The sequence below is a fragment of the Flavobacterium lotistagni genome (assembly GCF_011392125.1).
Taxonomy (GTDB): domain Bacteria; phylum Bacteroidota; class Bacteroidia; order Flavobacteriales; family Flavobacteriaceae; genus Flavobacterium; species Flavobacterium lotistagni.
On sequence record NZ_JAAJBU010000004.1, the window covers coordinates 115,344 to 173,014 of the forward strand.

General features: G+C 40.3%; 47 protein-coding genes and 1 pseudogene (2 of these 48 cut by a window edge). 26 read left to right on the plus strand and 22 right to left on the minus strand.

Annotated features, from left to right (window positions below; all coding sequences use genetic code 11):
* The 7 genes from G4D82_RS06545 to G4D82_RS06575 form a co-directional block, all read right to left on the minus strand.
* Nucleotides 1–2,766, minus strand: the 5' portion of a protein-coding gene (locus tag G4D82_RS06545) for a DUF2194 domain-containing protein (RefSeq protein WP_166335800.1). 1,191 nt of this gene lie to the left of the window's left edge; the window shows 2,766 of its 3,957 coding nt (coding positions 1–2,766); it begins with the start codon at nt 2,764–2,766; its stop codon lies beyond the left edge, outside the window.
* A 2-nt stretch (nt 2,767–2,768) separates the two neighbouring features.
* Nucleotides 2,769–4,745 carry a hypothetical protein gene (locus G4D82_RS06550; RefSeq protein ID WP_166335802.1) on the minus strand — a complete coding sequence of 659 codons (1,977 nt, stop codon included), beginning with the start codon at nt 4,743–4,745 and terminating at the stop codon, nt 2,769–2,771.
* Between the two features lie 7 nt (nt 4,746–4,752).
* Nucleotides 4,753–5,493, minus strand: coding sequence for an endo alpha-1,4 polygalactosaminidase (locus tag G4D82_RS06555; protein ID WP_166335804.1), 741 nt, complete (start codon nt 5,491–5,493; stop codon nt 4,753–4,755).
* Between the two features lie 55 nt (nt 5,494–5,548).
* Entirely contained in the window at nt 5,549–7,162 is a 1,614-nt protein-coding gene (locus tag G4D82_RS06560) for an MATE family efflux transporter (RefSeq protein ID WP_166335806.1), read from the minus strand.
* Nucleotides 7,163–7,203: 41 nt separating this feature from the next.
* Complete coding sequence (gene pelF, locus G4D82_RS06565; protein ID WP_166335808.1) at nt 7,204–8,745, minus strand: GT4 family glycosyltransferase PelF; 1,542 nt, start codon at nt 8,743–8,745, stop codon at nt 7,204–7,206.
* 241 nt (nt 8,746–8,986) lie between these two features.
* Nucleotides 8,987–10,513: a DEAD/DEAH box helicase gene (locus tag G4D82_RS06570; protein ID WP_166335810.1), complete on the minus strand. Its 1,527-nt coding sequence runs from the start codon at nt 10,511–10,513 to the stop codon at nt 8,987–8,989.
* Nucleotides 10,514–10,629: 116 nt separating this feature from the next.
* A complete protein-coding gene (locus G4D82_RS06575; protein ID WP_166335812.1) occupies nt 10,630–11,157 on the minus strand; it encodes a DUF6155 family protein in 528 nt (175 codons plus the stop codon).
* An 84-nt stretch (nt 11,158–11,241) separates the two neighbouring features.
* Here G4D82_RS06575 and G4D82_RS06580 point away from each other — a divergent pair, with 84 nt between their 5' ends.
* Both G4D82_RS06580 and G4D82_RS06585 read left to right on the plus strand, forming a co-directional pair.
* Nucleotides 11,242–11,520: a DUF3817 domain-containing protein gene (locus G4D82_RS06580; RefSeq protein ID WP_166335814.1), complete on the plus strand. Its 279-nt coding sequence runs from the start codon at nt 11,242–11,244 to the stop codon at nt 11,518–11,520.
* Entirely contained in the window at nt 11,513–12,769 is a 1,257-nt protein-coding gene (locus G4D82_RS06585; RefSeq protein ID WP_166335816.1) for a mechanosensitive ion channel family protein, read from the plus strand. The genes G4D82_RS06580 and G4D82_RS06585 overlap by 8 nt, the downstream gene beginning before the upstream one ends.
* A 5-nt stretch (nt 12,770–12,774) precedes the next feature.
* Here the strand turns inward: G4D82_RS06585 and G4D82_RS06590 are convergent, their stop codons facing one another.
* Together G4D82_RS06590 and G4D82_RS06595 are read right to left on the minus strand one after the other, a co-directional pair.
* Nucleotides 12,775–13,161 carry an acyl-CoA thioesterase gene (locus G4D82_RS06590; protein ID WP_166335818.1) on the minus strand — a complete coding sequence of 129 codons (387 nt, stop codon included), beginning with the start codon at nt 13,159–13,161 and terminating at the stop codon, nt 12,775–12,777.
* Complete coding sequence (locus G4D82_RS06595) at nt 13,161–13,580, minus strand: NUDIX domain-containing protein (protein WP_166335821.1); 420 nt, start codon at nt 13,578–13,580, stop codon at nt 13,161–13,163. Before G4D82_RS06595 ends, G4D82_RS06590 begins: the two co-directional genes overlap by 1 nt.
* 144 nt (nt 13,581–13,724) lie before the next feature.
* Here G4D82_RS06595 and G4D82_RS06600 point away from each other — a divergent pair, with 144 nt between their 5' ends.
* The 7 genes from G4D82_RS06600 (at nt 13,725) to G4D82_RS06630 (ending at nt 20,857) form a co-directional block, all read left to right on the plus strand.
* Nucleotides 13,725–15,074 (plus strand): OmpA family protein, encoded by a 1,350-nt coding sequence (locus tag G4D82_RS06600; protein WP_166335823.1) that lies wholly within the window; start codon nt 13,725–13,727, stop codon nt 15,072–15,074.
* 76 nt (nt 15,075–15,150) lie between these two features.
* Nucleotides 15,151–15,567, plus strand: a complete 417-nt coding sequence (locus G4D82_RS06605; RefSeq protein WP_166335825.1) for a glyoxalase — start codon at nt 15,151–15,153, stop codon at nt 15,565–15,567.
* A gap of 219 nt (nt 15,568–15,786) precedes the next feature.
* The gene (locus G4D82_RS06610) at nt 15,787–16,500 is read left to right on the plus strand and encodes an esterase family protein (RefSeq protein WP_166335827.1); all 714 of its coding nucleotides are present in this window, start codon (nt 15,787–15,789) and stop codon (nt 16,498–16,500) included.
* Nucleotides 16,501–16,518: 18 nt separating this feature from the next.
* A complete protein-coding gene (locus G4D82_RS06615) occupies nt 16,519–17,466 on the plus strand; it encodes an ATP-grasp domain-containing protein (protein ID WP_166335829.1) in 948 nt (315 codons plus the stop codon).
* A 117-nt stretch (nt 17,467–17,583) separates the two neighbouring features.
* On the plus strand, nt 17,584–18,693 hold the full coding sequence (locus tag G4D82_RS06620) for a carboxylate-amine ligase (protein WP_166335831.1): 1,110 nt from the start codon (nt 17,584–17,586) through the stop codon (nt 18,691–18,693).
* A 48-nt stretch (nt 18,694–18,741) separates the two neighbouring features.
* Complete coding sequence (locus tag G4D82_RS06625) at nt 18,742–19,569, plus strand: type 1 glutamine amidotransferase (RefSeq protein WP_166335833.1); 828 nt, start codon at nt 18,742–18,744, stop codon at nt 19,567–19,569.
* 97 nt (nt 19,570–19,666) lie between these two features.
* Nucleotides 19,667–20,857 (plus strand): hypothetical protein, encoded by a 1,191-nt coding sequence (locus G4D82_RS06630; RefSeq protein ID WP_166335835.1) that lies wholly within the window; start codon nt 19,667–19,669, stop codon nt 20,855–20,857.
* A gap of 83 nt (nt 20,858–20,940) precedes the next feature.
* On the opposite strand, the gene G4D82_RS06635 is transcribed toward G4D82_RS06630, so the two are convergent.
* The 5 genes from G4D82_RS06635 to G4D82_RS06655 form a co-directional block, all read right to left on the minus strand.
* A complete protein-coding gene (locus tag G4D82_RS06635) occupies nt 20,941–22,158 on the minus strand; it encodes an ATP-grasp domain-containing protein (RefSeq protein WP_166335837.1) in 1,218 nt (405 codons plus the stop codon).
* Nucleotides 22,159–22,160: 2 nt separating this feature from the next.
* On the minus strand, nt 22,161–23,591 hold the full coding sequence (locus tag G4D82_RS06640) for a leucyl aminopeptidase family protein (RefSeq protein ID WP_166335839.1): 1,431 nt from the start codon (nt 23,589–23,591) through the stop codon (nt 22,161–22,163).
* Entirely contained in the window at nt 23,592–24,731 is a 1,140-nt protein-coding gene (locus tag G4D82_RS06645) for an alpha/beta hydrolase (RefSeq protein ID WP_166335841.1), read from the minus strand.
* Nucleotides 24,732–24,905: 174 nt separating this feature from the next.
* The gene (locus G4D82_RS06650; protein WP_166335844.1) at nt 24,906–26,300 is read right to left on the minus strand and encodes a sensor histidine kinase; all 1,395 of its coding nucleotides are present in this window, start codon (nt 26,298–26,300) and stop codon (nt 24,906–24,908) included.
* A 3-nt stretch (nt 26,301–26,303) separates the two neighbouring features.
* Nucleotides 26,304–26,969 (minus strand): response regulator transcription factor, encoded by a 666-nt coding sequence (locus G4D82_RS06655; RefSeq protein ID WP_166335846.1) that lies wholly within the window; start codon nt 26,967–26,969, stop codon nt 26,304–26,306.
* Between the two features lie 147 nt (nt 26,970–27,116).
* Here G4D82_RS06655 and G4D82_RS06660 point away from each other — a divergent pair, with 147 nt between their 5' ends.
* On the plus strand, nt 27,117–29,183 hold the full coding sequence (locus tag G4D82_RS06660; RefSeq protein WP_166335848.1) for an LTA synthase family protein: 2,067 nt from the start codon (nt 27,117–27,119) through the stop codon (nt 29,181–29,183).
* A 1-nt stretch (nt 29,184) separates the two neighbouring features.
* Here G4D82_RS06660 and G4D82_RS06665 read toward each other — a convergent pair whose 3' ends face one another.
* Both G4D82_RS06665 and G4D82_RS06670 read right to left on the minus strand, forming a co-directional pair.
* The gene (locus G4D82_RS06665) at nt 29,185–29,667 is read right to left on the minus strand and encodes a hypothetical protein (protein ID WP_166335850.1); all 483 of its coding nucleotides are present in this window, start codon (nt 29,665–29,667) and stop codon (nt 29,185–29,187) included.
* A 38-nt stretch (nt 29,668–29,705) separates the two neighbouring features.
* Nucleotides 29,706–30,143 carry a thioredoxin family protein gene (locus G4D82_RS06670; protein WP_166335852.1) on the minus strand — a complete coding sequence of 146 codons (438 nt, stop codon included), beginning with the start codon at nt 30,141–30,143 and terminating at the stop codon, nt 29,706–29,708.
* Nucleotides 30,144–30,223: 80 nt separating this feature from the next.
* Between G4D82_RS06670 and G4D82_RS06675 the strand changes: the two genes are divergently transcribed.
* Nucleotides 30,224–30,862 (plus strand): class I SAM-dependent methyltransferase, encoded by a 639-nt coding sequence (locus tag G4D82_RS06675; protein ID WP_166335854.1) that lies wholly within the window; start codon nt 30,224–30,226, stop codon nt 30,860–30,862.
* On the opposite strand, the gene G4D82_RS06680 is transcribed toward G4D82_RS06675, so the two are convergent.
* Both G4D82_RS06680 and fabG read right to left on the minus strand, forming a co-directional pair.
* The gene (locus tag G4D82_RS06680) at nt 30,859–32,886 is read right to left on the minus strand and encodes a hypothetical protein (protein ID WP_166335856.1); all 2,028 of its coding nucleotides are present in this window, start codon (nt 32,884–32,886) and stop codon (nt 30,859–30,861) included. The two genes, G4D82_RS06675 and G4D82_RS06680, sit on opposite strands and share 4 nt — an antisense overlap.
* A gap of 46 nt (nt 32,887–32,932) precedes the next feature.
* Nucleotides 32,933–33,679 carry a 3-oxoacyl-[acyl-carrier-protein] reductase gene (gene fabG, locus G4D82_RS06685; protein ID WP_166335858.1) on the minus strand — a complete coding sequence of 249 codons (747 nt, stop codon included), beginning with the start codon at nt 33,677–33,679 and terminating at the stop codon, nt 32,933–32,935.
* Nucleotides 33,680–33,917: 238 nt separating this feature from the next.
* Here fabG and G4D82_RS06690 point away from each other — a divergent pair, with 238 nt between their 5' ends.
* From G4D82_RS06690 to G4D82_RS14565, 9 genes and pseudogenes are all read left to right on the plus strand, one after another.
* Entirely contained in the window at nt 33,918–34,463 is a 546-nt protein-coding gene (locus G4D82_RS06690) for an RNA polymerase sigma factor (protein WP_166335860.1), read from the plus strand.
* Between the two features lie 23 nt (nt 34,464–34,486).
* Nucleotides 34,487–34,747: a hypothetical protein gene (locus tag G4D82_RS06695; RefSeq protein WP_166335862.1), complete on the plus strand. Its 261-nt coding sequence runs from the start codon at nt 34,487–34,489 to the stop codon at nt 34,745–34,747.
* A gap of 2 nt (nt 34,748–34,749) precedes the next feature.
* Nucleotides 34,750–35,205 (plus strand): hypothetical protein, encoded by a 456-nt coding sequence (locus tag G4D82_RS06700; RefSeq protein WP_166335864.1) that lies wholly within the window; start codon nt 34,750–34,752, stop codon nt 35,203–35,205.
* Complete coding sequence (locus G4D82_RS06705; RefSeq protein WP_166335866.1) at nt 35,198–35,887, plus strand: MbnP family protein; 690 nt, start codon at nt 35,198–35,200, stop codon at nt 35,885–35,887. Before G4D82_RS06700 ends, G4D82_RS06705 begins: the two co-directional genes overlap by 8 nt.
* Nucleotides 35,884–36,903 carry a cytochrome-c peroxidase gene (locus G4D82_RS06710; protein WP_166335868.1) on the plus strand — a complete coding sequence of 340 codons (1,020 nt, stop codon included), beginning with the start codon at nt 35,884–35,886 and terminating at the stop codon, nt 36,901–36,903. Before G4D82_RS06705 ends, G4D82_RS06710 begins: the two co-directional genes overlap by 4 nt.
* Nucleotides 36,904–36,969: 66 nt before the next feature.
* Entirely contained in the window at nt 36,970–39,228 is a 2,259-nt protein-coding gene (locus tag G4D82_RS06715; RefSeq protein WP_166335870.1) for a CotH kinase family protein, read from the plus strand.
* A 3-nt stretch (nt 39,229–39,231) separates the two neighbouring features.
* Complete coding sequence (locus G4D82_RS06720) at nt 39,232–40,560, plus strand: YHYH protein (protein ID WP_166335872.1); 1,329 nt, start codon at nt 39,232–39,234, stop codon at nt 40,558–40,560.
* A 41-nt stretch (nt 40,561–40,601) separates the two neighbouring features.
* A pseudogene (locus tag G4D82_RS06725) lies at nt 40,602–41,747 on the plus strand (aryl-sulfate sulfotransferase); the annotation flags it as partial.
* A 120-nt stretch (nt 41,748–41,867) separates the two neighbouring features.
* Nucleotides 41,868–42,182, plus strand: coding sequence for a T9SS type A sorting domain-containing protein (locus G4D82_RS14565; protein ID WP_394352286.1), 315 nt, complete (start codon nt 41,868–41,870; stop codon nt 42,180–42,182).
* A gap of 79 nt (nt 42,183–42,261) precedes the next feature.
* Here the strand turns inward: G4D82_RS14565 and G4D82_RS06730 are convergent, their stop codons facing one another.
* Nucleotides 42,262–43,545 carry a tetratricopeptide repeat protein gene (locus G4D82_RS06730; protein WP_166335876.1) on the minus strand — a complete coding sequence of 428 codons (1,284 nt, stop codon included), beginning with the start codon at nt 43,543–43,545 and terminating at the stop codon, nt 42,262–42,264.
* 19 nt (nt 43,546–43,564) lie between these two features.
* Nucleotides 43,565–46,189, minus strand: coding sequence for a DNA gyrase subunit A (gene gyrA, locus G4D82_RS06735; RefSeq protein ID WP_166335878.1), 2,625 nt, complete (start codon nt 46,187–46,189; stop codon nt 43,565–43,567).
* Nucleotides 46,190–46,447: 258 nt separating this feature from the next.
* Between gyrA and G4D82_RS06740 the strand changes: the two genes are divergently transcribed.
* The 3 genes from G4D82_RS06740 to G4D82_RS06750 all read left to right on the plus strand — a co-directional run bounded on the left by G4D82_RS06740 (nt 46,448) and on the right by G4D82_RS06750 (nt 50,554).
* On the plus strand, nt 46,448–48,991 hold the full coding sequence (locus tag G4D82_RS06740) for an ATP-dependent Clp protease ATP-binding subunit (RefSeq protein WP_166335880.1): 2,544 nt from the start codon (nt 46,448–46,450) through the stop codon (nt 48,989–48,991).
* 211 nt (nt 48,992–49,202) lie between these two features.
* Nucleotides 49,203–50,021 (plus strand): class I SAM-dependent methyltransferase, encoded by an 819-nt coding sequence (locus tag G4D82_RS06745; RefSeq protein ID WP_166335882.1) that lies wholly within the window; start codon nt 49,203–49,205, stop codon nt 50,019–50,021.
* Nucleotides 50,018–50,554, plus strand: coding sequence for a DUF421 domain-containing protein (locus G4D82_RS06750; protein ID WP_235924317.1), 537 nt, complete (start codon nt 50,018–50,020; stop codon nt 50,552–50,554). Before G4D82_RS06745 ends, G4D82_RS06750 begins: the two co-directional genes overlap by 4 nt.
* A gap of 127 nt (nt 50,555–50,681) precedes the next feature.
* On the opposite strand, the gene hutH is transcribed toward G4D82_RS06750, so the two are convergent.
* Entirely contained in the window at nt 50,682–52,190 is a 1,509-nt protein-coding gene (gene hutH, locus G4D82_RS06755) for a histidine ammonia-lyase (protein ID WP_166335884.1), read from the minus strand.
* Nucleotides 52,191–52,595: 405 nt separating this feature from the next.
* Between hutH and thrA the strand changes: the two genes are divergently transcribed.
* The 3 genes from thrA (at nt 52,596) to thrC (ending at nt 57,473) form a co-directional block, all read left to right on the plus strand.
* Nucleotides 52,596–55,043, plus strand: a complete 2,448-nt coding sequence (gene thrA, locus G4D82_RS06760) for a bifunctional aspartate kinase/homoserine dehydrogenase I (RefSeq protein WP_166335886.1) — start codon at nt 52,596–52,598, stop codon at nt 55,041–55,043.
* 153 nt (nt 55,044–55,196) lie between these two features.
* Nucleotides 55,197–56,117, plus strand: a complete 921-nt coding sequence (locus tag G4D82_RS06765) for a homoserine kinase (protein ID WP_166335888.1) — start codon at nt 55,197–55,199, stop codon at nt 56,115–56,117.
* Nucleotides 56,118–56,177: 60 nt separating this feature from the next.
* Complete coding sequence (gene thrC / locus G4D82_RS06770; protein ID WP_166335890.1) at nt 56,178–57,473, plus strand: threonine synthase; 1,296 nt, start codon at nt 56,178–56,180, stop codon at nt 57,471–57,473.
* On the opposite strand, the gene G4D82_RS06775 is transcribed toward thrC, so the two are convergent.
* Nucleotides 57,459–57,671 carry the 3' portion of an NAD(P)H-hydrate dehydratase gene (locus G4D82_RS06775; RefSeq protein WP_166335892.1) on the minus strand. It continues 639 nt past the right edge of the window, so 213 of the gene's 852 nt are visible here — the last part of the coding sequence; its start codon lies beyond the right edge, outside the window; it ends in the stop codon at nt 57,459–57,461. The two genes, thrC and G4D82_RS06775, sit on opposite strands and share 15 nt — an antisense overlap.

Sequence of the window (57,671 nt, forward strand, 5' to 3'; positions counted from 1 at the left end):
ACGGCCTTGTTCATGATAAACGTTGCTCATCAGCACTGTAGCAATTTCATCTTCCGGATGTTCGGCTATATATTTCAAGTAAAGAGGTTCGAGTTCTTTAGATCTTCCAGCTTCAATGTACCAGTTCATTTTGGTCACGAAGTCAATCTCGGCACTGTAATCTGACCATTCAATGGCTTTGTTGTATTCGGCATTATCAGCGAAAAGCCAAACCACAGCGGTAGCAATATCACTATAATCTTTAGTGGGTTTAACATCAGTCAAAACTACTAAGGCTTCTTCTGGATAATACTGAATCAGGTGCTTGATATAATTTTTAAAGTTGGCCACCGAAGGATCGAGTTGCCACAAGGTTTTAAGTACATTTTTGATTTTTTCCTTATAAGGTTCTGCATCGAAATTGTTGTAATAGCTTGTCAGCAGTGCTTTGTCGTTAGGGTTAATTGCAATTTGCTCGCTCATCCATTTTTCTTTGGCTTCATCATCCATGTAACCAATCATCCTGTCTAATTCTTTAGAATATTGAACGTTATTTTTTGAATGATGTTTGCCTACATGGGCTTCATACATTTTCCAGAGTTCGGCGTTTTTGCCCTCTGCTTCCATGTATTCGGCGTATTTATTCCAGTCTGTAGGATTGATTTCAGCAGTAGTTAAAAGCTTGTTTTTAAGTGCTTCCATTTCGGCTTGCAACTGCTTTTCATAATCAATTTCGGAATCGACTCCGCCTTTAATAAAGTTCTGAACATCAATTTTGAACTTAGCAAAATCCGCTTTCACTAAACTGTTAATCTGAGCCAACTGTGCTCTTTCTTTCGGTGATTTATAATTCAAATCGATAGAAGTCAGTTTGGGCTTGCTGGAATACACCGAATACAAATAACCATCTACGAACGGAGTTTTGGAAAACAACACCATTTCATTTCTAAGTTGTGTTTCGATGCGGTCAGCGTTGGCCGGACTTCCGTATAAAAACCAGTATTTTTTATTTTCAGTAGGATTGATTTCACTTACCGTGTAGAGCCCTTTTTCAGATTTATGACTAAAACGTGAAGCACGCCAGTTCATAACGATGTTTCCGCCGACACCACCATCTACAAAACGCAGTTGCGGATAAGTAGTGGTTAATTGTTTCAAGAAGTTTTTAAACTCAGGGAATAAAGCTTTACTTGAGTTTTTTGATTTTTTCCAGCCCAAAGTATATTGGTTTCTCAAACTATACCCCGCAGCCCTTTTATCGGCGGTAGCAGGGATTTGATAAATATCATCCGGGTGAACGAAATGTGTCCAGATTCCGGTGTAGAGATACATTGAATTGATAGTGTATCTTTCGTCATCTTCAATATAAAAACCGCTGGAAATTCTGGGATAATCAAAGAAATTTTTCTCAAATGGATCATAGTCGAATTCACGATCACCACCATCTTCCAAGTGACCAATATACAGACTACACATATATTTAATAGATGGCATGGCCAGTTTGAGTTGTTTGATACCCATTCTGTCTATGTCATTCGATGGCGGAACATAAGTAACCGGTAAATTTCCGTAATTGCTGATTTCCCACTTTTTCTTGACGGTGTTCATCGAGGTTTCAATGAACTTTGGATTTTTCCACAAATGTTTGAGCAGAGAAACGTGGTTGTATCCGTGAAAAGCCAATTCATGCCCGTTTCGCTTAACATCATTAACGAGCCAATCTGGTAACGATTCTACTTTTTCTTTGGTTTTGATTTTTTTAGAATTCCATTGGTCTAATGTAAATGGCGGAACGATTTTATTTCGATAATCGAAGGTGAGCATTGCCGCGTATGGAATTTTGTATTCTTTCCCTAAATCGCGCATATCAGGCCACCAAACTTTCTGAACATAATCTGAAGTGGTCATGTTCATTTCGGTTTTAATTGGTTCGGCAATGATATCGTATTGTGGCGCTGGAAAGTCATCTAAAAAGATAGTCGAAGTGTTGGCTACCGGATACGGAATTCCTTCTAAGCCTTTGAGTATTCCGGCAAAGAGAAAGCCACGGTCTACTTTTGAAAAATCACCTGAAGTATTAAAAAGAATGACTTTCCCCTTCCCTATCGGATTTTCAGTAATTGTTGGTGCTGATGGATTGTTCGCTGCCGTAGCTAAAACTTTAACTTTAGAAGAAAAATTCTGAGCAGCAAAACCATACAATAATGTTTTCTTAGCGAATGATTTGCCTTTTAAACCAGGCAAGAATGGAGTGTTGAAATGCCAACCCATTGCTTTGGTATCGGTAGCGTATTCGGCTTCAGCTTTGAAACCTAGTAAGTAAGCCATACGATGGTCTTCATTAGCGAAAGGAATAAACAAAGTACCACCATTGGTAACAAAATTCAACAGAACATCTACCGAAGCGTCGTTGAGCTTTTTGGTATCATAAACTACAATGACACGTGTAGCCGGATTGATTCTTAAGGTGCTGTTCCATTGGGTAATTGGCATGGCATGAAACGGAATCTTGGTATAATCACAAACCTTACGAATATGACTGTTATAGGATTTGCTGAATCGTGAAGCCGGATCGTAAACGGATTCGATAACGGCATTTGTACTCATAATCGGTTCTTCATAGCGTTTGAAACCACCTTTGCCTTTAGCTGCATCGCCTTTACCGTTAAAGAGTTCAATGCTTTTCAAATCAGACCAATCATCAAGACCTTCACAACTTAGCATGAAAACTGAGCAGGCAATGGCCAACGAGTAAGTTAGGTATTTACGGGTAATGCTCATTTTCATAATCAGAATATTAAATCGGAAAGTTTACTCTCGCCTGGTGCGTTAACAATTTCGTACACTTTCAGAATGTCAGTATTGTAAAACAAATTGACTTTTCTTCCTCTTTTTTCCAACAACTTAATGTTATTGATGAGTTGTTGCTGGAGTTGTTTGTTGGCTGCAAAAATATTACTTTCTTCCACAGCATTGTTGTTCAGCACAAAAACTAAGACACTTTTTGAAATAGAATACTGAGGATTCTTGACCAAGAAGTTCGGTTCTTTCAAATGTTTGGTATTAATGGAGTCAATTTTCGGGTAATCATTCAAGAAGAAATCGTAGTTCATAAAGAAATGCGAATTGTTACTGATTACCTGTGCCGCCGGATCATTCACTACACAGTAGGAATGTTTGAAAAAGGTTTGCGAAATCTTATCGTAAGCGTTCAAAATGTGCTTCGGTGTTTGGTCGGATACCGTTAAAGCATTGATGTTTTTTTGTTGGTAAAAGAACGAAGCGTAAATCATCACAACAAATATAGCGGCAACTGTAACCGGACTGAATCGTTTCCATCGATATAAACCAAAATTCAAAATTCGCATCACAATAGCCAAATTAAGCCCAATCATGATCGGTAAAAATACTGAAATCGAATTGTTGAGCATGTCAATATCGAGCCATTCACTTTTGATGAAAGTTAGCAATATCAAGAAGTTGAAATAGACAAAGAAAATAATCGTGGCCCGCCAATTTTCTTTTCGGATAATCACCAGCAATAAGGTAAGTATAAAGCCAATTCCTGTAGTATATTGTGCATAACGAATGATTTCACTGTAGGGCAAAATGAGCTGTGGCACATAAGTGTAAGAACTCACCGAAAGCAAATTGTTTTGCATGTATTCGAGCAAATCAGCACGTTGGTAATAACAAGCATAACTGTAAATCGCGTAAAGTAATATTGTTGCCGTCAGATAAGCAGCTAAAGTGAAGAAATTGTGCCGCTTAAACTTCATTTTGGTAAACATCAAAGCGATGATTAAAAACGGCGGAATCAAGATACAGTAAGTAAATAAATCAGTAAGTCCGATGGTGATGAATATAAATAAAAAGCTGAAAAAGAAACGTGTTCTACTTAGCTTTAGTAAAGTCGGTTTGATATAAAAAGCAAAAGCGGGCAAGGCAAAAGTTAGAGCCATAAAAGTTGGATTTCCTTTGAGTAGGAAATAAACATTCAGTGGCGTCAATACATAAACCAAGCTAAAGAAAAGTGCCGCAATGGTTGGAGCAATAAATTTTGAAGGTGTGAGTTTGTTGATGATCCAAAAGATAATTACCGCCAGCAATGTCGATTCGAGAATGGCAATTACCTGAAGTGCGATTTCAGGGCTCACATCGGTAATTTTTCCGTAGAAATTCACAATTGCCAACTCGGCATCGGTAGCCAATTCATAGGTAAACCAATATTGATTGTCGAATTGGATTACTTTATTCAAGTCGTAAATCCAAGCGTCCGATAGCGAATAATTGTCGTAAATGATGAAGTAATAGCGGCTCAAGAAAGTGATAGCGCCAATAAGTACAGTTAGAATCAGGATAAAAACATTGTTCTTTTTTCTTTGGTAATTCTTATCGAGTGAAAACCAAAACCAGAATGATTTTTTGTTTTCAATGTTGCGCAAGAAAGTCAGTAATCCTTCACGAATGCGCGTTCGAAAAAAATGCTTCGGATTCTTGAGGTTGTCAATTCCAATGATGTCAATTCCGAAAAGAATCGTGAAGATAAAAAAACAATTAAACAGGTTATAAGCATCAGATTCGACCAAAGCAAAAATCACTACGACCATCACGCCAATGTATCGGAACCAATTCATGATGATAAAATCAAGAAAATGCACGTGATTCGAAACGTTGACGAATTTCCTATTCAAGTAGAATAAAAACAGTAATATAACGCAAAGCCTTATAAAACCTAGTAATATTGAACTTGTTAAAAACATCATAGCGCGGCTAGTTAAATTTTGGGAGCGTTTGCAAATTAATATTTCCTATGAAATAATCAAACTTCGAATGTTCAATCCTCTTAATGATTTGACTTTCTAGGGTTTTGGTGTCGGCATATTCGACGATGATGAACGGAATTGAATAAGTATTGCTGATGGTTTTGATGTGATCAAAATAATTGTCGAACTCTTTCTTTTCCCTGAGATTGTATTTATTGTCTGCAAAACTGTATGCGGAAGCTACAGATTCTATAGCGATAATGTCAATATAACGACTGGTTTCTTCTGCCAATTCGAGCCCTGCATTTTGGATAAACATTTTCTTGGGATACTTTTCCTTGATGCTTTTAATGAGTTCGATGGCTTTTTCCTTTTGGTCTTTTTGCGGTCCGTAGATTGTGAAATTATCAATGTTGTCTAGAAACAATCCGTCATAGCCTTCAGCAAAAAGTTCGTCGGTCATTTCCATAATGAGTTTTCTAGCTTTTTTAGAATCGAGATCGAGATAATGGCTGTTCCAAATTTTGTTTTTACCGATGGTGTGCTTTTTGAAATCTTCAAAACGTTCGGCATTTTCGTTAATTTCACCCAAACTGATGTAGGCAAATACCTTTTTATTCAGTGCTTTAATCACTCGGATTTCAGCTTTGTTGTAATGCTTCGATTCGAGAATGACATATTGGTAGCCTTTTATTAATGCTGGTTTGATTCTACCATAGCAAAATAATACGGTACTACTTTTTTTCATATCGTCTTGAAAAGAATTAAACAGTAAAATGAGTGGGAGAATTACCAACAGGATCTTAATACGCTGCATAATAGTAATAATCTAGGTTTTTAAAATAATTCATGTTGGCTTTCAACGTTAGTGCTACAAACAGTGCGGCTCCTAATAACATGCCTACCACGCTGTATTCGTAAGCGAAAAACCTACTTAAAATAAAACCTAAGAATATATTTAGCAAACAAGCATAAATAATTGCTTTAAGTGGTTTTTTTGCTTGGCCCAAGGTAAATAAATACAATGAGTTGAGCATACCCCAAGCCAAAAAGACATAACCAATACCGCCAATCACACAAACTTTCACGCTCAATTGTACTAGGGTTTCGTTGAACTGGCCTTCAAATCCCCAGGAAGCATTGATGATATAATAAATGAAAACAAAGGCCAAAATACTGGTGACAAACAATAAAGCCACTTGCTGCCAATACATCTTTTTGAGCTGATTATTGTAGGCTTCCGGTGTTTTATGGTCGGTGTTTTTTTGTCCAATATCGATGAATCTGGTGAAAGATGCGATGCTATATTCTAAGACTCCAGCGAGTAATAAAAAAACTAAAATAGCCAAATCCATCCCGAGTTCATAATTTTTTTCGAAGTAAACTAAAAAAGGTAAGTTGTTATCGATGCCTGAAGACCAAGCCATAATGCGATCGATGAAAATGAAAACATAAACAAAAATACCGTAGAAGAAGTATTGATAGTTGTGGTATAAAAGTACAGGAACCTTAATTTTACTACCGCTAATAGATTTTTTGCCTTTGGTTAATCGCGAGAAATAAACCATCAAAAAAACTTTTACAATCAGAATTGAAACACCAATTCCAATCCAGTGTGTAGCAAAAATAAGCAATGGTGTTGTTTCTTTGAGATAAATCGCTACTGCGGTTCCGGCAAAAATTGAAAAAGTAATCACCCAACGCTGTTTGATGGTATGCAAAGGAGCGAGCATTAATAGTAACATCCCAACGAAAAAGGCGTATGCGAAAACCACAAACAAAATTTCATACGGATAAATATGAAAGAAAAAATTCACCAAGAAAATGGAAGTCAAAACAAAGAAAATAGACAACATTCCAACTTTGTGAAGATAATTGATGGTTTTGTTGGTCATCATGAAGTCTCCGTAGTTCCAATAAAATGAAGCTTGTTTACCAATGACTTGGACAAACCCGCCCGTGGAAACCAAACCAATCACGACTCCAAGAACTACTGCAGTGGATTGAATTTCGTTAAAGCCTACAAAAGTCCAGAGTGAATAGCCAAAAATGATAATCGCAGCAATCTGGATCAAAACCGGAAGCAAGTGAAAAATACCCAGCGAATAGTATTGGGCAAAAATTTTGGTTTTCACCCGAAAATAATCCTTGACCTGAATGATTCGAGGTTGGGTACGTTCGACTTCGATTTCTTTTTCGTTCTTGGCACCAATGTAATACTTGTCGGTGGTCAGTTCGTAAAAAACCAGTTCTGCGAGATCTTTGATAGAATTAAAACCGAAATCTTCCTGAGTGTCTTTCTCACGGATGCCAAGAGATTCAATTGTAGCTTCAACAACTTCGCTGCTGACAGGCTTTCCGATTTTATCTTTGGTCTTTTCGATTAAGGCCTTGATGTTAGTAAAGTGATTTTCCATAGTAGATTGGGGAGTCTATTTTGGTGAAGAAATGATAGCTGTTATGACGCTTCCATCGCTTGCTGTTCTAGATGTGAGTTCAAATATATTGGTTCTTGGGCTTTTTTGTTCATGATGAATTCGTAAGCCATCTCGTATTCTTTGATAAATTTATCAATGGTGAAGTTATCGAGTACTTTCTTTCTGGCGTTGGCACCCATTTTAGTACGAAGTGCTTCGTCTTGCAACAAAGTAACCACACTTTGACCCAATGATTCATAATCTTTAGGCTTGCAAATGAAACCACAATTAGAATCTAAAGCCTCGGTAACACCACCGACATCAGTAGCTACTACTGGAACACCACAACTCATAGATTCCAAAACGGTGTATGGAAAACCTTCTGAGATGGAAGTCAATATCGAAATATCACCTTCACAGAATAACTGGTGTGGCTTGTCGTGGTAACCGGCCAAGAAGAAATTGTCTTCGAGTTTGAGTTCTTTGATCAAATCCATACATTCTTTAGTATAAGTAGGTACGGCGTTGTTGTCGCCATATACTAAATAACGTACGTTTGGAATACTTCTTTTGGCCACTGCACATGAGCGAATCATGGTCAATACGTCTTTGAGTTCAAAAATTCTGGCCGCTGCAACCACAGTAGGAATGTTTTGCAAATGCTCAGGTTTTTTACCCGGTACGAATAAATCCGCATCGATACCGTTGTAGATTACGTCAATTTTGTTTGGATGGGCTCCGTATTTCTTTTCCCAGATCATGTTGAATTTATTTACCGACAGAATCAAATCTGATTTGTAGTAAACCAATCTAGTTATACATTCTGAGAATTTAATCAATAAGTTTTTTAGGAAGAACGAATATTCCGAAGAATTGATAGCAATCAATCTTTCTCTGATGAAAACACCGTGTTCTGTAGCAATAATTGGTGTTCCGTATTTGTATTTCAAAACTAAAGCCGGAATCACTGGGAAACCAGAAAGTGTCAAGTGCGATACATCTACTTTAGGAACATCGATTGAAATTGGAATCAAAAAGCGATAAATCCAGCGCATTCCAACGGTGAAATCATATAATGTAGCGTCGTAATGACCGTCTTTTTCTATGACTGCTGAAACCGTCTCGCAGAAACACTTCCAAACCACTTTACTTCTCATGGTTTTCTTGTAGTCGTGGTTCTGGAAAAATTGCCACATATCGAAAATAGTATCGTCAATATCTTCAACCTCGGCGTTAGTGTCGTATATATGGTTGAGTAGTCTTTTGAAAATTGGGATAAACTTTTCAGCAATTGCTGATTGGTCTTCCTGTTCTTTTCTGTTGACAGTCTTGTAGTATTTTTTACCGTAGCTAATCAATTCCTTGGGCTCAAGTGGCGACCATAACGGAACTTGCACTACGTTCTTAACGTTTTCGCTGAGTTGGTACTTTGATTTTTCTTCAAAATCGGCATTGATGGAGTACAACGTGTAATTCACATTCTTTACCTTGTTGCAAAGCATATGCGCCCATGTAGATACTCCACCGCCATTGAACGGATAAGTACCTTCTAAGATCAGCATTACATCGTATTTGTTCTTCATATTTGTTTGGTTTAAGCTTTGGGAGCTATTCAACAATGTTAAATTTGTTTCGAGCAAAGATATTTTGTGTTTGTTTAATAAAAAAAAAAACACCTTTAAATCAGTTGTAAACACTCATAAAGTCGATAAAGTGCACTTTTTTTGCCGATAAAGGGCGCGAGAAAAATTTCGTTAAAAAAAACAAGTAGAATACATCGATAAAATGATGTATTTCATCGAGTTGAAAAATATTTAGGAAAGACTAAAACAAACTTTCCCGAACTTTTTTTCCGATCAATAAATTGAGTTTTTGTTTGTAGTCTTCGATGAGCCATTCTTTGTAATTTTTGCTGCAATGACTCAAACAGTTAGCGTAACGTTTCATACGAGATTCAATGTCATCCTTGAGCTCTTTGGCGAGTTGCTTGGCTTGAACCAAATCTGAGGTATTGTCAATACACATGTTGGCGTGCTGTTCGAGCGACTTTTCAATTACAATTTTAGAGCGAAGGTTTTGTGCAATGGCTTGTTTGTGCTCGAAATCTACATCGAAAGTAACATCTGCGGTTTTGGCGAATTTTGCTCGTAATTCGGGCGGCATTTGGTATTTGAAATGCAATTCAATCTCAGCATCATCACGCAGGTTTTCCAAATAATATTCCGGCGATTTGAAGATGTGTTGCCAGTCTACGGGTTCGTCCCAAAGCCCAAAACGAGCGGCATTGTTGCCTAAATCAATGACTATAAAAGAGTCTTTGTTGGCTAACTTTCTAGAGCCACGACCGATCATCTGAAAATACAGCGTCAAGGATTTAGTGGCGCGATTCAGGATGATACTTTCTACAGTAGGTTCATCAAAACCAGTAGTCAAAATCCCAACTGAAGTCAAGACAGCATCAGGCGTATTTTTGAACCAAGACAAGATTTCTTTTCTGTCTTCAGGGCTGCTGGTATTATCTAAATGCCGAATCGGATAACCGGCCTCGCGGAAGGTTTCATATACATACAAAGAAGTATTGATTCCATTGTTGAAAATCAGTGTTTTCTTGCCCAATGATTTTTCAGTGTAGGCATGAATGAGCTTTTCTTGCATGGCCAATTGCGAATACAAATCATCAGAAGATTTCACCGTATAATCGCCATTAATGCCAACTTTGAGCGAAGTCAAACCGACATCATAACTATATGTTGTTGCCCGTGCGAGAAAGCCTTTTTCAATGAGCGATGCAATCGTATCGCCTACAATGAGCTCGTCGTAATTCTCATTCATCGGCAATTTAATGTTTGAACTCAGTGGTGTTGCGGTAACGCCAAGAATAAAAGAGTTTTTAAAGAAATTCAGCAATTTGCGAAACGAGTTGTAATGCGCTTCATCGATAATAACCAAACCGATATTGTCTAGATGTAGTTTCTTGTCGTTGATGCGGTTTTTAAGTGTTTCAACCATCGCTACAAAACAAGAATAATCATTTTGGTCAGGTAGTTCTTTTACTTTACTATTAATGATTTTGTTCTTGACCTTAAAGCCGGTGAGCATTTTTGATGTTTGCTTGCAAAGCTCGATACGATGCGTCAAAACCAATACTTTTTTGTCGTGCTTGGATAGGTATCGTCTGACGATTTCAGAGAAAATAACAGTTTTTCCTCCGCCAGTTGGCAATTGATAAAGCAAATGGTGGTTGTGCGGCGCATGATCCAAACGGTCGAAAATCTGCTTGATGTCGCCTTTCTGGTAGCCGTAAAGCTCCTTTTTTTCCTCGATTTCGATCTCTAAATCCTTTTCAGGCATGGTGCGTTTGTAGAATTTCGCAAAAATAAGTCTAAAAAAGAGTTATTCAATGCTTTGAAGCGTTAAATCGCAAAATTTAAATTGAAATTTATATTGGCAGGTCGATTTGCAGCATTTTAAAAATCTGAATCTTCATCGAACAAAGTAATTATACGCGCCATTTCGTATCGATTTTCCCAGTCTTGGCGATTGGCTTCATTGACAATTTGAATCAATCGGTCTTTAAAACTAGGCTTTATTCCATGACTAATGATATAACGTACAGCTTGTTCGAACGAATTGAGCATGCTTTTATAAAATGAAGCATATCGAATCTCGCGGCGAGCATTATATTTTTGAGCCACTTCAATAGCGTGAAGCATCACATCGGCAACAGCAAAAACATCAACGCCTAACAATAAAAACTGTTTGATGTATTTCTGCGCAGTGGATCTTCTGAGCTTGGCACGCTTGGTTTTTACTGGGAAATATTCGTTGGTGATTTTCATTTTGGCTTCACTAACCAGTTGATCTTCTTTCGGGTTGAAAACAAAATCGTAATAGGTTTTCACTGGAGCGAACTTATCATACAAAGCCACGATTTGTTCTTCTAGTGCTTCTTTGGGTAATTCTCCCAGGTATTTCTTGAGTTCGCGTTTGCTCATGGCATTAAAATAAATTAGTTTGGCAATAACAGTTTTGATTCGCTAATTTTGCGCTTTTCAAACCAACTGTAAAACACCGCAAACATGGTAAAAATTTTCAAGACTGTCGCTCTTTTGGAAGGGATTTCATTGCTTTTACTGCTCTTTTTCGCGATGCCAATGAAATATATTTTCGAACTTCCGATATACGTGAAAGTCATTGGAATGGCTCACGGATTATTGTTTATTGCCTATATTGCTTTGGCAATCATGAACAAAATCGAAGAGAAATGGGAAAACACTAAATTCCTGTTTATTTGCCTAGCTTCGGTTGTTCCGTTTGGTACTTTTTATATTGAGAAAAAATACTTTAGAAATGCATAAAACCCTAGAGAATATTTACTGCTGGTGTTATCCTTTGTTCCGCAAATGGGGAATGAATGATACGATTGCTTCCTACTCTAGCCTAGTGGTGAATATTCTTCTTCTGAGTTTTCTGACCTATATTATCTATATGGTTTTCCGTTTCTTTCTGGTGACTGTAATGGCGGTAGTTGCAAAGAAAACCAAAACTAAATTTGATGATTTGCTGATTTCGAACAAAACAGCCAAATACATCTCGCATCTCATTCCGCTGTTGTTTATATACAAGTCAGTACCGGTGATTTTAAATGATTATGTATACTGGGAAACCGTTTTCGGAAAGTTAGTCGGTGTGTACATCATCTTGTTGATTTTATGGATTGTTCGCACGGTTTTCAATGCTTTACGCGATTTTCTCAAAACCAAACCGGAATATAGTGACAAACCAATTGATAGTTATATTCAGGTGATTATGCTGATTCTCTGGATGATTGGCGTTACGGTGATTATATCGGAATTATTCAATGTAAGCGCCAATACGATGTTTGCGACACTCGGAGCTGTTTCGGCAATTATATTATTGATTTTTCGAGATACTTTATTAGGGTTTGTGGCCAGTGTGCAAGTTTCTCTGAATGATATGGTGCGTATTGGCGATTGGATCACTTTCGACAAATTTGGTGCTGATGGCGATGTAATTGAAATCAATTTGGCCACAGTAAAAGTGCGCAATTTTGACAATACCACTACCACTATTCCTACCTACAGCATGATTGCAGATTCTTTTCGAAACTGGCGCGGTATGCTTAATTCAGATGGGCGCAGAATCAAAAGGCACTTGCTCATTCGGGCTAAAAGTATCCGTTTTTTGACTGAAGATGAATTACAGAAGTTGAAACGTATTCAACTCATTAGCCATTATATTGATAGCCGACAGCTTGAAATCAATAAATACAACTTGGCACATGATATTGATAAGTCTTTGCCATTGAACGGGCGCAATTTGACTAACTTTGGTTTGTATCGAAAATACATAACCGCATATCTTGAAAATTACCCAAGTTTAAATAAAGATATGATATTGTTATGCAGGCAGTTGCAGCCAACAGCTCAAGGCATTCCTTTAGAAATTTACGCTTTTACTAAAGATAAAAAATTCGAGAATTACGAGTACATTATGGCAGATATTTTCGACCATTTGATTGCTGCCATCGGTTTCTTCGATTTAGAAATTTTTGAGCTTTCTACAGGCAAAGAAATCCAGCAATAGTGGTCTTATTTTAACCGGTCGTTAATGTATTCAATTTTGGTTTTTCCGTGGGCTTGCGGTTTTCCATTTTTGTCCAAACTAACCATAGTTATGGTGTCGATAGAAATGATGGTCTCACGGGTCATTATGTTTCTGACTTCACATCTCAAGGTTAATGAAGTGTTGCCAAACTTGACTACATCAATTCCAATTTCAACAATATCGCCTTGATTGGCCGAACTTCTAAAGTTAATCTCAGACATGTGCTTGGTCACTACGCGCTTATTTTCGAGTTGGATAATCGAATATAAGGCTACTTCCTCGTCAATCCAGGCCAGTAATTTTCCGCCGAATAAAGTGCCATTCGGATTTAAGTCTTCAGGCTTTACCCATTTTCTGGTGTGAAATCGCATCAGTTTAAATATTTAGTTTGGGCTAATGTAATAATTTCTGCATGATCGAAAGCCATTTCAGGTAAATCATCGATTGCGAACCATTGCGCATTCATGGCATCATCATTAGCAACAGCAACAACAGTTGGAGTAACAAATCCTTGGTAAGCAATTGAAATCACATGACCACGCGGATCTCGAAAAGGTTTTCCGAAAACACCTATTTGTTCGAGATTATCAGTTTGAATATTCGTTTCTTCAAACAGCTCTCTTTTTGCCGCATCTTCAAGAGCTTCATTTTCGTATACAAAGCCGCCGGGTAAGGCCCAAAAATCTTCAAATGGCGGTTTTTTTCTTTGAATTAGTAACACATAAAGTTTAGATTCCAGAATTTTGAAAATAACCATATCGACAGTTACAAATATTTTAGACGTACGCATATTTTCTTACGTTTTGATTCACATTAGCTTATGAATTTTGTAAAATTAGCATTAATTATTAATCGGGGTTGAATTTTAAAACTAAACCCCTATATTTGCATCGAATGTTAAAACTGACGATTAGACGTTAACAATCTTAAAACTATGAAACACTGTTTACTATTGATATCCTTCGCTTTATTGACTGCTAACTTAGGATATGCTCAGAAAGAAGATATCAAAGACGCTAAAGATACCGGTGAACGCAAAGATTACAACAAATGGACTTTAGAGGTAACAGCCGGGCAAAGTAAAGGAACCAAACCATTTACCGTAGGTTATTATTCTAGTAATCCTGATAAGATGTTCGGCTCTATTAACTTCAATACATTCAGCGTTGGGGTTCGTTATATGTTTAGTGCGAAGTTTGGTTTGAAAGCTGATTTCAGTTCAGATCAATTTACCAACAACAAAAACACAGACAGTAAAGATTTCAAATTGCAGCAATACCGGTTTGGGTTACAGGGTGTAGTAAATGCTTCTCGTCTTTTCAATATCCAGCAAGAACTTGGTCGATTGAGTATTTTGATTCACGCAGGTTTGCAAGGCGCACAAGCAACTCCTAAGTATAAACCAGACGAAGGAGAGGTAGGTTATTTTTATAACAAATCAGAATTAAACCTAGGAGTCATGTTCGGAATTTCTCCAGAGTTCCGCGTTTCAAAGAAATTCTCCATCATCGGGGATTTTAGTACGCTTTCGAACTTCAGACAGCACTGGACGTGGGATGGACGTGTTTCCGATAAATCCAACAACCTTTCAGGTCAGATGATAATGAGTTCAATCGGTCTTACTTACTCCTTCGGTAAAGATAACATTCACGGTGACTGGGCAATTATCGATGAAGGAAAACTCAAAGAAATCGAAGAACTTGACAAGCGTATCGGAGAACTTGAAAGTATGCTTAATGATTCTGATAAAGATGGTGTGCCGGATTACCTAGATGTTGAAAACAATTCTATCGCTGGTGTAGCTGTTGATACCAAAGGACGTATGATTGATGTGAATAAGAATGGCGTTCCAGACGAATTGGAGAAATACATGGCCAACACTTACGTCGACAAGTCAAACATTAAAGAAACACTCGAAACTGCTAATGCAGACATGATTAAACGATTGATTAACGAGGGTTATGTAACTACCTATTTCGATACCGGAAAAACCAATCCAACGAACGTTTCTACAGAGGGCATCGACTTCATGTTGACCTATTTGAGAAACAATCCTAGTGCATCAATCGATATTATCGGACACGCTGATGAAATTGGAAAAACGGCTTACAACGACAAACTTTCTATAGGAAGAGCCAACACGGTTAAGAACACTTTAATCAAAGCTGGTGTTGATGCTTCTCGTTTGAATGTGGTTAGCGAAGGCGAAGATGCTTCAGTGGCTATCGATTCTAAAGACGCTAGAAGACTTGTCAGAAGAGTTACTTTCAAAGTACGCGAATAATCAACAAATCATTCTTGATAACTATACATAACCTCCGTCTAACAGCGGAGGTTTTTTTATAACTTTAAAAGAAAAAATGGAAACTCGCGATATTTTATTGAACAGCCTTCGTGGCGAAACACTCGGAACCATCACCGAATATTCTTCAGCCGACGAGGTTTTCCAAAACCAAACCCTACGCCCTATCTTGAAACTGCAAAACGATTTGTTTGTAGAAGTCTTCCGAAATTACATCGGCAAACACAAACATGACTTCTACCAATATACGGTAGAGAAAAAATTGCAATTCATTGAAAATGCAATCCAAAAAGATATCAAATTTCGAAATGCGCTCAAGGGAATGGTAATTGGACTGTTTACTATAGAAGAATATACTAGGTATGTTCAGAATTCTTCGGCGCTCAACAAACGTATGATGAACCTGCTAATAGAGCGATTGAAAAGCCAAGTGCAGCTTTTTGAGTCAACCGAAACTACTTATACAAGTATATAGCCCAACCCCTACTTAATCAGATTTTAAGTTTTAGCCAAAACCGATTTTGCTACAGGGCTGTTTTTTAATGTTTTCTTAATTTATTGAGAGCTTTGCTTGGTTTCTCGTAAATGTTTGCTGAATTGTTCTGAACCCACATATTTATTGAATATTTTTATTATACTTGTTTTTGAAGGAAGTATAAATAAATCTTACCAAAGCTAAACCGACAAAACCTTTATGAAAGAAGAATACTTCAAATGGTACTCTCCGAATTTGAGCCGTGAAATCGAAATGCTGGTTTTTGGCCATGCCGGTTATCCGGTGATTTTGTTCCCGACTTCTATGGGAAGCTACCACGAAAACAAAGACCAAGGTTTGATTGGCGCCGCGCAGTGGTATATCGAACAAGGGTTGATCCAGATTTTTTGCCCTGGCAGCATTGATAAAGACAGCTTTTATAACAAGAATATCCATCCTTTTCATCGCATTCAGAACCATACTTGGTACGATAAAATGATTTGTCACGAAATCGTAGAGCGCGTTCGTAACAATACTTATTCTGGAAAAGTAGCTGTGGCCGGATGCAGTTTTGGAGGTTATCATGCCGCTAATTTTGCCTTTCGCCATCCGGGTTATGTGAGCCATATGTTTTCGATGAGTGGCGCTTTCGACATTAAGAGTTTTATGGATGGTTATTACGACGACAACGTGTTTTACAATAGCCCTGAAGATTACTTGCATGGTTTAAACGACCGTGAACTCTGGAATATGGATATCATTTTGGGTACATCCAATTGGGACATTTGTTTCGATGCTAACTTGAAATTGAGTCGAGTGCTGGCCGGGCGCGATATTCCACATTGGTTGGATGTTCGTCAAGACAAGCAGCACGATTGGCCGGTTTGGCGCGACATGTTCCCACATTATTTATCGAGAATCAAATTTTTCTAAAATATAAAAACCAGTAGTATGAAAAAGATTGGAATTTTATTCGGAATGGAAGATACTTTTCCGCAGGCGTTCATTGACCGCGTGAATTCGAAGAACGAAAAAGGCATTGTTGCCGAGGCAGTTTCGATTGACAAAGTGATGCAAAACCAAGGCGGCGAATACGCAGTCATTATCGACAGGATTTCGCAAGATGTTCCATTTTATAGAGCCTATTTAAAGAATGCTGCACTAACCGGAACCAACGTGATCAATAACCCATTTTGGTGGAGCGCCGACGATAAGTTTTTCAATAACTGTCTTGCGGATACTTTGGGCGTTCCATTGCCCAAGACGGTGATTTTGCCTTCTGCCGAACATCCGACCGACACTACTTCAAAGTCATTTCGCAATTTGAAATATCCGATGGATTGGGAAGGCATTTTTAACTACGTAGGTTTTCCTGCTTACATGAAACCTTATGCGGGCGGCGGCTGGAAAAATGTGTACCGACTAGAAAACAAAGAAGAATTCTTCGAGAAACACCGCGAAACGGGCCAATTGGTCATGTTACTTCAGGAAGAAATCGTTTTTGATTCTTATTTCCGCGTGTATTGCTTGGGCGGAAAAGACGTTCGCATCATGCCTTATGAGCCGCGCAATCCACACCATTTAAGGTATGTAGTAGACAACCCTAATACCGATAAAAAATTATTAGCTACTGTAAAAGATTATACTTTGCGTCTTTGCCAAGGTTTAGGATATGATTTTAATACTGTAGAATTTGCCGTACGCAACGGAATTCCCTACGCGATTGATTTCGGAAACCCAGCGCCTGACGCGGAACTAACGTCAGTTGGGGCAGAGAATTTCGAGTGGGTCGTGGAGGCTGCTGCTAAAATGGCCATCGCTGCTGCCAAAAAGCAAAAGCCTGGAAAAATGAACTTGACATGGGGCACTTTTATCAAAGAATCGGCTGCGGTAAAATAGCAAATGAGTTGATGTGTTTATAGCCCTAGCCCCGATTGCAACGGCATCCTTTTGCCGCTTTCTTTAAGCGGGAAAAGATACAGTGAAAAGCGGGACGAGCTTCTAAAAAATAAAGTCATGAAAAAATTACCCATTTTTACCCTTGGCGTTGAAGAAGAATACCAAATAATTGACCCTGTAACACGCGATTTGCGCTCGCATTTATCAAAAATTGTCGACGGTGCAAAGGTGTTTTTAAACGAACAGGTTAAAGCCGAAATGCACCAATCGGTCGTGGAAGTCGGCACGAACATTTGTAAGAACGTTAAAGAAGCTTCTGAGGAAATCCGGTTTTTGCGCAGTAAGATTGTCGAATTGGCTTCGAAACAAGATTTGGTGGTTGGCGGAGCCGGTACGCATCCGTTTTCGCGTTGGCAAGACCAGCCGATTACTGATGACCCGAGGTATCACAATATTGTAAACGAATTGCAAGATGCTGCTCGTTCGAATTTAATTTTCGGAATGCATTGCCACGTCGGGATTGAGAACCGTGAAGTCGGTTTGCAGCTCATGAACCAAGCTTGTTATTTCCTACCGCATATTTTTGCGCTCTCGACCAATTCTCCGTTTTGGGAAGGAAGACAAACTGGCTATAAATCTTTCCGTACTAAAGTTTTCGACAAGTTTCCCAGAACGGGTTTGCCGGAATATTTCGACCATGTAGCCTCGTACGACAAATATCTAGAGACTTTGGTCAAAACCAATTGCATCGATAATCCGAAGAAAATATGGTGGGATTTGCGTTTGCATCCGTTTTATGACACGATAGAATTCCGTATTTGCGATATGAGTTTGACCGTCGATGAAACTATGTGTATTGTGGCGATTATTCAAGCTGTGGTTGCCAAGTTATACCGACTCACGCAACACAACATGAGTTACAACATCTATCGATTGGCGCTAATTAAGGAGAACAAATTCCGTGCGGCGCGTTATGGCATCGACAATCACATGATTGATTTTGGTTTGCAGAAAGAAGTTGAAACCAAGTTATTGATTGGCGAATTGCTTGATTTTATTGATGATGTAGTAGACGAACTCGGCAGTCGTGAACAAATTAATTATGTGCATGAGATCATGAAAAACGGAACCGGTGCCGATAAGCAGTTGGCAGTTTTCAATGAAACCGGAGGAGATCTGACCAAAGTTGTTGATTTTATTACCTCTGAATTTACCAAAGGTTTGTAAAATAATTAATTATATATTTGTACAGCCCATCCGTTTGAACCTATACTTATGAACGAAACCATCAGAATAGCAATCCTGGACATGTATAACGGCGAGCCGAACCAAGGCATGCGCTGTATTATCGATATCGTCAATCGTTTCAATAATATCGTCAGTTTCAAGATTTTCGATGTTCGCAGAAAGTCGGAGTTACCCAAAATCAAAGACTTTGATATTTATATTTCTTCCGGTGGCCCAGGAAATCCGCTAGAAGGCGACGGTGTTTGGGACAAAAGTTACTACGAGTTCATAGACGAATTGCTGCTTTGGAACCAAGAAAACGAAGTCAAGAAACACGTACTCTTTATTTGTCACTCGTTCCAAATGGCTTGCAAACATTTCGGTTTGGCTGAGATCACTAAGCGCAATAGTACTTCATTTGGCGTGATGACCGTTCATAAAACCAAAGACGGTTACCGCGACAACTTGTTAGAAGGTTTAGACGATCCGTTTTATGCAGTTGATTCGCGCGATTATCAAGTGGTACAGCCGAATCTGAACGTATTTGAAGAAAAAGGCGCTAAGATCATTGCTCTAGAGAAAATCCGTGATCATGTGGCTTATGAAAGAGCAATTATGGCAGTACGCTTTAATAAATATTTTGTCGGTACACAGTTTCATCCGGAAGCCGATCCGCTGAGTTTTATTGCGAATCTCAGAAGTGCCGAACGCCGCGAGCGCATCATCAATATGAAAGGCCGCAAGAAATTCCGCAACATGCTCGAAGACTTACTCGACGAGGAGAAAATCTACAAAACCAACGAAACTTTGATTCCGAATTTTCTGCGCAAGGCCATCAACGATGTGATGAAAACGCGCAAGATGCTTTCGAATTAATTCGTTATTTTCAATTTCTATAATTGTTCATCATGGCCAACAGATTTCCAATCTGAAAAGTCATTCATGATGATACTTTACTTATCTTTTTTCGCTTATGATTTCGAAATACCGTCAGCTTTTCAACAAGCAGTTTTCTGCCCAGAAATACGAAGATTTCCAAAACGATATCGCCGAAGATTTCAACTATAGGCCCACTTTCCGAATGGCCGAAACGCCGTTTTTTATTTCCAAAGAACTAAAAAAGCAATTACTCGAAGGTTGCCAGGATGTGATTGATTTAATCAGAAGGCCCGACTTTAAATCTCTTACAGAAAAATCCCTTGAGCTCAATACGAAAGTTCCAAACGAAGACGAGCACACGAATTTCCTAGCCATCGATTTCGGAATTTGTGAAGAAAACGGGCAAGTAATTCCAAAGTTGATTGAAGTGCAAGGCTTTCCGTCGTTGTTCAATTACCAGTATGTATTGTATGAGAAATTTAAAAAATACTATCCGTTTCTAGAAGAGTTGACGCCTTTTATAGACGGAATTACCGCTGCGGATTACTTTAAAACTCTTGATGAAGTAATTTGCAACGGGCTTCCAAAGCAAAATGTCATCTTGCTCGAAATTGAGCCTGAAAAGCAAAATACCAAGATTGATTTCTATTACTGTCGGCGCGATATAGGCATTCCAATTCTCTGCGTAACCGATTTGATCAAAGACGGCAACAAGCTTTTTTACAAAAATGAAAATCAGGAATTGATTCAAGTCAAGCGAATTTATAACCGCGTCATTTTTGATGAGTTAGAACTTCGAAAAGATTTAAAGCTCAATTTCAGTTTTTCAGACGAGTTGGAAGTGGAATGGGCCGGACATCCGAATTGGTTCTTTCGAATTAGCAAGTACATTTTGCCAATGCTCAAAGGACCTTATTTCATTGAAACGACTTTGCTCAGCGATTTGAAAGAAATCCCAAAAGACCTCGAGAATTACGTATTAAAGCCTTTGTTTTCATTTTCAGGAAGCGGCGTGATTTTCCATGTGACCAAAGGCGATATCGAAGCCGTCAAGGAAAAAGAACTCTACATTTTACAGAAAAAAGTCAACTATCTTCCAATTGTGCAATCGCCCGACGGCAAAGTGAAAGTGGAAGTCCGCGTGCTTTGCGTCTGGAAAAAACAAGACCCATCTCCTACTCTATTGTGCAATTTGGTGCGCTTGAGCCGCGGGGAAATGATCGGCGTGAAATTCAACAAAGACAAAGATTGGGTTGGTGGTACTTTAGGGTTGTTCGAAAAATAATTTTCAGTAGCTTTTTCCCGCTATCCGCGCTACACGGTAGCTTGCTCCTATCGGGGCTAGGGCTTCCGGAAACTCGTAGGCGTTTAGTGCAAATTTTTGACTTCAGCCTGCGGAACCACAGTTGCAAAATCTTTCACCAATCGGTCGGCGTAATCGTCTAATAACTCCAAGACCCTTTCGTTCTTATCTGACTGAACAATCAGGCCCGCATGATAATCCAGCGGTACTTTGAAACAAACTTCCGGATCGGCAAACGAAGATAAATCCGGATGTTGGAATTTCGATAAGGTCAGAACAATTCCTGCGTAGGCTTTCTTTATTTTCGGCAATTTATATTCGATTTCTTTCACAAGTGAGTTTTCAATCGCAGCCCATTCTGCCCATAAATTCACGCCGGAAGCAAAAGCCACCATTTCAGCCAAATGAGCACCGCCTACCCTAGAAGAAGTTTCTAAGAAATAGATTTTTCCGTCGTCGGCACATTTGATGAATTCTGTATGAGCCGCACCGTGTTTGAGCCCAAAACCTTTAATGACTTGCTCATTCACTTTTTTAATTGCCTTATCGTCATCAGAATCGTAAGGAATATTGGCGCTTCTGAAAATACCGCCGCCTTGTGAGATTTCCATCGGTGTGGCCAAATATTTAGAAGTAATGCTGAACAGAATTTTTCCATCTTTAATCAAGCTATCGCAATGATACACCGAGCCCGGGCGGAATTGCTCGACCAAGTATTTAAAGCGGTTGTTGCCCATTTCGTTGATGTGCATCCACAGACTTTCTTTGTCGTGCACTTTGATAATGCCTGAGGCAGACGCTTCCGAACGAGGTTTCAACACCCAAGGTGCAGCAATGGTGTCGGCAAAAGTATTAATGTCGTGATCGTTGAACAGCGAACAGAAATTCGGGTTCGAGATGCCGCAGCTTTTTGCCCGCATACGCATCGCCAATTTATCGCGGAAATAGCGTCCGGTGGTTTGACCCATGCCATCAATACGCAAATTCTCACGCAGATAGGTAGCTTTCTCTACATCGAAATCATCCAAAGCCACGATGGCGTCAATTTGATTATTGCGCATGAAATTGCTCACCCCAAGCAGTAAATGCTCTAAGTTCCAATCGGTGTCTTGGCCTTCCATGAAGAAAATATCGTCGATGAATTCAACCGGCCAGGCTTTGTCGCGCAGTTTCTCAGAAGTAACCAAATAAACTTTATTGCCCAGTTTCTTCAGGTTGATCAAAAAATCAGCGCCTTTGAAAAAATTGGAAATACAAACGAAGGTTTTAGGCGTTTTGTTCATAACTAAATGTTTTCAATAAAATGGGTTAATAAGTGAACACCGTATGCAGTGGCGTGTTTGCTCTTGGCGAATTCATCGTCACCGAATGCCACACCAGCAATATCGAGATGTGCCCAAGCTTGGTGTTTTTCTGTGAAATACTCAAGGAACTTGGCCGCAGAAATAGCGCCTGCAACAGGTTTACCGCTGTAATTTTTCACGTCGGCAATATCACTTTCAATATCGGGTTGATAAGCATCCCATAAAGGCAATGGCCACAAACGCTCGCCAATTTCATCGCCGGACTGTCTTAGTTTCTGTTCAATTGTGGTGTTATTGGTGAACAACGCGCCACATTCGTAGCCAAAAGTACCTACACTGCTTCCGGTAAGTGTTGCGATATCGACAATTATTTCGGGCTTATAATTTTTAATCAGATAAGACAATCCGTCGGCTAAAATCAAACGACCTTCTGCATCGGTATCAATAATTTCAATCGTGGCACCGTGATAACTTTTGATGACATCGCTCGGCATGAACGAAGTATTATCAACAGCGTTCTCACAACAAGGAACAATCGCGGTCACTCGAATCGGAAGCTTCAAATCGGCAATGAGTTGCATTGCGCCAAGAACCGCAGCACCGCCGGCCATATCTGATTTCATGTGAACCATAGCAGCCGTTTTGATATTGAGTCCGCCGGTGTCAAAGGTAATTCCTTTTCCGACCAATCCGATGTGTTTTACCTTAGGAAGATCGCCACTGGGCTCGTAGTTCATGATGATAAATTGCGGCGTTTTATCACTGCCTTTTCCGACTGCCAAAAATGCATCTAAACCTTCAATTTTACATGCCGGACCATCGAGCACTTTGGTATCAAAACCATAAGTGTTGCCGCTGTCTTGCGCCCATTTAGCCAGATAAGCCGGATTGACAACATTCGGCGGTGAATCAACCAAATACAGAATTTCAATTTGCGTTCTGGCTATTTTAATGGCCCGTAAAGCAACTTCTGAAAAATCGGTTTTAGATAATAGAGCGAGTTCAAAACCTTTTTCGGCAAACGGATGGATGTCTTTTTTCTTAAAATGCCCGAGATGATAAGTGCCCAAACAAAGCCCTGAAACTGTGGCTTCAACTTGTTGTAAAGTAAATACTTCAGGAATCATTAGCGCGACTTCTTTCCCGAAAAGTGCTTTTTCTTTGAAAGCAATCCGACGCATCAAAGTCTTTAGATTTTTATAATCGATGCTTTTGCCAAGGCCTATGAACAGATGAACACAATCGTATTTCTCAGCAACGTAATAAGTATCTTTTTTGCCATAAAAAACCCGCGAGGAAACCGACACGCCATGGAATTCAATCGGGACTACGTTTTTTTCATGCGTTTCAAAAACAGGAATCAGCACCACGCCGCAAAATCCTTCTAAATCCTTTATATTTCTTGTTTTCATTTAATTGTCTTTAGTGTTAAAAAATAACCACTCGATGGCTTTTGGAAATTCGTCGCTCCAGTAAATTTCATTGTGTTTGCCCTGCATATTGATGCTGAGCTTGATTTTCATTTTGCTCGACACGAATTCATTTTCAATCATTTTCTTTTTGAATTTCTTTACGTGGTCAATCATTGTGGCGCTTTCGTCACCGCCGGCATAGAGATAAATCTTGGTGTCGCTCGGTTCATCGTAGTCGAGATTAGTAAAATCCATTTTGGGAATCACCCACAATGATGGCGAGAAAATCATCAGTTTTCCATATACTTCCGGATACATCAATCCCGAGAAAATACTGACCAATCCGCCCATACTGCTACCGCCAATTCCCGTATGTTCGCGATCGGGCAAAGTGCGGAATGTTTTATCTACAAAAGGTTTGAGCGTGTCGGTAATAAAACGAATGTACTTTTTGCCTTGACCAACTCCGAGCACTGTTTTGCCTACGTTATATTCTTTAATTCGGTCTTGTTCGGCGTGTTCGACTGCTATGATGATGATTTTTCCAATTTTATATTCTGACATTACCGCCAGTTTTTTGTCTATTTCCCAATTGCCATATTTGGCGTTTTCATTGAACAAATTCTGCGCGTCTTGTAAATACATTACCGGATAACGTTCTTGAGAACTATCGTAATCATGCGGCAACAAAGCCCATACACGACGGGTTTTGTTGAGTTGGGGAATTTCAAATTCTTCCGAAATCAGTTTGACTTGAGGCAAAAAGTTCGGCTTGAAAGGCAGCCAATTCTTGCGCCATTTCTCTACATGTTCTTTGCGAATGCCTTGGTGTTGTTGACACGAGCGGTTTTCGGTTCGGTTGCCGAATCGGTCAATCTCTACTTCGCTCCAATCGCCTTTGGTGAATTTATACAGTAGTTCATCAGGATAAATAAAATCAGCCGGAAATTTATAATGGTAAAGTCCGTTGCCAATTTTCTCCATTTCGAACTGGGTGTCTTGGGTATGCCAGTTGTTGAAATTACCGGAAATGTATACCGGACGTTGGTCATCTTCGTCGGTAGTTAGCAGGATATTGAGTTGTGGTTCTTGTAAATCATCCTCTAGCGCCTGAGTGGTCTTTTCTTTATTGGTAATCATGTGCGGCAAAAAAATAATCTCTTAAAAAAGGTAAATATAGTTTTTTGCCTTCGGAAATAAAAGCAAACACCAGCATTTAGCGCAGTTTTTTGATATTGAAATTATTCGCCCCATTTTATTAGAAATGCAGCAAAAATAAACCCTTGAGTTGTTCTAGATTGCCTATTTTTACATTCAAACTTCAGTTGGTCTAGGAAATTTCAAATCAATAGTAGTTCCAATGCCAACTTTACTTTTGATAACCAACTCAACCTGTAGTAAACCACACAAACGATCTACGATGGATAAGCCCAAACCAACACCTTTTATTTCTGGATTGTCAACCATTTTGGAGCGGTAAAAAGGTTGCCGGATTTTGTTCAAATCTGCTTTATGAATCCCTATGCCATGGTCTGTAATAGTCACTGTAAGGTATTTCGAGTTTTCGGTAAAAGCCAGAATAACTTCACCATTTTCATTGGAATATTTGAGCGCATTCGATAGTAAATTACTGATGATAATTGACACTAAATACGCATCCGAAACCACATAATAATCTTTCTCAAATTGGTAGTTGATTTTGAGTTTTTTGAGTTTTATTTTTTGGGAAAACCGCGCCAACATATCTAACACCAATGCGTTGAGAAATACGGGTTCTTTTTTTGTATTGTATTTATGATTCTCAAAGCGCGCCAACAAAAGAAGTTCGTCTGCCAAATGGTTCAAACGGTCTACTTCTTTGATGCAATAATTGATTTTTTCCTCATATTCGGCTTGATTTCTTGGTTTGCGTACCAAAACTTCTAGTGTTCCTTTGAGCACAGCCAGCGGTGTTCTAAGTTCGTGCGAGGCATCAGAAGTAAACTGCTTTTCTCTTTCCACCGCAGCTTCAATTCGGTCTAACAATTCGTTGATGGTTGTCGACAACACGTACAATTCGTCACGATGTTGCGGTAAAGGAATTCTGGATTTTAAATTTTCTGTTGTAATAATACTGGCAGTGTCGGTAATTTGAGCAATCGGTTTGATACTTTCTCCGGCGATAAAACTTGCCATGAAGAAAAACGAAAACAACATGATGCCGTAGGAAAGCCAGAGTATGATGGCGAGATTGTCCATGACAAGGTTCTCCTGTTTGAGCGACTTGGCAATCAACAAAAAACCGAGAATTTTCCCTTTGCTAAAAATGGGCACTTGAACTTGGCGGATCGGTTGGTTTTTGAGGTGCGTATCAGAATAAAATTTCTCAGTCTTATTCGGATTGAAGGGCAAATTATCCTTCTTCAAGTTGGGCGATTTTTCAATGGCTACGCCTTGCGGATTGTATATTTGAATAAATACCGGATCGACGGCAATCAGATTGTGTTCGCGTTCTTCCCATTCTTCTTTATCAATCCAGGAACGGATATCGTTGGAGAACTTTGTTTCTGAGAACACCAACTTGATTTCGACTTCAATATCTTTATTGACATCGCTGTAAATGGTATATTTTACGGTAGTGTAAATCAATACAAAAAACATGGCTATAATCAGCGCCGTACTGACCAGAAAATGAAAGGCCAGCCTGTTTTTGAAAGAGAATTTAAACATGCCTTAAGTATTTTCGCTCGCAATATAACCTACGCCACGAATGGTTTTAATAAGCGCTTCTTTATTGATGCCGAGTTTTTTGCGAATGGCGTTGATAAACACATCGATTACCCCAGAATCATAGTCGTAATGAATGTTCCAAACTTCTGAAATGATTTGGTTCCGCGTGCATACTTTTTCTTTGTGTTTAATTAGGTAAACCAATAGCTCGTATTCTCGTTGGGTAAGCAACACTTCCTGTTGTTGCATCAGCACTTGGTACTTTGACTGCACGATTGAAATGTCGCCCAAGGTCAGGGTATCGTCTTGTTGCTCTGCACGCAAATGGACTTTGATGCGCATAATCAATTCTTCAAACGAGAATGGTTTTTTAATGTAGTCATTTGCGCCGGCTTTAAGTCCTTCGATAGTTTCCTCAACCGTATCTTTTGCAGTTAAAAAAATAATCGGTGTGGTAGTATCAACCTGACGAATGGCTTTACAGATTTCGATGCCGGACATTTTGGGCAGCATCCAATCCAGTAAAATCAAATCTACTTTTTGTTGCTGGGTGATTTCGAATCCTTTTCTTCCATCGTCAGTGGCAATCACTTCGTAGCCTTCTTCTTCAAGGCCTTGTTGCAAGAAATTGGCGATTCCGGTTTCATCTTCAACAATCAGGATTTTCATAGGGCAATTCAAATCAGGTTTACAATCACAAATCTATTCTTTAAAATCGGAATATGCTAAAACTGATTAAGCAAAGTTTAAGGCAAGATTAATCGAATCTTAAAGTAGCTTCGCTGATGATGCCCGTAAATTTGCGAAAAAGTCTTCATGTTCCCCAAAAAAGCAGCCCCGTTTTACCTACTGGCCTCGTTGTTTGTCTTCGTTAATCTGGTTCTAAGAATAGTACTGATTTACCATCCGATTACCCAAAGCCATTTTTCGTTATTAGAGTTAATTGATATTATTTTTCGCGGACTGCTTTCCGACTTATTCATTTTTATTATTGTCGCGGCGATACTCGGGCTTTACTTACTGTTCATTTCCAATGACAAATACCAAAAGCCACAAGGCTATTTTTGGTTGGCGCTCATGATAATTTTGTGGTTGTACGTAGCTTCCGGCCTTAGCATTGTTGACGAATATGGAGGAAATTTACCAGAGTTGACCAGTTACTTCCTAGCATTAAAAGCCGGATTGTTTGCCATAATGCTGTTTTTGCCCAAACAACGAGCGAGCATCCGATTGTGGCTGTATACCATGGTTGTTTTTCTGTATGTTGTACTGATTATCTTCAATGCGGTTAGCGAATTTTTCTTCTGGAACGAGTTCGGTGTGCGTTATAATTTCATCGCAGTCGATTACTTGATTTACACGAATGAAGTCATCGGGAATATTGTCGAATCCTATCCGATAGTTCCGATTTTTAGCGTTATTTTTCTTGTCGCAGCGCTAGTTACTTATCTGATTGTTCGCCTAACCAAAAAAGAACTTGAGCATTTGCACAGTATCGTTTCAAAGCTGAAAATGGCCGCCGTTTTTATTGTTTTACTAGGCGTTTCACTATTGCTGCTTCCTATCATCTCAAATTCAGAAAAAAGCACCAACGTATTTGCGTCGGAATTGCGTACCAATGGTTTGTATAAGTTTTACGTCGCTTTCCAAAGCAATGAGCTCGATTATTTCAAATTTTACAAATCGATACCGGAGCTAGAGTTGAGCAGAGCGATGCAGCAACGAAACCTTTACTCACGGCAAGTCCAGAGTTCGGCACCGGAGCAACCTAAAAATATTGTTTTGATTACTGTAGAAAGCCTCAGCGCTGAGTTTATGGCACACTACGGAAATGAGCTGCAAATCACACCGTTCTTAGATAGTCTGGCACAAAAAAGTCTGTTTTTTACCAATGCCTACGCGACCGGAAACCGAACGGTCCGCGGGTTGGAAGCCGCAACGTTATGCTTGCCGCCAACTGCTGGCGAAAGTGTCATCAAACGCAAAGACAACAAGAACAAGTTTAGCACCGGTTACGTGCTCAAAAAAAAGGGTTATCAAGTTAAATTTCTGTATGGTGGAGATGCTTATTTCGATAACATGCAGGATTTTTACGCCGGAAACGGATATGAAGTAGTAGATAAAAAATCGTTTCGTTCAGATGAAATCAGCTTTTCGAACGTTTGGGGTGTTTGCGATGAAGACATGGCCAAAAAAGCGATAAAAATCATGAATGCCGAGGCCAAAACCGGCAAGCCATTTTTCAACCATTGGATGACTGTGAGTAACCATCGCCCATATACTTTCCCCGACGGAAAAATTCAAATTGACGACCCAACTTCGCGTCGCGGCGGTGTAAAATACACTGATTATGCACTCAGCCGTTTTTTTGAAATGGCTCAAAAACAACCTTGGTTCGAGCATACCGTTTTTGTGTTATTGCCCGATCATTGTGCTTCGAGTGCCGGAAAAGCCGAATTGCCGTTGGCCAACTACCGAATTCCAGTAATGATTTACAATAAAAACATCGCACCAAAACAATGCGACCAGATGATTTCACAAATCGATGTCATGCCAACACTTTTCTCCCTATTGCATTTCAGTTATCCAACTAAATTTTTCGGACAAGATGTTTTTGATCCGCAGTACCAACCGAGAGCATTTATTGCTACCTACGAAGACCTCGGGTTCATCAAAAACAACTTACTGACGGTTTTGGAGCCAAAAAAAGAAGTGCATCAATACCGGTTGCGTGCAGTGCCAAACGCTAAACTTACCAAGAACTTTCAGTTGCAATATGAAGAGCAACCCCTGCAAAAACTAAATCAGGTATTGGTCAAAGAGACCATTATTTACTATCAAGGCGCTTCTACCCTTTTAAAGCAACGCCGATACCAGCAGTAATTTAGTCGTGATCGTCTTCGGAACTGGGCTGGGCGATTGTAGCTGCTGCCCTGATTTCTGTGTGACGCACTTCACCGCCGGTAGTTCCGGTAGCTTTACCCAAGAAAATAGCAACCAATCCCAAAATCAAAGCAACAAAAGAAACCAATCGGGCTTTGCTGTGTTGTTTGATATTCAGAATCAATCCGGCTATTGAAACTGCGCCTAAAAGGTAGAGTGTCAAAGCGAGTTTTTCAGCCATTTCTTCATGCTCGTGAACGATTTCATGGCCTATGTTGGGCATATCTTCTACTAATTCCTCAGCGCCTTCACCGGTTGCCATCGAGGCCAAAGCAAATAAAGCTGCAATAATAAAAATAATATAAGCCGTGTTAATACTGGTTTTATTCTTTAAAACCAAACCGGCTATCAAAATTCCAAGGCCGAAAATGCTACCGATGATAGGAAAATGGTTCACTACTAAATGCCAATGTGCGTCGTTCATAATTATTTATTTTAATTGTTTACTAACCTGATAGGGATTTAAGAGCGCGTATTTCTCCTTAAGATCGACAAGAACTGCTCCGGGGTTTCGTTGTGATAAGTTCCGGTGGTGCCTGCGATTTTGGCTTCCTTATTTAAGACAACAACATGCGGAAAGAAGCCGTCTTTGTTGTATTTTTCTACCACTAAAAGATTCTTTTGTTGTTGTTCGGGGCTGATATTTTCGGCTTGGGAAGCGAAGTCAATCTTGACCAACACATAATTTTCCTGTGCATAAGCCAAGAACTCTGGCGATTGGAATACTTTCTTCTCCAACCTGAGGCACGAATCACAATGCTCCGGAACAGAGAAAAACAACAACACTTTTTTATTCTGTGCTGCGGCCTCGCGCAAACCTTTGCTTAAATCTGTTTGCCATTGCTGTGCGGAAGTCTGGAGCGCAACCAATAGCCCAAAAAGTAAAACCAGCCGTTTCATTTCAAATGATTTAAAATTGGTACTCAAATGTAGTATTATTTTTTGTTTAACTTCGGCGAGCAATCAGAAATTTTAAACCGATGGATCCGTACCGCGAAACCTTTCAAACTTGGAACAAAGTCGCTCAGCTTTATCAAGACAAGTTCATGAATTTGCCGCTTTACAACGAAAGCTTCGATCGGTTGTGCGAGGCTTTCACTAAAGAAAATCCGTCCATTTTGGAGTTAGGTTGTGGCCCAGGCAATATCACTAAATATTTGGTTTCAAAAAGAGCAGATTGCTCTATCGACGCTATTGATGTGGCACCGGAAATGATTCGATTGGCGAGGCAAAATGTTCCAAAGGCTAATTTTCAAGTGATGGATGTTCGGGAAATCAATCGTTTCGAAAAGAAGTATGATGCCATTGTTTGTGGTTTCTGCATTCCTTATTTGTCGGCCGATGCTTGGAGCAAATGCCTTTCCGATTGCGATAAGTTGTTGCTGGCTGGCGGATTGTTCTATGTGAGCTTTGTACCAGGAAATCCGAACGAATCAGGTTATCAAAAAAGCAGCAGCGGCGATCAGACTTATTTTTATTATTACGATTTAGAAGATGTTGTTCAAAAAATTAAAAATCAACATTTTAAAATTTTACATAAAATAAACGTAAAGTACTCCAGGAGCGAACAAAATACAGAAGAACACGCCATTATTATCGCCAGAAAAACAGAAGTTTAGAGCATTCCGTTGTACTTGCGCAGGAACCATTCGGCGGCCAAAGTAATCGCTACCAAAATCAAAAGCCAAACCCAATCAATTAAGGGCGTTTTCTTCACAATCGCTTTTTCAATGGCTTTATAATTGTCTTCGGCCAACAAGGTCTTAATTAAGTTGTCGGTTTGATTTGGCATAAAAACCTGACCTTTTGTTTGTGTGGCAAGTTGCTTGAGTTTATTCAAGTCAGGGTTTACAAATTGCTTCTCAATATCAAAATCCAGTATTTCAAAATAACCGTTATAAACCGTGTTCGTGTTGAGTTCTTTCACCGAGAAAGTGTACTGTCCGGCCGAAAGCCCGTCAAGATTTACCTTAAACGAATTAGTGCTTTTGAGCAAATCGTACTGCTTGACTTTCTTTGTATTTTTATTAATTACCGAAATCATCAATCGGGCTTTGTCGTCCAGTTCGTAATTCTTGTTGAAGAACTGTGCCGTAATTTCAATCGCTTCGCCCGAATTGTAGAAGCTTTCATGATTCACCACCAATGACTTTCTAGAATTGTTCGAGGCCAAATACTGAACAGTTTTGTCTATAAATACATCGAATTTTTCATAACTCTTAGTATCGATGTGGCTTTGCATGCGCCATTTCCAGAGATTCTCGCCCAACAAAAAAGCGCTTCGTTTGCCCTGATTTTCTGCAAAAGCAAGCAAAGGCATTCCGGTTTCAATATTTCTGATTCTAGAGGATAGCAGCACCGAGACATTGCCATTGGTGGCAACAGTTCCAAAAGCATGTTGCAAAGGCGGAAACTGAGCAAATCCAATATCGTCGAGCGCAAACAAATTAAACTGCGGATTGAACTCCGGCAGATAATCTTCACGTTGTCCGCTCATTTTAAAAACTAGATTTTGCTGCTGTTGGTTCAGAAGAGAAAAATCCGTGCTAACACCAGTGATGATAAAGGTGTTGGTTCCGGCTTGGGCGATGTTCTTAAAAAGTGAACCAAAGTTGCTCGAAGGCTGATAAAGCACAATTACATTATGGTCACTCAAATCTTTGACTTCGTTGAGTTTAAGAATGGTTACTTTTCGTTGGGCATTACTTTCGATTGAGCGTTTTAGCGCGCCGATGTCAGGATGATTGATTTCGGTAATGATCGCCACGTTGGTCTTCTGATCGATTACTTCTACCGCAAAATTCTTGGTGTTGTTGTAAGCATTTTTCTCCGTTTCAGAAGAAGTCACGCTGGCTTTGAAAATCTGCAATCCGGTCTGATTTGCCGGCAGCAGCACATTCACCACCGTTGATTTTTTTGAAGGCGAGAAACTAATGCTTTGCGTCGTTAAGGTCGAATTGTCCTGGGTAATTTTAAAATTGGCGTTTACAGTTTTGGTTCCGGCATAATTCAGGAAAACTTCTACCGGAAATTTGTTCTTGTGAAAGGCGTATTTATTGACGTTGAGTTGGCTGACTTTCAGATCAAGAAAAGTCGTGGTATCGCCCACAACCAAAGGAAAAACCTTGTTCTCCTGATTAAAACTAAATATGTAATCGTTGCCCGAAGTTTGGTTTCCGTCAGTAATCAAAACCGTTGGAAAAGCAGTATTCTTGTAGAGGCTTTTGAGGCTTTTGGCTACGGATTCAATATTGGTCTGTTTGCCTTTAAAATCGAATTCCGTGGCCGATTCAAATTCGCTGTCAAAACGATACGTCTGCACATCAAACTTGTCTTTCAAATCTGAGTTGGAAGCGAGCCTCTGGTGCAATTCCCGAACAGTTTCGGCTACTTTCAAATCGGTAATCGACGAAGAATTATCGACCACAATCGGGAGCGGTGTTTTTACCACTTGATAAGTTTTGTTAGACAATACCGGATTAATCAGCAACAGCAAAATCCCGAAAACCGTGATAAAACGCAACAAAGCCAAAATCCGGTGCGTTTTCGTGCGGACTTTGACCTTGTAAAAATATTGGTAGTAGGACAAACCGGCGGCCAGTACTAATGAAAGTAATATCAGTAAGATCGTGGTTGCTGTCATTAATTATTTTGAATGTTAAATGTTGAATGATGAGAAATCAACTTATTTAGGTCAACATTCCACCATCTACGTTCAAGACTTGGCCCGTTACGTAAGCACTCATGTCTGAAGCGAAAAACAAACAAGCATTCGCTACATCTTCAGTAGTTCCGCCGCGTTTGAGTGGAATAGAATCTCTCCAGCCTTGCACCACATCTTCGTTGAGTTTGGCCGTCATTTCGGTTTCGATAAAACCTGGAGCAATCGCGTTGCAACGGATATTTCTCGAACCCAATTCCAAAGCAACAGATTTCGTAAATCCGATGACTCCGGCCTTTGACGCAGCATAATTGGTTTGCCCGGCGTTGCCCTTCACTCCTACTACCGAACTCATGTTGATGATTGATCCGGCGCGGTTTTTCAGCATTGTTTTCTGAATGGCTTTGGTCATGTTGAACACCGATTTCAAATTCACTTCGATGACTTTATCGAAATCTTCTTCAGACATCCGCATCAACAGGTTGTCTTTGGTAATTCCGGCGTTGTTAATCAGTACGTCAACAGTTCCAAATTCTGCCAGAACCGCATCTACAAAAGCTTGTGCCTGATTGAAATCAGAAGCGTCTGATTGATAACCTTTGGCTTTGATCCCGGTGGCGTTCAATTGGTTTTCCAATGCTAAGGCAGATTCAGCAGACGAGCTGTAAGTGAACGCAATGTTGGCGCCATGTTGGGCAAATACTTCTGCAATTCCTTTCCCGATACCACGACTGGCTCCGGTAATGATGACTACTTTTCCTTCGAGTAATTTCATATTTTGATTCTTTGGTTTATGATTTTTAGAAGCTAATCCTGCTCTACGCTATAGTTTTGTTGGCTTAAACACTAAAGCTTTGAGAACAACTTGAGCCATGCCAACAAAAGCTGCCGCTGCGATCAGGGCTATTTTCGGACTGCCAAATATACTACTATTTGTGTTCTATAAAAACATTCGCCAAGCCAATTAGGTTTTTTAAACCGCAGCTATTTTGCAAAAAATGTTAATTTGCAGCATGATTCCGCACGAGCCAGATTTTCAACAGCTTTACAATCAGCACCATATCATGGTTTACAATTTGGCGTTGCATTATTTGCAGAACATCGAAGACGCTGAAGAAATCACCCAAGATGTTTTCGTTCAAGCCTACCATGCACTCGAAAGTTTCAAGGCGCAATCTTCGCTCAAAACTTGGCTGTATCGCATCACCATCAACAAATGTCTAGATTTTATCAAACACAAAAACAGCCAAAAGCGGTTCTTTATTTTCGGTCGCAAAAGCCAGAGCGAAACCGAATACCTGAACAGTTCCAACTTCGAACATCCGGGAATTCTGCTCGAAAACCAAGAGAAAGCAGCCCAACTTTACGCCGCCATCAACAAGCTTTCAGAAAATCAAAAAACTGCCTTTATCCTTTCAAAGATTGATGGTTTGTCGAACCCTGAAATTGCCGAAGTCATGCAGCTCAGCGTTTCCTCGGTAGAATCGCTGATTTTCAGGGCCAAAACCGCACTCAAAGAAAAATTATCGATCATGTTTGAAAACTATCGCAAGAAATAAAAATTAACGTCGTCTATAGGCTTATGGAAAAAGAAACCTGGATCAACCAAGTACTCGAAAGCACCAACGGAAAGCAAACCGCCATTCCCAATGCCCAATTGTTTGGTCAAATTTTAGAACGCCTTGAAGATAAAATCCCGATGCGTTGGGTTTGGGTGGCTGCTGCAAGTTTGCTGTTATTGGTAGCGCTCAACGTGAAACTGGTTTATTTCAAATCCAGTAAACAAAAATCGGCGACCGAAATCATGGCCAGCCAACTCTCGAAATCGAATCAACTTTACTGAAAATGAATAAGACCAAACTGCTCACATTTGCGGTGGTATTGCTACTGATTATCAATTTAGCGACACTGGCACTTACTTTAAAAAAAGGCCCAAGGCATCCTCACGGCGGGCCGAAAATGCGTATCATCGAGCAACTGCATTTTAACACCCAACAACAAGCGCAATACGAAAAACTGATCCGTTGGCACCGAAACCATATTGATGCACTCGATGTGAAAATTATACAAACCAAGAAGCTGCTTTACAGTCAATTACTCCAAAAGCAAGCCGACCTAAAAACCCGAGACAGTTTAATTAGTGCCATAGCCGAATACCAAATGCAAATTGAAGCAATTCATTTCAAGCATTTTCAAGACATTCAAAGCATTTGCGAGCCGGAGCAATTGCAGTATTATAACGAACTGACCGAAGAGTTGGCACAATTATTTTCTAAACCGCCAAGACCAAGACATGATTAAACGGTTTGTTTTTATCGGTTGCATTTGCTTTTTTACGCTGCAAATAATTCACGCGCAATCCCAAGATTCGTTGGCGCTCGACTTTCATTTTAAGTTCAACGAAACGCCGCTGGTTATTGGACAAGAATTCGTATCGAAGCAAAAGGATTCGCTAAAAATCAATACGTTTCGGTTTTATGTTTCAGACATTCAGCTTTTATTTGCAGACAACTCGACAGCCCAAATTAAAGAAAGCCATTTGGTAGATTTGGAAATGCCCGCTACCCAAAAAATTAGCTTGATTCCAAATTCAAAAAAAAGAGTCAAAGCTGTGGTTTTTTCTATTGGTGTGGATAGTCTTGCGAGTGTTTCAGGCGCTCTTTCCGGTGATCTCGACCCAACCAAAGGCATGTATTGGGCTTGGCAAAGCGGTTACATCAATATGAAAATTGAAGGCCAAAGCCCGAGTTGCAAAACCCGTAAAAACCAATTTCAGTTTCACATCGGCGGTTACTTAGAACCCAATAATGCCCTCAGAACTTTGACGTTCAACCCGAAGAAAAGCAACGTTATTGAGGTTTCGATAGACTTAGCTGCATTTTTCGACGAAGTTCCACTGGCCGAAGTCAACAGCGTCATGATTCCGGGAAAGCGAGGAATACAACTGGCAGATATCAGTACGAAAATGTTTTCAGTCGAATGAAAATGTTAGCCCGAAATATAGTTCTTGTTAGTTTTACGCTATTGATTTGCGCTGCATTCGCCTATAAAAAAACTACGCCGCTTTATTTAGAAGTTCCAAAAGATTGGCCCGAACCTGCATACGATTTTTCTAAAAATCCACTCACTGAAGAAGGTTTTCAGCTCGGAAGGCATTTGTTCTACGACCCAATTATATCTCGTGATAGCACGATTTCTTGCGCGAGTTGCCATATGCAAGCTACCGGTTTCACGCACGTTGATCATGAATTGAGCCACGGCATTGAAGGTAAAATCGGCACGCGGAATTCTTTGGCGTTAATCAATTTAGCTTGGACGAAAGATTTCCTTTGGGACGGCGGTGCGAACCATCTCGAAGTACAACCGTTAAATCCTATTACGAACCCGGTAGAAATGGACGAAACTTTAGAACACGTGGTCGCCAAACTTCAAAAAACCGAGAAATATCCGCGAATGTTCGAAGCTGCTTTCGGAACATCAAAAATCACCGGGCAACTGACTTTGAAAGCTTTGACGCAATTTATGTTGATGCTGAAATCATCCAATTCGAAGTATGATAAAGTGATGCGGCACCAGGAAAGTTTCAACCCAAGCGAGCAAAAAGGTTATGCTTTGTTCAGAAAAAATTGTGCGTCTTGTCATACTGAACCTTTATTTTCCAGCGGCAAATTTGAGAATAATGGCTTGGCTGTCGATGCCACCTTGAACGATTTCGGGCGAATGAAAATCACCAATCGGACAGAAGATTCGCTGCGGTTCAAAGTGCCTACCTTGCGCAACATTCAATTTACTTTTCCTTATATGCATGACGGCCGCTTCAAAACTTTGACCGAAGTAGTCAAACATTACAATTCGATTCAAAAAACGAAAGGTATTCCCAAAGAACTGAGTGAACCAATGCATTTGTCAGATAATGATCGAACCGATTTAGTGGCCTTTATGAAAACCTTGACAGATACCGAATTTTTGTACAATCCTAGATTTTCCTATCCGAAATAATTTTTCAAGCGCATGAATACCAAAAAACTATCGTCTATAACCGAACTATTAACCCAATTCCTTCTTATGAGAAAATGTTATTTAACGCTGTTGTTGGCCTTGATTGGTTGCAACGGATTTTCGCAATCACTTTACGACATCAATACCATCCAAGACATCCGGATTGTTTTTGCCCAAAGCAATTGGGATGCGCTTCTCGATGCCCAAGCTGCTTCAACAGAAGAATATATTCCGGCACAATCGGTTACCATCAACGGTACTGTTTTCAACAATGTCGGGGTAAAATACAAAGGCAATAGTACTTACAATGCTAACCGTGTCAAGAATCCATTCCATATCGAACTCGATACCTATCAAGATCAAGATTATCAGGGTTATACCGATATCAAACTCAGCAACGTTTATTTCGACCCTACTTTTTTGCGTGAGCCGCTTTCCTACTCAATTTTGCGCCAATATATGCATGCGCCACTGAGCAATTATGCCAATGTATATGTCAATGGAACTCTGATAGGTTTGTATGTAAGTTCGGAATCCATTTCTAAAAAGTTTGTAGACGAACATTTCTATTCGAACAATAATGCTTTTTTTAAGTGCAATCCGATTGGCGGTGCCGGGCCTGGCAGTTCTTCATATCCAAACCTTGCTTATTTGGGAACCAATTCGACGAGTTATCAAGCAGCTTATGAGATGAATTCAGATGCCGGATGGGAAGATTTGATTGCCTTGACCAATACGCTTGCCAACGACATTAGCAATATCGAATCGATACTTGATGTAGACCGTGCACTGTGGATGCTAGCTTTTGATAATGTTTTGGTGAACCTTGACAGTTATATAGGAACTTTTAAACAGAATTACTATTTATATAAAGATGACAACGGCCGATTCAATGCCATTGTTTGGGATTTGAATATGTCGTTCGGCGTTTTTACTCAAACCGGAACCATTGCATTAAACACTACTACTGCCAAAAAGCAAATGACACACTTGCTGCATTCTGGTGATGCCGCTTGGCCGCTAATGCAAAAATTGATGGCAGTTCCGAAATATAAAAGAATGTACTTGGCGCATATTCGTACCATTTTGGAAGAAAATTTTGCCAACAACAGTTATTTGACCACTGCACAATCCTATCAAAACGTGATTGATGCTGCAGTTCAGGCCGATCCGAACAAACAATATACTTATGCTCAGTTCCAGAGTAATTTAACTACCGATATGACTGGCGGAATGAATGCTGCGCCCGGAATCACTAACCTAATGAGCGGTAGAACCACTTATTTATTGTCACAAACTGACTTTACTAATACGCGACCGACGATTTCTACAGTAGCTCCGGCGGTAGAAAATCCGTTGATTAATAACGATGTTTTCATAACAGCAAATGTTACGGATGCCAACAGCAATGGTGTGTTTTTGGGCTATCGTTCAGACAAAAGGCTTCCGTTTACCAAAATTCAAATGTATGACGATGGTTTGCACGGTGATGGTGCAGCCGGAGATTTGATTTTTGGAGTAGCAATGAACGTATCGAACGCTTTCATGCAATATTACATTTATGCTGAGAACAACAACGTGGGAAGATTCTCACCCGAACGTGCCGAGCATGAATTCTATACTTTGTATGCCAGTTATCCGACGATTAATCCGGGCGATTTGGTAGTCAATGAAATCATGGCGCAAAACACCGAAACCGTTACCGATCAAGATGGTGAGTATGAAGACTGGATCGAACTCTACAACAATACAGATACTACGTTGAGTCTTGATAATTTATTCATGACCGACACTAACACGAACTTGGTGAAATGGCAATTTCCTGCTGGTTTAACTATTGAACCGCATGGTTATTTAACCCTTTGGGCTGATGAAGATGGAACACAAGCCGGAATTCATGCGAATTTTAAATTATCTGCTTCGGGCGAAAGCGTGATTCTGTCTTATGCTAACGGAACCATCATTGAAACCGTTGATTTTGGCGCACAAACTGCCAATATGGGTTATGCCAGAGTTCCCAACGGCACTGGAAGTTTTGTGATTCAATCGCCTACGTTCAATGTCAATAACGAATTGCTATCGGTATCTTCGGCTGAATTCAAGAAAAACTTATCGGTATTTCCCAATCCGACCAACGGAAGTTTAAATCTGCAGAACAAGTATCCCATCGAAAAATTGGAACTATACAATTTACAAGGGCAGTTGCTTTTTACCAACGAATATTCTGGCCAAAACCAAATCGCACTCGACTTGAGCTCGTACTCAAAAGGAGTTTATATGCTTGTAGTCAACAAAAACAACACTTTGAAAATCGTAAAAAATTAAACTATGAAAAAGCTTTCTCTAATTCTCGCACTCGGAATCGGTTCAGTGGTTGTGGCTCAAACTAATCCGGCAATTACCAAATGGTTGCAAAACACCACCGGAATCACAGGTCGTCATTACGTGGCTGGTAACCCTACTCCTATTATCGACGCAGTTCAAGCTAATGTGCAATCGGTGAAGTACAATAGCACGCATGCTTATGTTTCGGCTACGGGAATTCCGGCTTATATCACCGGGCCATTTCAAGATGGAAATCCTTCACTGGCTACAGCGCAGAATAAGATTTTCAAAGTATCATTGACTCCGACGCAGAATACTGGCACGCCAACAGCAACTACAGGAGGCAATATCGGTATTTTTATCAACGGTGTGGCTTTGTTCGATTATCGCGATGGTGTGGCCTGGAACAATAATACCAATGCGTTGTGCGGCGGTCCGGGAAATCCGCCATGTCCGGGCGGTCCGGGTTCGTCCCAAGCTTGGAATCGCGATGCTGTTTTGGCAGAAAAAGCCGGTTTTGATTGTGCTAAAGCGCATCCAGCAATGGGCAATTACCACCACCATCAAAACCCCAGCGCTTTCAGTTTAGATTTGAATGTGATTTCTAATGTATGCGACACATATCCTTCCGATGGTTTGTATGTAATTAATCCGAGCGTACATTCGCCTTTATTGGGTTTTGCTTATGACGGTTTTCCGATATACGGAGCCTATGCTTACACCAATACCGATGGAACCGGAGCCATTACCAGAATGAAATCGAGTTATCAGCTCAAAAGTCAAACTACTAGAGCCAACGGTCCGGCGGTTAATGCTACTTATTTCAACGGCTATTTCAGAGAAGATTACGAGTATGTTGCGCATCCTGGTGATCCGACTTATTTGGATATGCATAACGGCCGTTTTTGTATTACTCCGGAATATCCGGAAGGAATTTACTGCTATTTTGCTACGGTTGATGTCAATCATAATTCGGCTTATCCTTATGTGGTTGGGCCTACTTTCTATGGCAATGTAACGACCACTACGGTTACCACAATTCCGGCCGGAACTACTACTTATGATTCGACTTTAGCGGCTTCAAATTTTGATATTGATGCTGCAAAGATTATTGTTGCGCCAAACCCAGCGACTGATTTTGTGGCGGTGCAAATGCCGATGACTGCTCAAGATTTAACCGTGGATTTAGTCGATATCACCGGAAAAATTGTGCAGTCCAAGACCATTGCTCAGGGCAGTACGTTGTGTGTTTTTGAGACCGATACCGTTTATAACGGAATTTACTTCATTCGAATCAACAACAAATCGTTTAAGGTCATCATCGATAAATAATGAAAAAAATAACCGCTATTGCTTTTCTCTGTGCACTGTCGATGCAATCCCAGACGGTTGGTTTACTGACGCATGAAACCGGCACGCTTGACGATGGCTATGTGCTTTTCGCTCCGAATACGTCTAATACGACATACCTGATTGACAAATGCGGTCGACTGGTCAAATCTTGGAATAGCAGTTATAAACCCGGACAAGCGGTTTATTTATTGGAAGATGGCCATTTACTCAGAACCGGAAATGCCAATAACAATACCTTTAATGCCGGCGGAAAAGGCGGTATTATTGAAAAAATAGATTGGAACGGAAATGTCATCTGGAGCTATTCTATTTCAGACACTAACCAATGCCAGCACCACGATGCAAAAGCATTGCCCAACGGAAACATTTTAGTCATTTCTTGGGAAAAAATTACCAACACCAGCGCCATTGCTTTAGGACGAAATCCGGCGCTGGTTCCGAGCGTTTTATGGAGTGAAAAAATTATTGAAATCCAGCCGGTTGGCAGTAATTCGGCCAATATTGTTTGGGAATGGCATCTTACCGATCACTTGGTGCAGGATTTTGATGCGAGCAAACCCAATTACAATTCGGTGGCTTCCAATCCTCAGTTGTTGAATATTAATTATGGTGCAAGTGCCACGAATTCAGATTGGATTCATTTAAATTCGATCGACTACAATCCGGAACTAGACCAGATATTGTTGAGCAGTCATAACTTAGATGAAATCTGGATTATCGATCACAGTACGACGACGGTTCAAGCGGCAACTCATAATGGAGGAAATTCAGGAAAAGGCGGTGATTTTTTGTATCGTTGGGGCAATCCGGCTACTTATAACCAAACCGAACCTGCCCAGTTTTTTGGTCAGCACAATGCGCAATGGATAAAAAGTGGGCTTCCATTTGAAAATCAGATTATGGTTTTTAATAACGGTTTAGCGCGGCCCGGAGGCAACTATTCTACGGTCGAAATTATTGATCCGCCAGTTAATGGGTACCAATATGATAGTACGATTCCTTATTTGCCTTCAGCCCCAACTTGGACTTACAATCAGGGCAATCCGAATGATTATTATGCGATGAATATTTCGGGCACTCAAATGCTCGCCAACGGAAATGTACTTTTGTGCAATGGACCAGCCGGAATTTTTACTGAAGTCGACCCGATGGGAAACTTGTTGTGGAAATACGTTAATCCGGTGAATGTTTCTGGTGTAATTTTACAAAACAATACGCCGACTCAGAATTCTGTTTTTCGCTGTAGTTTTTATCCGAGTAATTTTGCCGGTTTTGCCGAGCATCAAATGAATTCAGGTGCTATTCTGGAGAATCAAAATACCGTTTCAGATTTGTGTAATCTTACTTTAACTAGTAATGCCTTTTCGGTAAACGATTATCGCATTTATCCGAATCCGGCTGCTGATTTTGTAGTGCTTCAAATGCCCACAACTCATGAAGATTTTAAAGTAGATTTGATAGATATCACCGGAAAAATCATTCAATCTAAAGTCATGACACAAGGCACAACGATTGGTTTGGTTGAAACCGATGGCGTGCGTAACGGAATGTATTTTATCAGAATTAACGATAAAACTTTTAAAGTAATCGTCAATAAATAATTGCAGTTAATTAACGCTATAAAAAAAGCCTGTCTAAAATCTATCAGACAGGCTTTTTATTTTGAAATGAATGAAGAAATTATTTGCCCATTTTGGCTTTGAGCGCTTTTTTCTTGTCGGTCATTTCCAAGGCACCATAAACATTTAATAATGTAGTTCCAACCTCTTCATTTTTAGGGTCAAGTTCATAAGCTTTCTCTAAGTATGGCAAAGCGGAATTGAACATATCGCTTCGTTGTTTTTTAAGCACTTCGTAACGCTTGTTGTCTTTCTCTGAATTTCCGAGTTTGTTCATCTCGTCGATGATTTTTTTGTCGGCATCTAGTTTCAGAATCGCTAAATTTAAATAAGCATTGGTATAATCTGGCTTGATTTCGATGGCTCTTTTGTAATATTTTTCTGCTTCTACCGCATCTGTTTTTGAAGCAATTACACCCAAATTATAAACTAAATCTGCATCGTTCGGGCTTTTCGCTAATACTTCAGTAACTAACTTTTTGTAGGTTGCGAAATCGTTCAATTCCAAATAAACATTTGCTTCGGTTAAAGCAATAGATGTGTCGTCTGGATTGGCTTCTCTTGCTTCGGCTAAAGCTTTTTTAGCTTGTTCGGTTTTACCTTGTTGAACTAAAATCAAGGCTACGTTTTTATAGATTTCCCCTCTTTTCGAAGGCACTTTCTCATCTCTCGGATTGGTGTACAGTTTCAAACGCACCTTAGTGTCGCGGTCTGTTTTTGCCGCTGCGTTAGATCCAAAGAATTCTTCTTGGTCATTTACGGCATTTTTTGCATAGTAACTGGTGCCTTCGCCCGAATAGTTCAACTTTTTCAATTCGTCATACCACGTTAAAGCCTGATCAAAGTCTTGTGCATTGACCGCATAATTGGCAGCGTAATACAACTTTTCGACATCAGTTTTGTCTACTTCATAAGCTTGGTACAATAAACCAGAAGCCTCTTTGTAGTTTTTCGCATTACCGGCGTCTACAGCAGCGTTGATAAGTTTGTTTTTCATGTCTGTTAAAGCTGTTTTAGCATCATCAGAATACTTTGACTTACCAGATTTTTTTTCTACGCTTAATACTTCCTGATAAGCTTTGGCAGCCTCAGGAAAGTTTTTTCCCGCATCCATTTTTTTGTTGGCCAAATCCGCATGTGCATTTCCTTTAACAAAATAATACTGGGCTTTTTCTGCGTCTGAAGCAGATCCAATGGTAGATTCAGCTTGTTTTAAAGTAGCTACAGCTTCGGCTGAATTTCCATTTTTTAGTGATTTCTCAGCGGCTTTGATTTGGTCTTTTTGAGCAAAATTGCTTACCGAAACCAATAAGGCTGATGCGAGTAATACATATTTACTTTTCATTGAAATTATTTTAAATTATTTATTCGTCGTTGTCTTCGTCTGAATCGTCTGCATCGTCTTCATCATCAATGATTCCATCATCGTCGTCCTCATCATCATCTTCGGCACCATCGTCTTCCAACACTTCCAAGACCGGTTTTACCCTTTCAATGGTTTCTGCAGGAATGATTTCACCGTCTTCGCCAATGATTGGTTCTTCTTCGGCTTCATCTTTCATGACTTTGGCCACTGCAGCAATCGAATCATTACCTTTAATGTTGATTAGTTTCACTCCTTGAGTAGCGCGACCCATCACACGTAAATCTTCTACCGCCATGCGAATGGTTAAACCTGATTTGTTGATAATCATCAAATCATCATTGTCAGTTACTACATTAATGGCAATCAATTTTCCAGTTTTCTCAGTAATGTTAAGGGTTTTGACACCTTTACCACCACGATTAGTGATTCTATAATCGTCTAGACTTGAACGTTTTCCGTAACCATTTTCGGCTACCACAAGAATTTCGCTGTTCATGTCGTTCACGGTTACCATTCCGATGACTTCGTCAGACTCGTCTTTTAAGGTAATTCCGCGTACTCCGGAAGCGGTTCTTCCCATCGGACGGGTTTTGGTTTCTTCAAAACGAACCAGTTTACCTGATTTAACGGCCATAATAATTTGGCTTTGACCGTTGGTTAATTGTGCGCCCAATAGTTCGTCTCCTTCACGGATGGTAATAGCAGCAACACCATTCACGCGCGGTTTAGAATATTTCTCAAGCGAAGTTTTCTTGACTTGCCCTTTCTTGGTTACCATGACCAAGTTGTGGGTTTTGATATAGTCTTGGTCTTTCAAATCTTGGGTGCATATGAAAGCCTTCACTTTGTCGTCGCTCTCGATATTGATTAAGTTCTGTAACGCTCTACCCTTAGCGGTTTTACTGCCTTCCGGGATTTCGTAAACGCGCATCCAGAAACATTTTCCTTTCTGGGTGAAGAACATCATATATTGGTGGTTTGTCGCCACAAACATGTGCTCTAGGAAATCTTGGTCACGGGTTCCGGCACTTTTTTGGCCTACGCCTCCGCGGTTTTGGGTTTTGTATTCGGTGAGATTTGTTCTCTTAATATAACCAGCGTGCGATACTGTAATCACCACATTCTCATCGGCAATCAAATCTTCGATACTCACATCGCCGCCTGAATATTCAATTGACGAACGACGATCATCTCCATATTTGTCTCGGATTTCGATTAGTTCGGTTTTGATAAGTTCCATTCTGAGTTCTTTGCTGGCCAATAAGGCTTTCAACTCTTCGATTAACTTCATGATATCTTCGTATTCAGCCCTGAGTTTATCTTGCTCTAAACCAGTTAACTGACGTAAACGCATTTCAACAATCGCTCTAGATTGAATATCTGAAAGCTTGAAACGTTCCATCAATTTTTCCCGGGCTTCATCGGTGTTTTTAGAGCCACGAATGATAGCAATTACTTCATCGATATTATCTGAAGCGATAATCAATCCTTCCAGAATGTGTGCTCTTTCTTCCGCTTTTCTGAGATCGAATTGCGTTCTGCGAACCACCACATCATGGCGGTGCTCCACAAAATAATGAATCAAATCTTTGAGGTTCAACAACTGCGGACGGCCGTTGACCAAAGCAATATTGTTGACACTAAATGAAGATTGTAATTGTGTATATTTATAAAGGGTGTTGAGGACAACATTTGGCACAGCATCACGCTTAAGAATGTAAACGATTCGCATTCCGTTTCGGTCAGATTCATCGCGGATGTTGGCGATACCGTCGATTTTTTTCTCGTTAACCAAATCAGCGGTTTTTTTGATCATTTCCGCCTTATTCACTTGGTACGGAATTTCGCTCACCACAATCGATTCACGACCTTCTACTTCTTCGAAATTTACTTTGGCCCGCATGACAATTCTGCCTCGTCCGGTTTTGAAGGCTTCTTTGACGCCTTCGTATCCGTAAATTACACCGCCTGTTGGAAAATCCGGCGCTTTAATGTGATTGATGAGTTCGTCGACTTCGATATCATTATTATCGATATAAGCCAAAGTTCCATTGACCACTTCTGTTAAGTTGTGCGGAGCCATGTTGGTCGCCATCCCGACAGCGATTCCGGAAGCTCCGTTGATGAGCAAGTTCGGGATACGCGTAGGCATTACTTTTGGCTCATATAAAGTATCGTCAAAGTTCAGTTGGAAATCGACCGTTTCTTTGTCAATATCTGCCATAATGTCTTCCGACATTTTCTTCATTCTAGCCTCAGTATAACGCATTGCTGCAGGGCTATCTCCGTCAACAGAACCAAAGTTACCTTGACCGTCAATTAACAAATAACGCAAACTCCATTCTTGCGCCATACGGACCATCGCATCATATACGGAAGTATCTCCGTGTGGGTGGTATTTTCCTAGTACTTCACCGACGATTCTCGCCGATTTTTTGTGGGCCCTGTTTGAAAAAACCCCTAAATCATACATACCGTAAAGCACTCTTCGATGCACAGGTTTTAAGCCGTCTCTAACATCGGGAAGCGCTCTAGATACAATAACCGACATCGAATAATCGATGTAAGCTGATTTCATTTCATCTTCGATGTTGATAGGGATTAACTTTTCTCCGTCAGACATATTTGTTGGTTTAAATTATATGGTTAAAAAAATCCCGCTAATATAACCTTTCTCGACTATTTCTCGTATACAAAACAACTACAAAATTTACTCTATTTATTAACAAAATCAACGTTTTTTTCCGTTGATAAGTTAATTTCAGGGCACTATTTTTTTCTGAATATTTTTTGTCAATTAGCTGACAGTAGATAGACAAGGAACAGTTTTTGAAAACCAGGCCTGAATTCTTTAAATTTACAATAGCAAACTACAATAATTATGGATGATAATTTTTCACCACGAGTCAAAGATGTAATTACCTACAGTAAAGAGGAAGCCTTGCGTTTAGGCCATGACTTTATCGGTACGGAACATCTCATGTTAGGGATTTTGAGGGACGGGAACGGAAAAGCCATCACAATTTTAAACAACCTCTCAATAGATCTAGACCATCTGCGCCGCAAAGTAGAGATTTTAAGCCCTGCCAATCCTAATGTAGCGGTCAATAACGAAAAGAAAAACCTGCACTTGACCCGTCAGGCAGAACGTGCCTTAAAAACCACTTTCTTAGAAGCTAAGGTTTTTCAGAGTACGTCAATCAGCACAGCACATCTATTGTTGTGTATCTTAAGAAACGAAAACGATCCAACCACGAAGCTGCTCAATAAATTGAAAATCGATTATGATGTAGCGAAAGAACAATACCTTAATATGACACCAAACGAAGATAATTTTTTAGAAAATTTGCCCAAGAACGAATCTTTCAACGATGATTCTGGACAAGATGACAGCTTAAAGGAAAGTAGCTTTAACAATCCTGCCAACAAGTCTAACAAAAAATCGAAAACTCCAGTATTGGATAATTTCGGGCGCGATCTAACTGAAATGGCCGAAGAAGGAAAGCTAGACCCGGTAGTCGGTCGCGAAAAAGAAATCGAACGCGTTTCACAAATCTTGAGCCGCCGCAAAAAGAACAATCCTTTGTTAATCGGAGAACCTGGTGTTGGTAAATCCGCTATAGCAGAAGGATTAGCTTTAAGAATTACCCAGAAAAAAGTATCCAGAATTCTCTTTAATAAAAGAGTAGTTACTCTTGATTTAGCAAGCCTTGTCGCCGGAACCAAGTATCGAGGCCAGTTCGAAGAGCGTATGAAAGCCGTAATGAACGAACTTGAGAAAAACGATGACATCATCCTTTTCATTGATGAAATCCATACTATCGTTGGTGCTGGCGGCGCGACAGGTTCGCTTGACGCATCGAATATGTTCAAACCCGCTTTAGCAAGAGGCGAAATACAATGCATTGGCGCTACTACGCTCGATGAGTATCGTCAATATATTGAAAAAGACGGTGCGCTTGAGAGACGTTTCCAGAAGATTATTGTGGAGCCAACCTCGGTAGAAGAAACTATCACAATTCTTAACAACGTCAAAAACAAATACGAAGACCATCACAACGTAACCTACACGCCAGAAGCCATTGAAGCTTGCGTTAAACTAACCAACCGTTATATGTCGGAGCGTTTCCTTCCAGACAAAGCAATCGATGCTTTAGACGAAGCCGGTTCTAGAGTTCACATTACCAATATTGAAGTTCCGAAACAAATTCTTGAACTGGAGCGCCAACTCGAAGAGGTTCGTGAAACCAAAAATTCTGTGGTCAAGAAGCAGAAATACGAAGAGGCGGCCAAACTGCGCGACGACGAAAAACGCATAGAAAAAGAACTTGCTATCGCCCAAGAACAATGGGAAGAAGATTCCAAAAGCAACCGAATTATCGTTACCGAAGACAACGTGGCCGATGTGGTATCGATGATGACCGGAATTCCGGTTAACCGCATCGCGCAAACGGAAAGCAATAAATTAGCTAAACTTCCAGAACTTATTGAAAATAAAGTTATTGGTCAGAAAGATGCGGTACTAAAGATTGCTCGTTCGATTCAAAGAAACCGCGCCGGATTGAAAGATCCAAACAAACCCATTGGCTCTTTCATTTTCCTTGGTCAAACCGGAGTTGGAAAAACCCAGTTGGCCAAAGTGTTAGCCAAAGAATTATTTGATTCTGAAGACGCTTTAGTTCGTATTGATATGAGCGAATACATGGAGAAATTCTCCATATCAAGATTGGTCGGAGCGCCTCCGGGTTATGTTGGCTACGAAGAAGGCGGGCAACTCACTGAAAAAGTAAGAAGAAAGCCGTACTGTGTAGTTTTGCTTGACGAGATTGAAAAAGCGCATCCGGATGTTTTCAACATGCTTTTACAGGTGCTTGACGACGGTTACTTAACGGATAGTTTGGGCCGAAAAATCGATTTCAAGAACACGATTGTGGTTATGACCTCGAACGTCGGTGCGCGTCAGCTCAAAGACTTCGGACAAGGCGTTGGTTTTGGAACTGCAGCCAAGCAAGCCCAAGCCGACGAAAATTCGAAAAGTATTATCGAGAATGCCTTGAAGAAAACTTTTGCACCAGAATTCCTCAACAGAATTGACGATGTGATTGTGTTCAACGCGCTAGAAAAGGCCGATATTGATTTGATTATCGAAATTGAACTTAAAAAATTGTACGCCCGTGTAGCAGAATTGGGTTACCACTTAACACTTTCCGATGCTGCGCGTGCGTTTATCGCAGACAAAGGCTTCGACCGCCAGTTCGGCGCAAGACCACTGAAAAGAGCGATTCAGAAATATGTTGAAGATGCACTTGCCGAAGAAATCATCACTTCGAAAATCGTTACCGGCGACGAAATCTTCATGGATATCGAAGAAGGTGCGCAAGAGCTCAACGTTAAGGTGCGCAAAGCTGAAAAGCCCGCTAAATAATTATAATTCTTATTTAAGTTTTCAATCCTCAGGTGTTTCATCTGGGGATTTTTTTTAGAAGCTGATCCGGCTGTTCGCTGTATTTTTTGCTGCGCTACCGCTCCACAAAAAGATGCCGCTGTCATCCGGGCTAGGGCTAATGTGCTACAATCTGCTGAGGTGCACAACAAAAAAACATTATATTTGCGCTCTATAATTCGCAAACAAAGCTATGAAAACCACCGAGGAAATATTAGAAATCAACAAAAAACAAAAAGAGTTTTACAATTCCGATAGTCACGGAAAAACCAATTTCATTTCTTCACTTTGGTCTAAGTTTCGCAATGGTGCCTTGAGTGATTTTCGCAAGAAATTCGACATCAAAGACCGCGTTTACGATGAGCACAAAATCTGGCTCGGCGATATGAGTCAGAAAAAAATTCTCGATTTGGGTTGTTTGCGTGGCAACGCTTTATCGCTCTACATGGCGGAAAATGCTAAAGAATATATTGGTATTGATTTGAGTGACGTAGCTATTGCCAGCTTGCAAAAACGCATCGAAAGCCTGAATTGCCCCAACGCCAAAGCGGTCGCCATCGACTTTTTCTCGCCGGAATTCAAAGACACCAATTTCGATATTATATACGCTTATGGAGTACTGCACCATTTCGAAAATTTTGACCTTTTAGTAGCCAAACTCAAAGAGAAGTTAGCACCAAACGGTATCATCATTTCATACGATCCGCTCGAGACTAGTTTTCCTATCAAAGTGTTGCGAGCCATTTATCGCCCGTTCCAAAGCGACAAAGATTGGGAATGGCCCTTTACCAAAAAAGTGCTGCAGACAATCAATAAGAATTTTAAGATTGAGCAAATCCGCGGTGTGTTGGGCCGAAGCAAATATGGTGTCCTACTCAATTTACTGCCATTGAACGATCAGTACAAATCGAGAGTTATTGCCAAAATGGTTGAAAAAGACTGGGGCATTCAAGAACTTCATAAAGTGTATTCTTGTATGCACACTACGATGTTGTTGCGCAAAACTACATGATTCCCTCTCTGCCAATATTGCATCCCTATCTTGAGGTGATGCTGCGCTCGGTCGCTGTGTATTTCTTTATGGTGATTGCCTTACGGATTTTTGGAAAAAAAGAACTTTCGCAACTCAACACCGCTGATATTATTCTGGTGCTGCTCATCAGCAACTCGGTTCAGAATGCCATGGTCGGCACCGATACTTCGTTGTCAAGCGGCCTTGTTGCGGCTTCTGCCCTATTTATTACCAATATGATTTACAAACGTGTTTTGCTAAAGTCAGAGTTAATTAAAAAAATAGTGCATGACAAACCTGAGATTTTAATTCACAACGGAAAAATATACTTCAAAACCGTTTCTAAGTTAAACATTACTTCTGAAGAACTCGAAGAAGCCCTACGCGAACACGGCGTTGAACATTATAAAGACGTCAAATTGGCGATGTTAGAGATTGATGGCAACATCAGTATTATATCAGAAAATCCGGTTTTGAGACAAACGCGGCACAAAAGGAAAAACCGCAAAACGCTCGGCAATATCAGCAATTAACGGCTTCTAATCACTACAGCCCTAGCCCGGATAGCAGCGGCATCTTTTTTAAAGGTTTTTGGTTTAGCAAACCGGAAAACTTTAAAAAAATATAGCGAATAGCCGGATCAGCTTCTAATAAAAATAACTATTCGAAAATGCTTTCGTCGAGTTGGAAACTGTTCAAGAAAGTCACTGAATTTTCAATATCGTAATGCAAAATGCGGTCTTCCTTGACCAGCGGCACTTCAGTTCGGTAAGATTTTAAAAACGTTTCAATAAACTCGCTCGATTTCAATGGTTTTCTGAACGCGATGGCTTGCGAGGCATTCATGAGTTCAATGGCTAAAATCCGCTCTAGATTGTTCATGATGCGCAGGCATTTGGTAGCTGCATTGGCGCCCATGCTCACGTGATCTTCTTGTCCGTTTGAGGAAACAATGCTATCGACACTGGCCGGAGTAGCCAACTGTTTGTTCTGGCTGGCGATACTTGCAGCGGTATATTGCGGAATCATAAAACCGGAATTCAAACCTGGATTCTCTACCAAAAAAGCGGGCAAACCGCGCAATCCGGAAATGAGTTGATAGGTTCGTCTTTCAGAAATACTGCCGAGTTCAGCCAAAGCAATGCCTAGAAAATCTAAAGCTAAAGCCAAAGGTTGTCCGTGGAAGTTGCCTCCGGAAATAATCACATCGCTGTCGATAAAAATATTGGGGTTATCAGTAACGGAATTGACTTCGGTTTTGAAGATTTTGCGCGCATAATCTAAAGCATCTTTTGAAGCGCCATGCACTTGCGGAATACATCGGAATGCATACGGATCTTGCACCTGTATTTTCTCTCTTTCGATAATTTCGCTGCCCTCTAAAAACTCGAGTATTCGCTTGGCGGTGACAATCTGCCCTTTGTGCGGACGGATATAATGGATCAGTTCGTTGAATGGTTCTTTACGGCCATCAAAACCTTCTAGGGAAATCGCGGCAATCAAGTCGGCCAACCAAGAGAATTTGAGGGCTTTGATTAGAATATGAACCCCATAAGCGCTCATGAATTGTGTTCCGTTGAGCAGCGCTAAACCTTCTTTAGATTGCAATACGATAGGTTCCCAGCCGAATTGCTTCAATACCTCTTTTGCGTTTACTTTACGGCCTTTTTGCCAAAATTCGCCTTCGCCCAAAAGTGGCAAGCACAAATGCGCCAATGGAGCCAAATCGCCCGAGGCACCGAGTGAACCTTGTTCGTATACTACAGGCAAAATGTCGTTGTTGAAAAAATCCACCAAACGTTCTACGGTAAGGAGCTGAACACCTGAATAGCCATAACTCAAAGATTGCACTTTCAGCAGCAGCATCAGTTTCACAATTTCCTGCGGTACGTAATCGCCGGTGCCGCAAGCATGTGATTTTACCAGATTTTCCTGTAGTTGCGAAAGGTTTTCGTTGGAAATCTTCACATTGCACAAAGAGCCAAAACCGGTGTTGATGCCGTATATCGGATTTTCGTTTGACTGCATTTTATCGTCGAGATATTCGCGGCATTTCTGAATATTAATCTTGGCTTCTTCTGAAAGCGCAAGCTTAAAATTCTGACTGATAATCTGCTGGATTTGTTCTATTGAAAGTACATCGGATGTGATGTAATGCGTGTGCTCCATGTGGCTGTTTTATGAGGATTCAAAATTCAGTAAACCATTGTTAAAATGCAAGAGTTGTTAATAATATTGTAGAAATAATTGAGGATTTGCCATTTTTGACGGATTCTGTTCGGTCATCTTTTAAACTTCTGAAATTGAAAACATTTCAAAATAAAAAATTCGCAAAAATGATTTTCGGCTTTTTTAACTGCAACAAATTAACTTACATTTGAAATTCTTGATATCTAATAGATGATTTACAACAGTACACTTCTTTACTTCAATACAACGACCGAAAATACGGTTGTTACGACTGTTACATCTACCACTACAACCCCTTTGGGGTAAAGTATTTCACATATCATCCTTTTGTTTTGCTCGAATGAGAAAGTTAAACTATTGCTATCTATTATAAAATTGTCAACCATGAACGTATTAAAATTTGGCGGAACTTCAGTAGCCAATGCCCAAAATATAAATCTAGTCCTGAATATTGTCAACGAAACTTCAAAGAAAGAACCCATTGTTGTAGTGGTTTCTGCTTTTAGCGGCGTCACCGATTTGCTGGTGTCGGCGGCAGCTATGGCATCTTCTAAAGACAAAAGTTACAAGGAAATTGTAGCGCAAATCGAGAAAAAACACAAAGACGCGATTGATGAACTGATTCCGCTTTCCGAGCAAAGTGAAGTTATCGATGCGGTCAATGCTAACATCAACCAACTCAAAACGCTGTTGGACGGTTGTTTTCTTTTGGGCGAATTATCGAGCCGTACTTCGGATGCCATTTTAAGTTTTGGCGAATTGCTTTCCTCGCAGATTATTGCTAAAGCCATGCAGCAAAAAGTGAAAGACGCCGGTTATAAAGACAGCCGAGAACTCATTAAGACCGACAATCATTTCGGAAAAGCCGCAGTAAATTTTGAAGTTACCAATAAGTTGATTGCCGAGTTCTTTAAGTCATCAACTAATCGCGTGACGGTAATGCCCGGTTTTATTGCTACTTCAGAAGATGACAATGCCACTACTCTAGGCCGCGGCGGTTCTGATTATACAGCAGCTATTATAGCCGGAGCACTCAATTCTTCACAACTCGAAATTTGGACTGATGTCAACGGAATGTTTACAGCCAACCCGAAAATTGTTAAGCAAGCGCGCCCGATTGAAACCATTTCGTACCAAGAAGCAATGGAGTTGTCGCACTTTGGAGCCAAAGTATTGTATCCGCCAACAATCCAGCCGGTTTTGAAAAAGAATATTCCCATTCTGATTAAAAACACTTTTGAGCCTGAAGCAGCCGGGACCTTAATCACTTCAGAAATTAGCGGAAAAGAAAACCCAATTAAAGGGATTTCACACATTGATAAAATTGCACTATTAACACTCGAAGGCTCAGGAATGATTGGTGTTTCCGGATCATCTAAAAGATTGTTCGAAGTATTGTCTCAGGAAAATATCAACGTGATTTTCATTACGCAGGCTTCCTCAGAACATTCCATTTGTATCGGTATTTTAAACGCCGATGCCGACAAAGCCCAAAAAGCCATCAACCGCGCTTTTGAAATTGAAATAGCGCAAAATAAAATCGATCCATGTATCGTCGAGAAAGATTTGTGCATCGTAGCACTCGTGGGCGAAAGCATGAAAAACCATCAAGGTTTGAGCGGTAAAATGTTCAGCACTTTGGGTAAAAATAACGTGAATATCCGAGCCATTGCACAAGGTGCTTCGGAAAGAAATATTTCCGTTGTCATCAACGAGCGCGATGTGAAAAAGGCATTAAATACACTACATGAACGTTTCTTTGAAGACAATACCAAACAGCTCAACCTTTTTGTAATGGGCGTTGGCAATGTCGGTGAGAAATTCATTGATCAGATCCACCAACAAAAGAAGTTCTTGAAAGACAACTTGAAAATCAATGTGCGCGTCATCGGGATTTCAAATTCCCGGAAAATGCATTTTGACGAAGAAGGCATTTCGCTCAAAGATTGGCAAGAACTTTTAAATCAAGGCGAAGCAGCCAACAAAGACGTATTTATCGAGAAAGTAAAAGCCCTCAACTTGCGCAACAGTATTTTCGTCGATATTACTGCCAATGCCGAGATTGCCAATACTTACGCGCAATATTTAGAGAAAAGTATCGCCGTGGTGACTTGCAATAAAATCGCTTGTTCGTCGGCCTACGACAATTACAGCCATTTGAAACAACTGTCTAGAAAATACAACGCTCCGTTCTTGTTTGAAACCAATGTCGGTGCTGGTTTACCAATTATCGATACGTTGAAACATTTGATTGCTTCGGGTGATAAAGTGAACCGGATCAACGCGGTTTTATCGGGAAGTTTGAACTTCATTTTCAACAATTTCAGCGAAACTTATAATTTCCATGATGTCGTAAAAGAAGCAGGCGTTCAAGGATTTACAGAACCCGATCCGAAGATCGATTTAAGTGGTGTTGATGTCGCACGCAAGATACTCATTCTAATTCGAGAAAGCGGTTACCAGATGGAAATCGAAGATATCGAAAACAACTCTTTCCTTCCGGCAGAATGTATGAATACGACCAACAACGAAGACTTCTTTACATCGCTCATCAAGCACGCCGGCCATTTCGACAATTTATTAGCCGAAGCCAAACAAAAGAACAGCCGCCTAAAATTCGTTGCGTCGTTTGAAAACGGGAAAGCTAATGTTGGTTTACAGTTCATTCCGGCAGACAGCCCGTTTTATAACCTAGAAGGAAAAGACAATATCGTCCAGTTCTACACCGATCGTTATCTTGACCAGCCTTTGCTGATTAAAGGCGCCGGAGCCGGAGCTGCAGTAACTGCTTCGGGCATTTTTGCGGATGTGGTTCGAATCGGAAATGTTTAAAAAAGTGCCTGAGTTGCTGAGTACCTTAGTGCCTGAGCAAAACCTGGTAACTCGAGAAACAATAGTTTACAAATAAAATATAAATTTATAACGCGAAGTTCCTTTACTGAATTTATAAACTCAGGCACTCAGGAACTAAGGCACTAAGCAACTATGAAACAAATCAAACTTTTCTCACCAGCCACAATCGCCAACTTATCTTGCGGATTCGACGTTATGGGCTTATGCCTCGACGGCGTAGGCGATAAAATGATTGTGCGTAAATCGGATCAAAAGGGCATCAGAATTACCAGAATCGAGGGTGCAGACTTACCATTAGAAACTGAGAAAAATGTTGCCGGAGTTGCGGGTTTGGCTTTGCTAAAAAAACTAAATGTCAATTTCGGTTTTGAAATTGAAATCTACAAGAAAATCAAAGCCGGGAGCGGTATTGGAAGTAGTTCTGCGAGCGCTGCCGGGGCGGTTTTCGGAATGAATGAATTAGCCGGAAGACCGTTTACAAGAAAAGAATTGGTCGAATTTGCCATGCAAGGAGAAGTGCTCGCCAGCGGAAGCGCCCACGCGGATAATGTGGCTCCTGCCCTATGCGGCGGTTTCACAATTGTGAGAAGTTCTAGCCCGCTTGATATTATTAAAATTGACAGCCCGAGCGAATTGTACGCCACGGTTGTCCATCCGCAGATTGAACTCAAAACTTCCGAAATGCGGGCCGTTCTAACCCCAATGATTCCGCTAAAAAGTGCCATCACACAATGGGGAAACGTGGGTGGTTTAGTTGCTGGTTTATATACCAGTGATTACGAACTGATTGGTCGCTCGTTGCAAGACGTGATTGTGGAGCCTTTGCGCGGGCCATTTATTCCTAATTTCAATGAAGTGAAAGAAGCAGCGGTGAAGAATGGCGCTTTAGGTTCGGGAATTTCAGGTTCTGGGCCATCTATATTTGCGTTGAGTAAAGGCTTTAACACGGCACAAAAAGTAGCAGAATCTATGCGTTCTATATTTGAAAAAACAACCATTCCTTTTGAAATACACGTCTCAAAAATCAATTCCGAAGGCGTGAAAATAATTTAAAGCTATAAGCAATATGCAGTAGGCTTTAAGCTTATTGCCTAAAACCTAAAGCAAATAAAAATGAAATACTACAGTTTAAACCAGAACGCTCCGAAAGTTTCCTTTGAACGAGCCGTCATTCAAGGATTAGCGCCTGATAAAGGATTGTATTTTCCTGAAAGCATTACTGCGTTACCTGCACATTTTTTTGAAAACATCGAGAATTTGAGTAACGAGGAAATAGCTTTTTCAGCCATTCAACAATTTGTCGGCGATGAAATTCCTGAAGCGGAACTGAAAAAGATTATCAACGAGACGTTGTGTTTTGAATTTCCGACGGTAAAAGTCGAAGATAGCATATATTCACTCGAATTGTATCACGGCCCAACAATGGCGTTTAAAGATGTTGGCGCGCGCTTCATGTCGCGTTGTCTGGCTTATTTCAACAAAGGAAAAACTGAGCAGAAAAATACCGTATTGGTCGCTACTTCAGGCGATACAGGTGGCGCAGTGGCTAGCGGCTTCTTGGGTGTGAACGGTGTAGATGTCGTGATTTTGTATCCGTCGGGAAAAGTGAGCGACATTCAGGAAAGACAATTAACTACGCTCGGACAAAATATCAAAGCACTCGAAGTGGATGGCGTTTTTGACGATTGTCAGGATATGGTCAAGAAAGCATTTTTGGATGAAAGCCTAGATTTCAAAAACCTCACTTCAGCCAATTCAATCAACATAGCGCGTTGGTTGCCTCAGATGTTCTATTTCTTCTTTGCCTACAAGCAATTGAAATCACTCGGAAAACCTTTGGTTGTTTCTTGTCCGAGTGGGAATTTCGGTAACATTTGCGCCGGCATTATGGCAAAAAAATTAGGTTTGCCAATCGAGCATTTTGTTGCCGCAACCAATGTGAACGACACTGTACCGCAATTTCTAGTCACTGGAAAGTACGAACCGAAGCCGTCGAAAGCCACAATTTCCAATGCAATGGATGTGGGCAACCCAAGTAATTTTGTCCGGATTCAGGAATTGTATAACAACGACCTAAACGCTTTTCAGAAAGACTTTACTTCGTTTTCTTATGATGATGAATTGACAACTGAAACCTTGAAATCAATTTACGTCAAAACCGGTTACATTGCCGAACCACATGGCGTGGTGGGTTATCTGGGTTTAAAGAAAGAAATGCAAAACCATCCGAATGCGATTGGGGTTTTTCTGGAAACTGCGCATCCGATCAAATTTTTGGATGTGGTGGAGCCCATTTTGAAGATTGAATTACCGATTCCAGTCCAGATTGAAACGGTGCTCAACAAAGAAAAAGTGAGCGTAAAGATTAAAACCTACGACCAGCTCAAATCGTTTTTACATAGTTCCTAAACTGAGGTAAGCTTTCCCGATGTGAGCGATAATGTCTGAAGCAATAAACGATTGATAACCGGTTTCAGGCAGTGCAATGTCGGCAGTTTTTCCATGTAGGTAAACGCCTAACATGGCTGCCTCTAGCGGTGGATATGATTGTGCCAGCAAACTGGTAATCATTCCAGTGAGTACATCGCCACTTCCGGCTGTGGCTAA

What these genes read in the sequence shown, in the direction of transcription:
- G4D82_RS06550 (WP_166335802.1), bottom strand. Translation starts at nt 4,745, where the DNA reads ATGATGTTTTTAACAAGTTCAATATTACTAGGTTTTATAAGGCTTTGC.
- G4D82_RS06555 (WP_166335804.1), bottom strand. Translation starts at nt 5,493, where the DNA reads ATGAAAAAAAGTAGTACCGTATTATTTTGCTATGGTAGAATCAAACCA.
- G4D82_RS06560 (WP_166335806.1), bottom strand. Translation starts at nt 7,162, where the DNA reads ATGGAAAATCACTTTACTAACATCAAGGCCTTAATCGAAAAGACCAAA.
- pelF (WP_166335808.1), bottom strand. Translation starts at nt 8,745, where the DNA reads ATGAAGAACAAATACGATGTAATGCTGATCTTAGAAGGTACTTATCCG.
- G4D82_RS06570 (WP_166335810.1), bottom strand. Translation starts at nt 10,513, where the DNA reads ATGCCTGAAAAGGATTTAGAGATCGAAATCGAGGAAAAAAAGGAGCTT.
- G4D82_RS06575 (WP_166335812.1), bottom strand. Translation starts at nt 11,157, where the DNA reads ATGAGCAAACGCGAACTCAAGAAATACCTGGGAGAATTACCCAAAGAA.
- G4D82_RS06580 (WP_166335814.1), top strand. Translation starts at nt 11,242, where the DNA reads ATGGTAAAAATTTTCAAGACTGTCGCTCTTTTGGAAGGGATTTCATTG.
- G4D82_RS06585 (WP_166335816.1), top strand. Translation starts at nt 11,513, where the DNA reads ATGCATAAAACCCTAGAGAATATTTACTGCTGGTGTTATCCTTTGTTC.
- G4D82_RS06590 (WP_166335818.1), bottom strand. Translation starts at nt 13,161, where the DNA reads ATGCGATTTCACACCAGAAAATGGGTAAAGCCTGAAGACTTAAATCCG.
- G4D82_RS06595 (WP_166335821.1), bottom strand. Translation starts at nt 13,580, where the DNA reads ATGCGTACGTCTAAAATATTTGTAACTGTCGATATGGTTATTTTCAAA.
- G4D82_RS06600 (WP_166335823.1), top strand. Translation starts at nt 13,725, where the DNA reads ATGAAACACTGTTTACTATTGATATCCTTCGCTTTATTGACTGCTAAC.
- G4D82_RS06605 (WP_166335825.1), top strand. Translation starts at nt 15,151, where the DNA reads ATGGAAACTCGCGATATTTTATTGAACAGCCTTCGTGGCGAAACACTC.
- G4D82_RS06610 (WP_166335827.1), top strand. Translation starts at nt 15,787, where the DNA reads ATGAAAGAAGAATACTTCAAATGGTACTCTCCGAATTTGAGCCGTGAA.
- G4D82_RS06615 (WP_166335829.1), top strand. Translation starts at nt 16,519, where the DNA reads ATGAAAAAGATTGGAATTTTATTCGGAATGGAAGATACTTTTCCGCAG.
- G4D82_RS06620 (WP_166335831.1), top strand. Translation starts at nt 17,584, where the DNA reads ATGAAAAAATTACCCATTTTTACCCTTGGCGTTGAAGAAGAATACCAA.
- G4D82_RS06625 (WP_166335833.1), top strand. Translation starts at nt 18,742, where the DNA reads ATGAACGAAACCATCAGAATAGCAATCCTGGACATGTATAACGGCGAG.
- G4D82_RS06630 (WP_166335835.1), top strand. Translation starts at nt 19,667, where the DNA reads ATGATTTCGAAATACCGTCAGCTTTTCAACAAGCAGTTTTCTGCCCAG.
- G4D82_RS06635 (WP_166335837.1), bottom strand. Translation starts at nt 22,158, where the DNA reads ATGAACAAAACGCCTAAAACCTTCGTTTGTATTTCCAATTTTTTCAAA.
- G4D82_RS06640 (WP_166335839.1), bottom strand. Translation starts at nt 23,591, where the DNA reads ATGAAAACAAGAAATATAAAGGATTTAGAAGGATTTTGCGGCGTGGTG.
- G4D82_RS06645 (WP_166335841.1), bottom strand. Translation starts at nt 24,731, where the DNA reads ATGATTACCAATAAAGAAAAGACCACTCAGGCGCTAGAGGATGATTTA.
- G4D82_RS06650 (WP_166335844.1), bottom strand. Translation starts at nt 26,300, where the DNA reads ATGTTTAAATTCTCTTTCAAAAACAGGCTGGCCTTTCATTTTCTGGTC.
- G4D82_RS06655 (WP_166335846.1), bottom strand. Translation starts at nt 26,969, where the DNA reads ATGAAAATCCTGATTGTTGAAGATGAAACCGGAATCGCCAATTTCTTG.
- G4D82_RS06660 (WP_166335848.1), top strand. Translation starts at nt 27,117, where the DNA reads ATGTTCCCCAAAAAAGCAGCCCCGTTTTACCTACTGGCCTCGTTGTTT.
- G4D82_RS06665 (WP_166335850.1), bottom strand. Translation starts at nt 29,667, where the DNA reads ATGAACGACGCACATTGGCATTTAGTAGTGAACCATTTTCCTATCATC.
- G4D82_RS06670 (WP_166335852.1), bottom strand. Translation starts at nt 30,143, where the DNA reads ATGAAACGGCTGGTTTTACTTTTTGGGCTATTGGTTGCGCTCCAGACT.
- G4D82_RS06675 (WP_166335854.1), top strand. Translation starts at nt 30,224, where the DNA reads ATGGATCCGTACCGCGAAACCTTTCAAACTTGGAACAAAGTCGCTCAG.
- G4D82_RS06680 (WP_166335856.1), bottom strand. Translation starts at nt 32,886, where the DNA reads ATGACAGCAACCACGATCTTACTGATATTACTTTCATTAGTACTGGCC.
- fabG (WP_166335858.1), bottom strand. Translation starts at nt 33,679, where the DNA reads ATGAAATTACTCGAAGGAAAAGTAGTCATCATTACCGGAGCCAGTCGT.
- G4D82_RS06690 (WP_166335860.1), top strand. Translation starts at nt 33,918, where the DNA reads ATGATTCCGCACGAGCCAGATTTTCAACAGCTTTACAATCAGCACCAT.
- G4D82_RS06695 (WP_166335862.1), top strand. Translation starts at nt 34,487, where the DNA reads ATGGAAAAAGAAACCTGGATCAACCAAGTACTCGAAAGCACCAACGGA.
- G4D82_RS06700 (WP_166335864.1), top strand. Translation starts at nt 34,750, where the DNA reads ATGAATAAGACCAAACTGCTCACATTTGCGGTGGTATTGCTACTGATT.
- G4D82_RS06705 (WP_166335866.1), top strand. Translation starts at nt 35,198, where the DNA reads ATGATTAAACGGTTTGTTTTTATCGGTTGCATTTGCTTTTTTACGCTG.
- G4D82_RS06710 (WP_166335868.1), top strand. Translation starts at nt 35,884, where the DNA reads ATGAAAATGTTAGCCCGAAATATAGTTCTTGTTAGTTTTACGCTATTG.
- G4D82_RS06715 (WP_166335870.1), top strand. Translation starts at nt 36,970, where the DNA reads ATGAGAAAATGTTATTTAACGCTGTTGTTGGCCTTGATTGGTTGCAAC.
- G4D82_RS06720 (WP_166335872.1), top strand. Translation starts at nt 39,232, where the DNA reads ATGAAAAAGCTTTCTCTAATTCTCGCACTCGGAATCGGTTCAGTGGTT.
- G4D82_RS14565 (WP_394352286.1), top strand. Translation starts at nt 41,868, where the DNA reads ATGAATTCAGGTGCTATTCTGGAGAATCAAAATACCGTTTCAGATTTG.
- G4D82_RS06730 (WP_166335876.1), bottom strand. Translation starts at nt 43,545, where the DNA reads ATGAAAAGTAAATATGTATTACTCGCATCAGCCTTATTGGTTTCGGTA.
- gyrA (WP_166335878.1), bottom strand. Translation starts at nt 46,189, where the DNA reads ATGTCTGACGGAGAAAAGTTAATCCCTATCAACATCGAAGATGAAATG.
- G4D82_RS06740 (WP_166335880.1), top strand. Translation starts at nt 46,448, where the DNA reads ATGGATGATAATTTTTCACCACGAGTCAAAGATGTAATTACCTACAGT.
- G4D82_RS06745 (WP_166335882.1), top strand. Translation starts at nt 49,203, where the DNA reads ATGAAAACCACCGAGGAAATATTAGAAATCAACAAAAAACAAAAAGAG.
- G4D82_RS06750 (WP_235924317.1), top strand. Translation starts at nt 50,018, where the DNA reads ATGATTCCCTCTCTGCCAATATTGCATCCCTATCTTGAGGTGATGCTG.
- hutH (WP_166335884.1), bottom strand. Translation starts at nt 52,190, where the DNA reads ATGGAGCACACGCATTACATCACATCCGATGTACTTTCAATAGAACAA.
- thrA (WP_166335886.1), top strand. Translation starts at nt 52,596, where the DNA reads ATGAACGTATTAAAATTTGGCGGAACTTCAGTAGCCAATGCCCAAAAT.
- G4D82_RS06765 (WP_166335888.1), top strand. Translation starts at nt 55,197, where the DNA reads ATGAAACAAATCAAACTTTTCTCACCAGCCACAATCGCCAACTTATCT.
- thrC (WP_166335890.1), top strand. Translation starts at nt 56,178, where the DNA reads ATGAAATACTACAGTTTAAACCAGAACGCTCCGAAAGTTTCCTTTGAA.